This is a genomic window from Streptosporangium sp. NPDC051023, from assembly GCF_040689595.1.
GTDB lineage: Bacteria > Actinomycetota > Actinomycetes > Streptosporangiales > Streptosporangiaceae > Streptosporangium.
Window position 1 is genome coordinate 1 of sequence record NZ_JBFBCE010000067.1, and the last position, 52553, is coordinate 52553.

The window sequence follows — 52553 nt, forward strand, 5'->3', positions numbered from 1 at the left end:
GGCCGGGGGCGGGGGCGGGGGCGGCACTCGGGTCAGGGGTTCGACGGGCGCCACATCGGGAACATCGGCGGGCCGTCGGGCATGAATATCGGGTCGCCGAGGTCCTGATAGCCGTGGCGCAGGTAGAGCCTGCGGCTGCGGGTGCTGCTGGCCTCCAGGTATGCGGGTATGCCCGCCTCGTCGAGCCTGCGGTGGTACTCCTCGAGCAGCCGGGTCCCCCTCTTCCGCCCTTGGTGCCCGGGGAGCACGGCGAGGAACGCCAGGTAGTGGTGCGGGTCGTGGGGATGGCGCTTGTCCATCTCCTCCCCCATCTGCCCGATGCGCTCCGCGTGGGGACCGGCGAACGCCTCCACCCAGGCGTCCTGGTCGGGGATCTTGGGAAGCGGCTCGGCGCCCTTGTGGAACCACACGGCCACGGCGGACATGTCGGCCGTCGCGTGGACCTCGCCGTTGATGAGGGCGCTCTTGGTGATCATGGAGAAGAAGGGGGGCATCACCCGGCGGCGGTCGTCGTCCGGCGGGATCATCCAGGCCGAGATCTCCTGCTCGTGGAAGGAGGTGGCGATGATCGCGCCGATGGTCTCGGCGGCTCCGGGAGCGTTCTGAACGCGAATGATCTCTGTCATTCGGCCCCTCCCACGGCCGCCTGGGCGCCCCGCCCGATGTTCGTGTATACCTTCGGCCGGTTGGCCCGTAGAGCGAGTCCCCACATGACGCCGAGCCCCACGGCGACGAAGTAGACGGCGGGCATGATCCAGCGCAGCGGGGAGTCGGGGGCCACGCCGAGCACGGTGTCGAAGTTGGCCAAGACGAGCACGATGACCACGATCAGCAGGACCGAGGAGATACCCGGGGCGATCCTGGTCCGCCAGGCGTTCTCCTCGTTGGGGTTCTTGGTGAAGAAGACCAGCACGGAGATCGAGGTGGCCGCCAGCATCATGAGCAGTCCCAGGCCACCAAACGATCCGACGGTGAAGAACAGTTGGACGACCGGATCCAGGCCGAAGACCGCGTATATGACGATCGTGACCAGCCCGATGACACTCTGCGCCAGCGAGCCGTTGATCGGAGCACCGGTCCGGGGGGAAGTGCGACCGAAGGTCTCGGGCAGCACCCTCTCCCTGCCGAGGGCGAAGATGTAGCGGGAGATCGTGTTGTGGAAGGCGATCAGCGCGGCGAAGAGGCTCGTCACGAAGAGGAGGGAGCCGATGGTGGCGATGGTCGCCCCCAGGTGCTGCCCGGCCAGGTTGAACAGGAGGGCCGAACTCTGCTCGCGCGTGGTTTCGACGATCTTGTCCGAGCCGATCGGCACGGTCATCGCCCAGGACGACACGGCGTAGAGCCCGGAGATGACGGCGAGTGCGACGTAGGTCGCGATCGGCACCGTGCGCCTCGGGTCTTTGGTCTCTTCGGAAAACACCACCGACGACTCGAAGCCCGCGAAGGACGCGATGCAGATCGCGATCACCGCACCGATCCCGGGGACGAAGAGGTTCGACGGGTCGAAGACGTCGAGGCTGTAGCCCGAGGCCGCCGGGTTGATCAGGTCCGCGATGTCGAACACGACGACGACGGCTATCTCCGTCAGCAGCAGGACCGACAGGACCTTCCCGTTTACGTCGACCCGCATGAGGCCGAGCGCCCCGGTTAGTACCCAGATGCCCAGCCCGATGACCCACCAGGGCGGAGAGCTTCCGAACCAGTCGGCGATCAGCGGCTGGGCGGCCGTACCGATCATGCCGTAGAGACCTACCTGGAGCGCGTTGTAGGCCAGCAGCGCGACCCACGCGGTCGCCACCCCCACCGGCCTGCCGAGTCCTTTCGCGGTGTACGCGTAGAACGCCCCGGCGTTGACGACGTAACGGGCCATCGTCACGTAGCCGACGGCGAACAGGGCCAGGATGGCTCCGAGCAGGATGAAGGCGAGCGGCACGCCGGTCACGCCGGTCGCGGCGTAGGCGGAGGTCACCGAGCCACCGATGACAGTCAGCGGCGCCGCCGCCGAGATGACGAAGAACACCACCGACGGCACACCGAGGCGGTCCTGGGCGAGCGCGGCGGAAACGGCGCTGGCCTTTCGTTCTGTCACGGACATGGGGATCCTTGGAATGAGGGGGGTGGGTTCACCGGCGGCTGATGATGGAGCCACCTACGGCAGCCTCGGTCTGGGCGATCAGTTCCTGGAGCGGCGCCGGGAGGGCGGTGATCGAATCGGAGAGGTATCTCGGGTTCTGGTCCCACAGGACGAGCTGGCTGCCGCCGGTCGCGGCGAGCAGCCCCAGCAGGACGCTGTCCTGGACGCTGAGTGGCTCATGGCGTTGGATCGCCAGGTTGACGCGTCCGCCGGGCCACGCCGCGATGTTCACATCGACCGGTGCCTGCCTCCGCGACAGGCGTCTGCTGGGCGGGCGCAGCAGCCCGTCGGCGGTCATCCGGGCCGCCACGTCGGCGATTGCCGTACGGGCGAGGAACTGCAACCAGGTATGGAAGCGATGCGAGGGTTCGGCGATGATGTGGTCCAGGGCGGTCCTGGTGAGCGCGTCTCCGGGCGGCGCAGCGTCGAGAACGACGAGCCGTATCTGCCCCGCCGCCAATCCCACGGTTGTCCGCCCGGCGAGCATCAGCTCTCCCAGGATGGCGGCGGCCAGCCCCAGACCGGTCAGGCGGGCATGAAGCCTCATCCGGCCGGTCGCGTTGTCATGCATGACAAAGAACAGGTCGTTGGCCAATCGGGTTCTTGAGAGATCAACTCCAACCACGAACGGCGATCGTATAGCTAAATCATTAAATCTGTCATTACGCGAACGAAGCTTCGGCGCCGGGCATAGGCCGGCCAGACGAGAACTGAAGAAACGGACAGATAGCCAACAACCTGGAGCTATGTCGAGAAGCGTCTCGAAGATTTCGGCGAATCCAAGAATTTACATATTTTTGGCCAGTTGTGGGCGGGTGGCCGAAAAGGTCAGTTCAAAGCCTCTCGACAGAGTCCTTGATCAGAATGGAAAGCTATGGCGCTTCGGAGTCGCCCAGGGACGCCCATCTTCTCAGACGGGTCGATGAGCAGGCGCGATGCCATGTAAAAGCCCCTGCCTGACAGCGAGAGCCGATCACTCACAGCTACTTTGCGCCTGGTAGCACGGACCCGAGTGGAGGGCCGACACCTTCCTGGCCACCCCGCGCACGGCCAACCCCAACACCCACCGCGCCTACGCCTCGGCCATCGACCGCGTCATCGACCGCCTCGGCCGCGACAGGCCGATCGCCCAGATGGGGTGCCGTTAGCCACCGCTCGACCTCTGCGGAACTCCCGAGCATCTCCGCCCCTGTACCGATGATCATCCGGCGCGAACGAGCGCTTGGCGATCTCCAAGCGCTCGCTCAGCAAGCGGCGCTCCGCTTCGAAAGCGTCCTGTCCGATCACCTGGCGTCTGGCGCACTCGTGGAGCAGGCCGAGCTCGGTGGCCGCGAGTTGGTAGTCGCTCATCGCCCGCAACCCGGCTTTCCCCCAGTACTCCCTGGCCCACTTTCGGGCATGGCGGCGCCGGGAAAACGAGGAGAGCATGACGACGTCGTACGGAACCACCAGGCCGGTCGCCTGGCAGGCGGGCAGGCGGGCAGGCGGGCAGGTAAGCGTTGATCAGGCCGACGACGCGCTTATCGTCGCGGACCTGAGCAGGCCGAGCAGGATCAGGCCCTTCGTGGTCTCCTCGACGACCGGGGCGCGAAGGTGGCGGCGATGTTGCGCGCGCTGTCGTAGCCCAGCCTGACGGTGTTCTCGATGTAGACCAGGTCGAAGGAGTTGACCAGGCCCGCCACCAGCACTGTCGTGCTGTCGGATCGCGGACGACCGGCGTCCCGGAAAGTTCTTCAAAGAAATCCAGGAGGCGGTGTCGGATCGGGGCGGTGGTGTTCGTAGCAGGGGTGAGGCTGCCCGCAAGGGGGCGGCGCCGAGGTAAAGGAACCGCGATCATGAAGCTGACGACCATGACTCAGGTCACCATCGATGGAGTGATGCAGGGAAACGGCGGCGCGTCGGATGAGGACCGCAGGAACGGATTCGAGCGCGGCGGATGGGCCCTGGGCAAGGGTGACAACGAGACCCACGCGTTCATCAACCAGACCTACCGGCGCGCCGACGCGTTCCTGTTCGGGCGGCGGACCTACGAGCTGTTCGCCGGCTCGTGGGGGTCCTGGACGGTCCAGGATGTCCCTGGCTGGGAGCCCGTCCTGCGGGCATTGAACACACGGCCCAAGTACGTGGCATCGACCACACTCACCGATCCGGCGTGGTCCGGCACCACCGTCCTGTCCGACGACCTTGCGACCGCCATCGCGGACCTGAAGGCCAAGCCAGGGGGTGAGCTGCAGGTGCACGGCAGTGGCGCCCTGACCCGGTGGCTGCTGGAGAAGGATCTGGTCGACGAGATGACTCTGATCGTGGTCCCGGTGATTCTCGGCCAGGGCGCGCGATTGTTCCCGGAGACCGGCCCGGATCTTGCGCTCGGCCTGGTCGAGTCGCGAGTCGACTCCAAGGGTGTGACGATCCAGGTCTACCGGCCGGCCGGGCGCCCGCAGTATGCAACGCCTTGAAGTCCCTGACCGGCACACCACACTGTCTTGACACCACAGGAGATGATCCTCAGATGCAGTACCTGATTTCCGTGATCCACGACCAGGCCGGCCTCGCCACCCCGGACGAGGACGCCGCGATCGACGTGTTCAATGACCGGCTCCAGGCCGATGGCCACTGGGTCTTCGCCGGTGGCCTCGCCTCGCCCGACACGGCCACCGTCATCGACAGCCGGGGTGGGGAGGCGATGGTCACCGACGGGCCCTTTCTGGAGTCCAAGGAGTACCTCGCCGGCTTCTGGATCATCGAGGCAGCCGACCTCGACGTGGCACTCAAGCTGGCAGCCGAGGGGTCGAAGGCCTGCAACCGGAAGGTCGAGGTGCGACCGATCCTGTGAACAGGATCGACGTCCGTGAGGCGATCGCCCAGGCCCACCATGAGGAATGGGCCCGAGTGGTCGCCTCCCTGACCAGGCGCTTTGGTGACCTCGACATCGCCGAGGAGGCGGCCGCCGAGGCGTTCGCGACCGCCGTCCAGCGGTGGCCGGCCGATGGCGTGCCCCCCAACCCGGGCGCCTGGCTGACCACCACCGCCAACCGCCAGGCCATCGACCGGATCCGGCGCGAGAACAAGCGCGACGACAAGCACAGGAAGGCGCTGATGTCATACGACGACCCGCCCGAGCCTCTCGGCGCCATCGACGACGAACGGCTCCGGCTGATCTTCACCTGCTGTCACCCGGCGCTGGCTATGGAGGCCCGCGTGGCGCTGACGCTGCGCATGGTCGCCGGCCTGACCATGCCCGAGATCGCCCGCGCCTTCCTGGTGGCCGAGAGCGCCATGGGACAGCGGATCACCCGCGCGAAGGCCAAGATCAAGGCGGCGCGCATCCCCTATCGGATGCCATCCGCCGAGGATCTCCCGGCACGCGTCTCCGGGGTCCTCGCCGTCCTCTACCTCGTTTTTAACGAGGGCTACCTGGCCACCAGCCCCGACACCGATCCCGTACGTCATGACCTGACCGCCGAGGCGATCCGGCTCAATCGCCTGATCCGTGCCCTCCTGCCGGACGACGGTGAGGTGGCCGGGCTGCTGGCGCTGATGCTCCTCATCGAGGCCCGCCGCCCTGCCCGAGTCTCGGCCAGCGGCGAACTGGTCGCTCTCGACGAGCAGGATCGTGGGGCCTGGGACACGGCGCTGATCGCCGAGGGTCACCGGCTGGTGCGCGAGCGCCTCGCCGCTGCCGCCACCGGGGTGGCTCCCGGTCGCTATCAGATCCTCGCGGCCATTAACGCCGTGCACACCTCCGCCCGCGACATGCGCGACACCGACTGGTCGCAGGTCCTCGCCCTCTACGACCAGCTCGTCCACCTCGACCCCTCACCGATCATCGCCCTCAACCGGGCCATCGCGGTCGCCGAGCTCGACGGCCCGGAGGTGGCGCTGGCGGCCGTCGACCGTCTCGAGGACAAGTTGGACGGCTATCACGCCTACCACGCCACCCGCGCCGACCTGCTGCGCCGGCTGGGCCGCGGTCATGAGTCGCACGCGGCCTACGACAAAGCCATCGAACTGGCTGGCAACACCGCCGAGACCGCCTACCTGACCCGCCGCCGCGACCAACTGCGGTAGCGCCCACGGAGGCCCGTCCCCACACCGGACGCGTCATGGCCGCAGTAGCATCCTGAGGTGCCGAGACGACAGCGGCCTATGCCTCCCGCCTCGCGACGCCGCCCCCTTCACCTAGCGCCGTCGACCGCCGGAAGGACAACACCATGAGGAATGTCAGCCGGTGAATGCCCAGACCGTCGAGGAGACGACGGCACGCTGGGAAGCCGGACATCGCCGGGAGCAGCGCAAAGCACTGATCGCCGTACGTCAGGTGGCGAACTGCCCTACCGGACCTGTCTGGTCTGCCCGAGGAGCAGGCGTGGCGCGCGTTTGCGAAGGCTCACAACAACCGGTGCGCACTGTGCCGTGTCCCTGACAACGAGAAGATGGTCGACCATGACCACACCACGGGCCAGGTGCGTGGCCTGCTTTGCCGTTCGTGTAACCACAAGGCGCTGTCCGGAATCCGGAACATGGCACTGAGCCGGTATCGACATCTCATCGGCACCAGGGCCGTGACCTGGGATGAGGAATTTCAAGTGGCGAAGCGCGCCCGTAAGGGGCGGGCATGTGCCCGTCGGGCAGGGCAGGCTCCGCCATTGGATCTTGCTCAGTCGCGAGTTTGGCGATTCGGCCGGTAGTCGCGTGTGGTCGGTCGAAGAGCGCCCCGAGTAGCGCACCTTGGCCGGACTGGAGGACATGAGCGTCTTCTAGCGGGATCCAGAAACACTCGAAGTTGGTGGGGGCCTGTTCGCCATCGTGGAGTTCCTGGTTGGCCCACCGCTCTGGGGTGGGCTCGGTGAGCTCCACGTGGAAGACATGGCGGTGCTGGATCTCGAAGCGGTAGGGGCTGATGTCGTAGGTGACCTCACCCAGCTTCCGGAGGATCCTGAATGGGGGTGTCCGCGCAGGCGGCGGGCGTCTTCGCGGGGTCCTCGGCGGACAGCTCCCGCGCGACGGCCTTGATGTTCTCCTGCACGATGGTCGGAAGGTCCGCGACCGGTGGATAGCCGGGATAGGCGCGGTCCAGCTCGGCGATGATCGACTTCTGCTCGCCGGGGCCGACCGTCTTGCCCTCGGGCGAGTCCGGGGCGACGGTCGGCCGGACCAGACCGCGGAATACCCGGAGATACCGGCGCTGCTCGTCGATCAATGAGCGGGCCGGTCCTGCGGCACCGTGTCCCGGGTACATCGTCCTGGCCCCGGAGAAGCGCCCACCGAGCTGATCGAGGATCTGGAGCCAGCCACAGCTGGTCCCCTCGATCAGCGCGGGCGTGACCTTACCGGTCGCCAGGTCACCGGGGAAGAGGTCGCCGGTGTCGGGACGGTAGTAGACGTTCGCGATGTCGGACTCGCCGTGGGCGAACGTGGCGGTCTCGAAGCGGAGGCCCCCGACCTGCAACGGTGCGCCGTCCTCGAAGGTCCGGTCGGCGTAGGTGAGCTTGGCGGGGAAGTCCGCGTTCGCCGACCGGGCCAGCGGGTAGAAACCCCGTTCGTCCTCCCGCATCGTCTTGTCGGTCGCCTTGGACGCGTAGATGGGGGCCTTGGGGAACGCCTCGCGGAAGGCGCTCGCCCCGCCCACGTGGTCGGGATGGGAGTGGGTGAGCAGGATGGCGGCGACCGGCTTGCCGGTCTTCTTGATCTCCGCCACCGCTTTCCGGGCATCGGTCGGCGTGCGCAGGGTGTCGATGAGGACCAGGCCCTCCGGTGCCTGGATCCAATAGGTGTTGACCGACCCCGGGTTGGATGAGGCGAAGCGTCCCGGCTCCGTCTTTTGCGCGGGCGGCGCCGCGGTCTTGTCGCCGTTCGAACAGCCCGCCACCGACGCGATCGCACATGCGGCGGCGGAGCTTGCGGCGAGAAGACGCCGCAATCTCTGGTTCATCTAGAGCCTTCGTGGAGTTGGGATGCGAGCGGGTTCAGCGGAAGTCGTTCGCGTGGGCCTGCGCCCACTGCTCGAAGGTGCGGGGCTCGCGGCCGGTGACCTCGCGGACTGTCGGGCGGACGATCGACTCGTCGAGCGAGCCGTTCACGTAGAAGTCGAAGAACGCGTCCACGTACTCGGCGGGCATGGTGGCGAGCAGGTCGGTGCGCGCCTCCTCGTTCGTCAGGCCCACGAGCTCCAGATCACGGCCGAGGACCTTGGCCAGCACGGCGACCTGGTCGGCGGGCGGCATCGCGACCGGACCGGTCGGCCGGAGGATCTCGCCCCGGTACTCGTCCGACAGCAGCGCGCGGGCGGCGACGGCCCCGATGTCGTGCGGGTCGACGCTCGCCGCGCGGACGTCCGGGAACGGGACCCGTACCCGATCGCCGGACCGGAGCTGCGGCAGCCAGCGCAGAGCATTGGACATGAACGCGCTCGGCCGCAGGAACGTCCACGGCAGCCCGGACTCCCGCACGGCGGACTCGGACGCGGCCATGAAACGGGTCACCGCGTTGGTCATGTCGTGACTCCCGGCCGAGCCGCCGGACAGCAGCACGATCTGTTCCACTCCCGCACGCCGGGCCTCGGCCACCAGGCCCGGCATGTCCTCGTATCCGGGAAGCAGGAACACCGCGCGGGCCCCGCCCAGCGCTCGGGTCATACTCTCCGGCCGGTTGAGGTCGCCCGTCACCGCCTCGACGCCGTCCGGCAGCGTTATGGTGCCCGGCTTCCGCACCAGCGCCCGGACGGGTTCACCGGCTGCTGCCAGGGCTCGGACCACTTCGGAACCGACGTTGCCCGCCGCCCCCGTCACCAAGATCATTTCATTGCCCTTCACAAGATGTTCACCAGACGCCGTCGCCGCGAAGCTCCGCCGCCGGCATGCGAGAGTCAGAGTCAAGGCGTTGAGGGCCACCTTGGTGGTGCCGTACGCCGGGGTGCCGCCGCCCATGTTGGTCAGCGAGACCGCCTCGCTGGACGCGTTGACGATCCGGGGTACGCGCTCTCGCGCGGGAGCGGCGACAGCTCCCGGATCAGCCGCCAGGCGCCGTCCGAGCGGACCAGGCCGAAGCGGTAGGTGCTGCCCAGCGTCCACAGCGACGAGCCGAACGGGTCGGGGAGGCGGTGCGTGGCCTGGAACGACGCCGTACAGACCGCGGTGTCACCGTCGACGGTCACCAGATGGTTCGTGATCAGGTGCTGCGTGGCGTCGAACGCGCCGAGCAGGCCCGACCATGCCTCGACGATCTGCACCGGCGTCAGCACGGCAGGCTCGCCGCCATTCAGGCTGGTGTAGTCCAGGGTCACCGAGTCCGCGAACACCTCGCCCAGGCGGCCCACTCGCGCTGATCGGCGTGCCATGCCATGCGGGTGCAGGTCTCGATGATCGCCAGGCGATCCTCCGTGGTGCTCATGCCACGATCGTGGCGTCAACCTTCCCCGCACGTCCAATATCTGTTGTAATAGCCGATGGCTATGGATGCTCACCTGCGTGACATGAGGTATTTCGTGACCGTGGCGGAGGAGCTCAGCTTCACCCGCGCGGCCGAGCGCCTGTTCATCTCGCAGCCGACACTCAGCAAGCAGATACGCCAGCTCGAAGAGCTGATGCGGGTGAGGCTGTTCGAACGCGACCGCCGCACGGTGCGGCTCACCGCGCCGGGTGAGGCGCTGCTGCCGGCCGCCCGCGAGCTGCTCCGACAGTGGGACGAGGCCCAGCGGGTCGTCGGCGACGCCGCCGCCGCCGAAGCCTCACGGCTGATCGTGGGCATGTCGACCAGTGTCGGACGCGGCCTCCTGGGAACGCTGCGGGAACGGTTCACCGAACGCCGTCCGGGCTGCGACCTGCGGCTGCGTCAGGTCAACTGGACCGACCCCACGGCGGGCCTGGTCGAGGGCGAGGTCGACATGGCGTTCGTCTGGCTGCCGTTCCCCGGTCAGGACGATTTCAACGTCCGGGTCGTGGCCCGAGAGCCACGCTGGGTCGCGTTCCGGAACGACCACTGGCTGGCCAAACGGGACGAGGTCGACTTCACCGAGCTCCTGGACGAGAACTTCCTGGCGCTCCCCGAAAGCGCCGGCCCGCTCCGCGACCACTGGCTCGCGATCGACGAGCGCGGCGGGCGGCCACCGGTGGCCTGCACGACCGTGACGAACGCCGAGGAGACCTTCGCGGCGCTCGAGGGCGGCGACACCATCGTCCTGCTCGCCGCCGGCAACGCCGAGATCTACCGGCGGCCGGGGATCATGACCATCCCGGTCACGGGCCTGTCCCCCAGCGTACTCGCCCTCGCATGGCGGCCGGGCGACCATCGCAGTACCGTCCGCGACCTGGTCGAGGCCCTGTCACCCGAGCCGCAGCACCCCCGGACGTGATCCTCCGTACGCTCCTGCTGGCCTCCTGGACACGAGGGCGGGTGGCGCGCCGCCGCCGCGTGAACCGACTGCCTCCACTCCAGGCCTCGGGAACGTCCCGTTACTCCAGCAGATACTGACCCGCGATCTGCTGGAGCAGATCCCTGACCTCCGCGGGCGTGGTACGGAAGAACTCCTGCGGGGTGCGCACCGTGCCGTATGCGTGGGTGGCCCAGACTTGTCCCGGCGGCACCATCGTGCTGCCGTACTGCCCCGGTTTTGGCACCGACCACGCGCTTCGGCTGATCGTCACGCCCGGCGGCACCGCGCACGGCCACTTCCCCGGGTTCGCCTCCTACATGATGATGCGCTCCCAGCGTCTGCCCGCCGACGGTGTCCTGAGCTACAAGCGCGACCACCAGGCCGGCGTCACGGGCCCGGTGCTCGGGTCGCCGTGACCAGGGGCAGCAAAGTAGGAGCGTATCCCCAGGTCAGGACAATGTGCCGATGTCTGTCGGAATCCACTCACTGCCCCGTTTGCCGACGTTGATTCTCGGCACGAGTTCTCGACGCTTACCACCTGCGACCTCATGGTTCCCCGGCGGAGTGTCGACAGACGAGGGCACCCTCAGTGGGTCAACGGCGCACCCGATAGCGCAGGTGAAGCACCTGGTTGCCCTGAATCACCACGTCAGGATCCTCCAACAGGTGCTGCGCGTGGACCGACCCGAAGTAGCGCTTGCCGGATCCGAACACGACGGGTACGACGTCCATGCGCACCTCGTCGATCAGACCCGCGGCAAGCACCTGGCCACCGACGTCGCCAGCGGCGACCTCGACCATGCGGTCACCCGCAAGCTCCTGCGCCTTGGCCACGGCTGCCTCGACGCCGTCGACGAAGTGAAACGGCGCCTCGGGGTCCCAGCCCTCAGGCATCGGCCGGTGCGACACGACGACCACGTGGTCGATGCCGCCCGGCGGCTTCCCGTCCCAGCCGTCCGTCAGGTCGAAGACGTGGCGGCCGACGATCGTGACTCCGATCTGGTCCCAGTACGGCCGGGTGTAGTCGTAGGACGTCTGCGAGACCTTCAGCTCGCCGCTCTCGTCCAACGGGACGTCACCGCTGGACAACCAGTCGAACAGCGGTCCGGGCTGGTCATTCTCGTCCGCGACGAAACCGTCCACCGACACCGAGCTGTACATGACCACCTTGCCCACGGGGCTCTCCTCTGCTTTGGGGTGCCCCCAAATTAGCGTGTCGTGAGCTGCCGCTCTTGTAAGAAATCAATCGGCCGGCAGCGGCCAGCCGTCCAGCGCGTGGCCGGGATGTTCGCGCAGGAACCGCCGCCGAACTTCGACGTACCGGGTCGGCGTGAGCCCGGTGAACGCCCGGAACTCGTGGCCGAAGTGGGCCTGGTCGAAGTAGCCTGCGCCACCGGCGAGGTCGCCCCAGTCGATCGGTCCGACGGGGTTGATCGCGAACACGGTGGCGGCGAAACGGTAGGTGCGGGCCAGCCGCTTCGGCGTGACGCCGATGAGCTTCTTGAACCGCTGTGCCAGATGAGTGCTGCTGACACCGGCTGCCACGCTCAGGTCGCCGATCGCCACCGCCCCGCTGGTCGCCGCGATGACGCTGCTCGTATGGCGGACCAGCCCCAGGCCGGAGGTCTCGCACAGCCGTCGCATCAGCTCCTCCTCGAGCAGCGTCAGCATCTCGTGCGGTCCGTCCGCCGTGGCCAGCCGGTCTCGCAGCTCAGCAATGGCGGGCCGGCCCCAAACCTGCTCCACCGTCACCGGCCGGTCACACAGCTCGGCCGCGGGCATCGGCAGGAACGGCGCCAGCCCCCACGGCTTGAAGTGCACGCCGACTGACCGGGTCCCCGGCGGATAGCCGAACTCGAAGGCGCGGGTGGGCATGGTGACCACGCAGCCGTCGGCGTACTCAGCCGTCTCGATGTCAGTGCCGGCGCGGATGCGGAACGGCGCCCCGAGGTTGACGATGAGCAACGCCGCCGGCATCGGCGGCAGCGTCAGCCGGGCGTATGGCGGCGCACCCTCCAGGTAGTAAAGGTCGTCGATCAGCCCGTCCAGCGGCGGTCGCGGCACTCTGGACACGTACTCCACGCCCACAGTATCGCCGACGCCCCCGCCGGCATCGAGCGCCGGGATGGTCCAGCCGCGCTGCCGCCGGAACGGGCGAGCGTCCGGCGTTACGCAGTCGGCAGGTCGGTGAGGTCCAGGCGCCGGTCGGCGTCGGTCAGGACGTTCTCCCACTCGGGTAGGGCGAGGGTGTCCTGGATCATCAGCGTGTTGATCAGACCGAGGGCCGACTGGAGAATGCGCAGGCACAACATCCCCAGTTCCTGTTCTTCGCGCCGGTTGGAGGCGAGCTCTCCGCGCTTGCCGAACTTGATGTAGTCGTTGACGCCGTTGTAGTTCTCCACCACGTTCAGCCCGGATTCGGTCTCCCGCTGAAGATCGCGGTCGCGAAGCCAGCGGGCCAGGAAGACGGTGCGCTGAGCGCGGCCGACCTCCAGCATCGCGGCGTAGGCGGGGTGGGTGGTCTCGCTGGTGAACCGGCGCAGCAGGGCCTCGGTGGAGGCGGTCCGCAGCCGGATCGCGGTGGCGTACTTCATCATGATGTCGTAGTTCTGGGTGATGATGTCCCACCGGATCGGCCTGGTCAGCGCGGGTCCGAGCAACGGGTAGGAGAAGTCCTCGCCCCGGCCGGGTACATACAGCTTCATCTTGTTGATCTGCTTGAACCGGGCGACCAGGTCGAAGTCCAGCAGCCGGGTGATCCCGAACCCGACGAACGAGGCGCCGTGGGAGTCGACGAAGTTCTGCTCAATCTCCATGTCGGTGCCGTGCCGCATCGCGCCCTCGACCATGGCGTGCACCTCGGACGCGGAGCAGGAGATCAGCTGGGAGTGGACGGCCATGGACCCGCCGGTTTCGACCGTCCAGTAGATCAGCACGCCGCGCTTGGCCCTGCGGTAGCGGGAGTGCCACTCGGTGAAGATGTTCTGATCGAAGGCCGAGAAGTGAGTGGAGTCCGAGGCGACCGCGGTCGTGCCCTCGCCCCACAGAGCGGCCTGCCGGACGGCGAAGGTCGCGTTGGCGATCACCCGGGCGACCTCGCGGCAGGCCTCGACGGTCAGATAGCGGCGGCGCGCGTACCGAAGGTCGTCCTCGGTGTGGGGATGGTCGCCGGCGGCGACCGCGCGGATCCCGGTCCCCGTCCCGTAGGCGTAGATCAGCAGCAGGAGCCCTTCAAACAGCACCGCCGCGTCCAGGTGGTTCTGCGTCCCGGCCGAGGTGAAGACGTTCAGGCAGCCCGTCCGCAGGGCGGTCTCGATCAGCATGTCCATCAGCGGGACGACGCCCCACCGGTCCCGGATCGCCTGATGGGAGGCTGATACTCGCCGACGATCGGGGACAGATTTTCGTGGTGCACACCGCGCGACCGCGCAGGCCCGAGCTTGTGGGGACGTGCCCGCAGATATACGCCATCGGGATCGCGGCGGGGCGGCTGATGGTGCTGTCCTTCGACGGCACCCTGACGGCATTCGGCGCCCCCTCCTAGAGTTCGCCACGTCGTTACCCAGGACCGGGATGGGACTCGCGCGAACCTGAGTGGTGGGCCATTACTCAGGTCCGCCGTTCAGTGCGAATACGAGCGGAACGTGATGTTTCCAGATGGCCGGGAGACCTCAATGACCGGACACGTGTGGGCCTATGCCCGCGTCTCCACCCGTGACCAAAACCCTCGGCTCCGGCTCGACGCCCTGACGGCCGATGGCTACGACACCTTGGTGATGGAGAAGGTCAGTGTGCGCGCACGCCGTCGATGGCGATCGCCAGCAAGCGGTCGGCTTCGACTGGGCCGTCGGGGTTCTGCTCGGTGGCCAGGGCAATGGCGCTGACGAGCTTGAGCAGATGGGTGATGGCGATCTCGGGGCGCACGGCGTCTGCCGTTCGGGCACGTGCGAGGAGGGCATCACCGGCGTTGATGATCATGTCGTGACAGGTACTGCCGAGGGTCGGGTCACCGCCGCGCATTAGTGACGCGCCCAGCCCCCGGTTGGCCACTGCGTGTGCGCCGACGGCGCGGAGCCAGGTCAACAGCGCTTCTGTCGGATCGGGGGCGGAGAGCAGGTCGTCGGCCTTGGCGCAGAGCGCGGCCACGCGGTCTTTGAAGACCGCCTCCAGGAGCGCCTGCCGGGAGGGGAAGTGCCGGTGCAGGGTGGCTGAGCCGACTTCAGCGCGGCGGGCGACCTCCTCCAGGGAGGCGTCGGCGCCGTGCTCGGCGATGAGGGCCCCGGCGGCGGCGACGATCCGGTCGACGTTGCGGCGGGCGTCGGCGCGCATCCGCTGCCGGGGCGGTACGGCGGCGTCTTTGGACACGGGGCACTCCTGGCGACTTGATAAGTGGGGTGGTCCTCCATATCGTAGCGAACGATAACTGGAGGGCCACCCCATTTATGGGAATGGCTCCTATTCTGTGTGGACGCGAGGGAGAGACAGTGACGCCGACGAACAAGACCGTCGTGGTGGTGGGAGCGACCGGCCTGCAGGGCCGGGCCGTGACGCACCACCTGCTACGCGGCGGCTGGCGGGTGCGTGCGCTCACCCGTGACCCGAACGGAATACAAGCCCAAGCACTGGCGCGAGCCGGTGCGCAGGTGGTGCGGGCGCGGATGGAGGACATCGATTCCCTGACCGCCGCAGCCGAGGGCGCCTGGGGGCTGTTCAGTGTCCAGCCCACGGTCGGCTCGCCCGGCACCGCACCGGACTTCACCACCGAGGACGAGGTGCGCTGGGGCGTGAACGCCGCCGAGGCCGCGCACGCCGCCGGCGTCGGGCACCTGGTCTTCACTTCGGTCGCCGGCGCGGACCGCCACCTCAGCGAGAAGGTGCCGTCGAACCTGGTCAGCAAGTGGCGGATCGAGCAGCACATCGCCCACCTTGGCCTGCCCGCGACAATCCTGCGGCCGGTCTCCTTCATGGAGAACTTCACCGGCGGATACGCGCTGCAGAACGGGAACCTGTCCACCGGGATCGCACCGGACACCCCCCAGCAGATCATGGCTGTCGATGACGTCGGCGCCGTCATCGAGTTGGTGTTCTCCCACTCCCAGGAATGGATCGGCCGGGCAGTCTCCTTGGCCGCCGACGAGCTCACGCCGGTACAGGTCGCAGCGGCCATCGAAAAGGCGCTCGGGATATCGCTGCCCTATGTCCAGATCCCGATCGAGGCGATCCGGGCCCTGAGTGAGGACTTCGCCTACGCCAACGAATGGCTCAACGAACGCGGCTACCGCGCGGACATCACCGCCACCCGGCGAATCCACCCTACTGCGATGGACTTCTCCACCTGGCTGGAGCGCACCGGCGCCGCCCAGATCTCCGCGTTCCTGGACGCCGCGCGCACCGCAGGCCAGGGCGCGTGAACGCCCGCACACCCGACCTCGGACGTGTCGGGATCTGGGCGGGGGACTTCGACACCCTCTCCGCAGCCGATGTCCGCCAGGCTGCAGCCGCGATCGAAGACCTCGGTTATGGCACCCTGTGGTTCCCCGAGACCACGGGACGAGAGGCCATGGCTCAGGCCGCTCTGCTGCTGGCGGCCACCCAGCAGATCACCGTGGCCGCCGGCATGGCCGACATCTACGCGCGTGACGCGGTCACGGCCGCCGCCGCACAACGCACCCTCGAAGATGCCTTCCATGGACGATTCCTGCTCGGCCTGTGGGACAGTCACCCGAGCCTGGCCGAGGACGTCCGCGGCCACCGCTTCGGGCCGCCCCTGGCCACCATGTGCTCCTACCTCGACGCGCTCGACACGGCCCCATTCGGGCCACCCGGCACGATTACCTCACCGCACCGCGTACTGGCTGCCCTGGACTCTGGCTTGCTCGCCCTGGCCGCCGAACGCGCCTGGGGCGCGACCGTGCTGGGCATGCCCACCGAATACACTCGCACCGCCCGTAAGATCCTCGGAGATGACCGCCTCCTGGCCGTCACCCAACTGTGCGTACTCAGCCACGACCGCACACACACCACCGAACTGGCCCGCACCACGACCGCAGCCGCCCTGCCCAACCGCCGCGAACTACTGCGCGGACTTGGATACCCATCCCCAGACGCGCTCGACGATCGGCTTGTCGACGCGATCGTGGCCCACGGTCGCGCTGAGGACATCGCCCACCGCATCCAAGAACACCTCGACGCCGGAGCCGACCACGTCAGCCTCCACCTCCTGACCGCCGAACCGCATATTCCGCCCATACAGCAGTGGGAGCAACTCGCCTCGCACCTCACAACCTGACCAGCACACCAACCAGAGACACACGGAACAAGGGCGGTTTCCGAACACGACCTGGGCTTCGTCAACCCCGCCATCTACCGCATCGGCCACAGCGCCGAATAGCACGCCGCCTTCCACGATGCGACCCACGGGGAACAACACCGTGACGATCCCCGATAAAACGATCAATGGGAAGCCTGCAGGGCAGTTCTCAGGTCATGGGTACCGAGTTGTGAAATCAATCAGGCTGCGGCCGCTCGCTCGTGTTCGAAGCATGCTCGGGCGCGAACCAGGGCAACCAGACGGGGTGCGGTCGAAGGCGCACCAGGGGACCCACCCAGTCATCCAAAGATCACAGGTCACTCCGCCATATGGCTCTCGTACTGCACTGAAGCCACAAAGATCGCAAACAGTGTTTCATGGATTGTTGCAAACGAGCAGACCGGCCGCATCGCCGCCACCGTCGGGAGCCCCTGGAGCCGCTACGCACCAGGCGGCGATCACGCTGAGTAACAGCCATCGGCATCAAAAGCATCGAATAGGCGACACCTGATTATGCGAGGTCGCCAGTGCCGCCCCCTTCTAGGCGCTCAGCACCTTGCGGAGCAGCGCGGCGAACTCCGCGGGGTGCGTGCTGAGACCCGTGTGCCCACCGGGGAAATGGATGAGCTTCGTGCCGGACCGTTCGGCCAAGAAGGCGGCGGGACGGTAGGGCAGTTCGCCGCGCGAGTCCTCTCCGCCCGCGAGCACGAGCCGGTCCGACAGGGCCGCCAGACGATCCACGTCCGGGGCGTAGGCCATGAAGCTCGGCACGATACGCCCGAGAAAGTAGGGCATGTTCGCCATTGTTCGCTCAGCTCGTGCCGCCGCCTGCGGCGGCAGTTCGGTGACCCTTTCGGCGGCGACGGGCTCCTCGGCACCCGGCCGTCTGAGGCCTGCCGCGAACTCGATCACCGCGGGCATCAGCCCGTCTCGGCGGAACGTGTCCTGGACTCGGGCGAGCAGCGCGCGGTGCTCGGCGACGTCCGGTAGCACCTCCACGGCCGGCGGCTCGTGCGCCACCACGCGTTCGATCCGCTCGGGGTGGGCGGTGAGCAGGTGCAGCGCGACGATCGCACCTGAGCTACAGCCGGCCACGCGGGCGGCCGTATCTGGAGACAGCAGCTCCAGCAGCCGGAACGCGTCGTCGGCATGCTGCGCGACCTGCTGAGTGGCCTGCGGGTCGTCCAACGGGCTGCGGGACATACCGCGCAGGTCGTAGGACGCGACCGTGTAGTCGGCGGCCAGGTCGTCGACGATGCCGTCGAAGGAGGCGGCATCGCCCGCGCCGCCGGGGATCAGCAGCAGGAGCGGACCGCTTCCGCGCACCTCGTAGTGCAGGGTGGCGCCGTCCACTCGCAGGCGGCCTGTGGTCGGGTCGGTCATGAGGGGACTCCTTCACGGGGTGCGGGCCAGTGCTCCAGGAGAGTGTGCAGGGCGTCGAGGCAGCGGGCCCAGGAGTCCTCGGCCGGGCGTGTGTGTGCGAACCCGCCGGCGGCCTCGAGGCTGACAAAGCCGTGGAGCGTGCTGCGCACCAGCCGGACCGCGTCGGTCAGGTCGGGCTCGGCCAGCGCGTAGGCGCGCAGCATGCTGTAGGTCAGCTCGACCGCACGTCGCGGCCCGGGCGCCCGGGCCGCGAGCTCGGGATCGACCTGCGTCGGGATCTGCGTCGCGGTGTACCGGCCAGGGTGGGTATGGGCGTACGCCCGCCAGGCATTCGCGAACGCCACCAGCGCGTCCTTCCCCGCCCGCCCGGCGGTGGCCTCGGCGATGCGGATGGTCTTCTCGTCCGCTGCCAGCAGCGCGATCCGCCCGCGTAGGTCCTCCAAGCCGCGCACGTGCGCATAAAGGCTCGCATCCTTCACCCCGAGCCGCCGCGCCACCGCCGACATGGTCACGTGGTCGAGCCCGACCTCGTCCGCCAGTTCGGCGCCCGCGAGCGTCACCCGGTCCTCCGTCAACCCGGCCCGCGCCATACGCGCACCACCCTTCTCCTTGAGAGGTTAGTTTAAAACTAACCTTCCTAGGTTAATCCTTGGGGGTCGAGAATGGCAAACAGAACAGCGGGGCTTCGCTGCATCGACTTTCTGGATGGAGGTTTGTGGAAGGTGTCCGTTTCTGGACGCCTGGGAGGGATCTGGGGGCACGCCGTCCCGAACCGGCTGAACGGCCCGACGAACTCGCCGATCTCCCATACGGCACTGCGCTACTCACCAGCGGCCGGTTGTAGGCCGCGATCCGTGACGCGTCCTGGTTCGACCGGCCCGACGGCGCCAAGGACAAGTACGCGCACATCGTCGTGGTGTCCCACGAGATGAATACCAGTCACGAGCAGACCGACGGATAGGAAGCCGCGGCGCGACCTCAGGCGCATCCCCCTGGAGGACGTCAACGGGCTCGTCTGGGACGCCGCCGACTGCGGGACGGTGCCGGCCGTCCCGGCTGCGCGGCTCTATTCGCTGGAAGGCCGGGCTGCTGGTGGCGCTGCGGGCTTACGCCCGTTCCGCCTGGGCGCCGCCCGGCTCGGGAGGTGCGGCGCTGTCCGCCGTGCGGTGCAGCCGTGCCGGATCGGCGAGAGTCAGGGCCACCGGCACGGCCAGTTGCCAGCCGATCTCGTACGCCTCGGCGAAGCGCTCGTCGCCGAGCGCGGCCTGGCCGCGGCCACTCAGCGTGCGGATCTGCGGATCAGTGCGGTCGTGGGCGCCCCGTAGACGGGCCGCCGCGCCGAGTATGACGGCCACGTCCCGGTGCCGCCCGTACCACGCGGCGAGGCCGGCCACGGTCACCGCCACTGTCGCCGCGATCGGCATGTCCTTGCTGGCGACCGCCGCCGCGTACGCCCGACCCAGCGTCTCCTCGGCGCCTGGCCCGTCGCTGAGCTCGAGACAGAGCGCGCCTCGCACCGCGCCGACCAGCGCCTGCCAGCCGTCGGACGGGGGGTGTTCGGACAGCCCAGCTTCGGCCGGCTCGATCAGCTCGCGCGCCCGCTCCAGGTCACCGAGCCGCACCTTCAGGTCGGCCTCCCGCGCGTCGAGCAGAACCGCCATCTCGGGTGACGCCGAGCGCAGCGCGCGCTCCCGGGTCGCGGCGATCATCTCGGTCGCCCGCGCGGTTCCGCCGAGCCGCACGTGCAGATCGATCAGGCGCAGGTCGATGAAGATCTCGTCGCTGAGGCTGAGCGACCCGAACTCGCGGGCCAGCCGTTTGGCCTTGTTCAGGTCGGCCAGTGCGCCGTCGAGGTCGCCGTCGTACTGCCGCAGCAGCGCGCGTAGCGGCAGCGCCCTGGCCAGGCCCCAGCGGTCGCCTGCCCGGGCGAAGCACTCCAGGGCGGCGGTCACGTCGCCGCGAACCGGATCGAGTTGGCCCTCGTTCTCGGCGAACCGGGCCCGAAACATGCGCGCCAGCCCGGCCAGCCACACGTCCGGCCCGTCGACCAGCCGCTGGGTGATCGTCGGCGACGCCTCGATCTCTACCAGGCAGGCCAGCCCGATCGCGGCCAGCGCGCCGCCGAAGCCCGGCAACTCCGGATAGCTCAGCAGCCGGTCGATGAGCGCCCGCCGCTCCTTGATCGAGTCGTCGACCGGCGTGCCCTGGGTGGCGATGGTGTTGAGCAGCAACAGTCCCTCGGCGATGTCGTGTTCCACGCTCGGCCGCTCAGCCGGCACCGCGACCGCCTTGCCGAGCCAGTAGGCCGCTTCGGGGTGCCGGCCGAGCATCTGCCAGTACCAGGTCAGGTTCACCGCGAGCCCGATCGCGCCGCCGGCGTCACCGCTGTCGCAGAGGTGGCGCAGGGCGGCGAGCACGTTGTCGTACTCGGCACGCAGCACGTAGAGCGCGTCGAGTTGCTCGGGGCCGCGCAGCAGCGGGTCGTAGCGGGCGACCAACTCGGTGAAGTGGTTGGCGGCCAGGTCCTGCATGCCGGTCAGGGCGCCCTGCTCGGCCAGGCTCTCCAGGCCGTACTCGCGGATCGTCTCCAGCATCCGGTACCGGCCGGTGTCCGGCGCGAGCTGCAGCAACGAACGGTCGACCAGGCCCGCGAGCAGCTCCGGGATCTCACCAGTCGACACCGCGGTGCCGGCACACACCGCGGTGGCCGAGGCCGGCGTGACGCCGCCGGGCAGGACTGAGATCCGCTCCGCCATCGTCCGCGCGTCCGCGTCGAGTAGGTCCCAGCTCCACGCGATGACCGCGCGCAGCGTGCGGTGCCGGGGGGAGGCGGTCCGGCTGCCGGTGGTGAGCAGGCGGAACCGGTCGGACAGCCCGGCGGCCAGGTCGGCCAGCGAGAGGGTGCGCAGCCGGGCTGCGGCCAGTTCGAGCGCGAGCGGCATGCCGTCCAGGCTGCGGACGATGTGCAGCACCTCGCCGAGGTTGTGCTCATCGACGTCGAACCCGGGCCGCACGGCCGCTGCCCGCTCGGTGAACAGGCGCACCGACGCCGTACGGCGGGCCTGCTCGACGCCATCGTCCGGGCCTGGCAGCACGAGCGGGCCGAGCGGCACCAGCGCCTCGCCGTCGACCGCGAGGGGCTCTCGGCTGGTGGCCAGCACGCGCAGCCCGGCACAGCGGGCCAGCAGCGCCGAGATCAGGTGCGCCACGGCGTCGATCAGGTGCTCGCAGTTGTCCACCACGAGCAGGCTCTCCTGGCCGTCCAGCTGGTCGGCCAGCACGTCCAGTTCGCCGGCGGACTCGCTGACGACGTCGCCGCGCAGCTTGGCCGAAACCTCGAATATCGCGCCGCCGCGCAGCCCGATCGCGGCCAGCAGCGCCGCGCCGACCTTGGCCGGTTCGGTGACTGAGGCGAGGTCGATCATCCAGGCGCCGTCGCGGTACTCGTGCCGGTGGCGGCGGGAGGCTTCGACGGCGAGCCGGGTCTTACCGGCACCGCCGGGACCGAGCACGGTGATCAGGCGCCCGCCGACGAGCAGTGTGTCGATCCGGGCGAGGTCGTCGTCGCGGCCGATGAAGCTGGTCAGCGGCGCGGGCAGGTTGCCCGGCCTGGTCCGCGCGGCGTGGGCGGGCTGCTCGGCGCGCAGCAGGCTCAGGTGGCGCTCGCGAAGGGCGGCGCCCGGGTCGGTGCCGAGCTCGTCGGCCAGGGTTTCGCGGACCTGCTCGTACAGGGCCAGGGCTTCGGCCTGGCGCCCCTGGGCGGCGAGCGCGTCCATGAGCAGCGCGGCGGCGCGCTCGTGGACGCGGTGCTCGGTGAGCAGGGCGGTCAGGCGGGCGGCGGCATCGTCGGCACGCCCCAGCGCCAGCTCGGCGTCGGCGAGGTCGGCGACGGCCTCGACCGAGGCATGGGCCAGCCGGGTCGCGGCGGCGGGCGCTACCGCGGCGACGACCGTGGGCTCGGCGCCGGGATGGTCGTACCACAGCGCCACGGCCTCGCCGAGCACCGCCGCCGCGGCGTTCGGGTCGCCGGCGCGCAGGCGGTCACGGCCGGCTGCGGCGAGTTGCTCGAACCGCAGCGCGTCCACGTCGGCCGCGTCCACGGCCAGCCGGTAGCCGCCTGCGACCTGTGCGACGTCGCCAGCCGAGCCGAGGGTCCGGCGCAGCCGCGAAACGAGAGCCTGCAGGGCATGGGCGGGGCCGGCCGGCGGATCCTCGGCCCAGATCGCGTCGACCAGGACGCCCTGCTCGACCACTCGCCCGCCGGCCAGCGCCAGCCGTACGACCAGACTCTGCAACCGCGCACCCGCAACGGGCAGGGCGGTGTCACCGCGAGACACCTCAAAGGCGCCGAGCAGCGTGACGCGAAGCCGCGCATCCCCGTCCATTCCCCGATCTTCGCGTACGCACCGGCGGATCCTCACATCAGGGCAGCGACCATGTCAGCGCCGTGGGCGTCCCGTGTGAGCGGTCCGCCGCAGTCTTGGCCTGTCGCGGAGAGCAAGTTCCGGAAGGGGATTTCTCATGCATGACGTAGTGATCGTGGGCGCCGGCCCGGTCGGTCTTTTCCTCGCCTGCGAGCTTGGCCTCGCAGGCTGCTCCGTCCTGGTGCTCGAGCGAGAGCCGGAACCCGGCTCCCCGTGGAAGGCGGACCCGCTCGGGATGCGGGGCCTGTCCGCAACGTCGGTCGAGGCGTTCCACCGCCGCGGGATGCTGCACCCGCTGCTGACGGCGTCGGGCGTCAACGACTATCCCGGTGCCAACCCCGACGCGGACGAGCCGGCACCCCCTCGCAGCGTGGGGCACTTCGCCGGCATGATGCTCGATCCGGCCAAGGTTGACGTCACTGCCCTGCCGTTCCGGCTTCCCGGCCCGGCACCGGACTTCATGTTGACCAGCCTCGAGGCGATCGAGTCAGTATTGGCTGAGCGGGCAACCAAGCTGGGCGTGGAGATCAGGCGCGGCGTCACGGTCTCAGCCATCGCACAGAACGAGGAGAGCGTGATCGTGCACGCCGGCGAGCACGAGTACGCGGCGCGCTGGCTCGTCGGCTGCGATGGCGGACGCAGCGCGGTGCGTGGTCTCGAGGGCTTCGAGTTCGTTGGCACCGAGCCGCAGTTCACCGGCTACACCATGCTCGTCACCGTCGCCGACCCCGAGAAGCTACGCCCCGGGATCAACCTGACGCCCACGGGTATGTACGTCCAGATGCCCACCGAAGGGCACATCGGCATGATGGAGTTCGACTGCGGCGCCTTCGACCGCTCGCAGCAGCCGACTCGCGACCACCTCCAGGCGGTGCTGCGCCGCGTGTCTCGCACTGACGTGACGTTGAGCGAGGTCCATCTCGTCTCGAGCTTCACCGACCGGGCGATGCAGACGACGACCTACCGGCAGGGACGTGTCCTGCTCGCGGGCGACGCTGCGCACATCCACTCACCCCTGGGCGGACAGGGACTCAATGCCGGCATCGGCGACGCCATGAACCTAGGGTGGAAGCTCGCGGCGACCGTGCACGGGCACGCGCCGGACGGGCTCCTCGACACCTACAGCCGCGAACGCCATCCGATCGGCGCATGGGTGCTCGACTGGACGCGCGCCCAGGCTGCGGCCATGAAACCGGACCCGCATGCCCAGGCGGTCCAGGGATTGATTCGCGACCTGCTCGGGACTCGGGGCGGAACGACCTACGTGTTCGAGAAGATGTCGGGATCGTCGATCCGCTACGAACTCGGCAGCGAGCAGCCGCTGGTCGGCCGCAACGCCCCGGACTTTCGTTTTGAGGACGGCACTCGCCTCGGTGACCTGATGCAGGACGGACGAGGCGTCGCGCTTGATTTCAGCACCGACCATCGTCTGCGTGATTCGGCAACGGGCCGGGAGAGCCGGATGCGGTATGCAGCCGGGCCGGCGAAGAACGACCTCGGATTGAGTGCCGTGCTCGTCCGGCCGGACGGCATCGTCGTCTGGGCGGGTGATCGCGACTTCGATCAGAAAGCGTTCGAGCGGGCCGTAAGCCAGTGGTTCGGCACTTCGGAGAGCTGAGCAGTACTCCATTCCCTGGTGAATCTTCCTTTTCCCGAACCGATTTCAAGGAGCACACATGACGATCACCCTCCGACCTGGGAGCACCGTGTTGTTCACCGGCGATTCGATCACCGACTGCCAACGGCTGGAGAGCGAAGACGGCCTCGGGTTCGGCTACCCGCTGCGCATCGCGGGCGAGTGGGGCCTCCGGCATCCGGACCGCCCCGTGACCTGGCTGAACACCGGGATCGGCGGCAACAAGGTGATGGACCTCGAAGCCCGCTGGCAGGCGGACGTGCTCGACGCGCACCCGGATGTGGTGTCGATCCTCGTCGGGGTCAACGACATGGGCTGGCACACGCTAGACCCGAAGGGGTACGTGATCCCCGTGGAGGAGTTCGAAGCAGGTTATGACCGCCTGCTCGCGCCTCTCGCCGAGGCGGGCACGGAGCTGATCCTCATCGAGCCGTTCCTCCTGCCGATCCACGGCGTCGTCGAGGCCGGTGTCGCGCCCGCGTTCATCGGAGAGGAAGAACGAAAGGAATGGCGCGCCGACCTGAACTCGAAGATCCAGGCCGTGCAGGAACTCGCCGACAAGTACGGTGCCCGTCTGCTTCCCGCCGACAGCATGTTCGCCGAACTCGCTGCGACGACCGGGCCGGAGTACTGGGCTGCGGACGGCGTACACCCGACGCCGGCCGGTCACGCCGCACTCGCGGAGGCCTGGCTGCGCCTGGTCGTGTGACCGGACCTCGCGATCCCCCGCGACACCGGCGATTGTAAGGAGCTTCGCCGGCAGGCCCACCGATGTCCTGGGCGCCGGAGGCGCCGATATCCTCGCGAGCATGATCGTTCTCGGCGCCAACCGCTGTTCCTGGATTCCTCAACCCCAGTCTGGGGCCGTTCGGCTCCCGAGTCTGGTTGGCGCCGACGCCGTTTTATCTACCTACTTTGAGGAACGAAGCGCTAGCGGGTAGTGACCCGGTAGTCGTACTTGATACGGTTAAGGAAGAAGTCCCGGACGTCCTCAGCGAGCAGCTCCGGCACCTCCATCGCGGCGAAGTGGCCGCCGCGCTCGAACTCCGACCAGTGCCTGATGTCGTACAGCCGCTCGGCCAGTGGTCGCACCGACTGAGTGATGTCGTGCGCGAACACCGCCACGCCAACCGGTACCGGGCACGGCTCGATCCGCCGCGGAGTCTCGCGGGACAGCCGCGCCGAGGAAGCCGCGGTGGCGGTCAGCCAGTACAGCGAGATGTCGGTGAGCATCCGCTCGTCACTGATCTGCGAGCGTGGGTCCGTCCACTGTGCGAAGCGCTCGGCGATCCAGGCCAGCTGGCCGACCGGCGAGTCGGTCAGCGCGTAGCCGATGGTCTGCGGGGTGGTGGCCTGCAGAGCCTGGTACGGCGGACGATTCGCCATCAGCTGCCTGACCTTGTCCAGCCGAGCTTTATCCGTTTCGGACAGTTCAATGTCGACGTCCGGGACCGGCCGGGTCGGCAGGTAGTTGATGTGCACCCCGACGACCTGCTCGGGTGCCACCGCGCCGAGCGCCATTGAGATGCCCGAACCGAAGTCGCCACCCTGCGCGCCGTAGCGCTCGTACCCGAGACGGCGCATTAGCTCAGCCCAGGCCCGCGCGACCCGGACGATATCCCAGCCGCGCTCGTAGGTCGGCCCGGAGAAGCCGAAACCCGGGATGGACGGAATCACCAGATGGAAGTCGCGCGACAGCGGCTCGATCACGTCGAGGAACTCTAGGAACGAACCGGGCCAGCCGTGGGTGAGGATCAGTGCGAGCGCGTCCGGTTTCGAAGACTGGACGTGGACAAAGTGGATGTTCTGGCCGTCGATCTCGGTGGTGAAGTGCGGAAGCTCGTTGAGCTTGGCTTCGTGCTCGCGCCAGTCGTAGCCGGTGCGCCAGTATTCGGCCAGTTCCTTGAGCCGCGCCAGCGGGAAGCCGTAGTCCCACCCGGCATCGGCGACCTCGTTGGGCCAACGGGTGCGGGAGAGCCGGTCGGTCAGGTCGTCGAGGTCGGCCTGGGGGATGTCGATGCGGAACGGCTTGATCATGATCTTAACTCCAGGGGGATTCATTCGGTGCCCAAATGTTCGGACGTGTCGGTTTCGGAGGCGATGAAGTCGGTGCGGACGGTGACGGTGTAACGGGTGCCGGTTTCGAATATGGCCGTGAGGCGGTGGCGGCCTTCGGCGATCCAGGTGTCGTCCTCGTCCTCGTCGTCGCGTTCGATGACGATGGCGTGGTTGACGGTCAAATGCCGGAGGTACAACAGGTCAGCCACGGCGCCCCCTAGGCGAAACGGAGGGGGCGAAAGGGCGGATGGCCCTGAATGGATCCGCGCGGTGTTGCACCAGGTTCCGAAAGGATTCCGGCGCCATCCGCTGTAAGGGGCGCAATCGACTGATTCCGCTCCCAAGCGTCATCCGACCGCTACCCAGACGACATGCTTGTCAGTGGTGCGCACCACAGATGTTCACCAGCAGGTCAGTGGTCGTGTGCTGGGGATGCTGCCCCTCGACCTCAGCCCGTCGCATATGGTCGACGACCTTGTCGCTGCCGCGGAGTTCGCCCCCGCGCGGCGAGTGCACCACCACATCGTCGGTGAAGACGATAGCGGCATCCTCCCATCGCTCCTCGTCGAGCAGACGCGCGAAGCGGGTGAGCAGGTCGGTGATCACAGTATCCGTGGACATGACATCCCTTTCGTTGGGATATCCAACATTGGCGTCGCCAACTATACGCAGATTCATTGGCCACGCCAACGATGTATGGTGGCTGTCGTGGAAGAGACACCCGCACGCCTGACCGCGAAGCCGAGCTGGCTGCTCGCCCAGCTGGCACTGCACGCCCACCGGTTGGCGTCCGACGGCTTTGGTGAAGTGGGTGCGCGTGGATACCACTACCGCATCCTGGCCGCGTTGGACGAATTCGGGGCGGCCAGTCAGGCCGATCTTGGGCGCCGGTGCAACATGGACCGCAGCGACGTCGTGGCGGCGATCAACGAACTGGCCGAGCAGAGTTTTGTCGAGCGGACGCCGGACCCGGATGACCGAAGGCGCAACATAGTGACCCTCACCATGGCGGGTGATCGGCAACTGCAACGCATGGACCGAGCACTTGACAAGGTGCAGGACGACCTACTCGGACCGCTTCCGGCCGAGGATAGGCAGACCTTGACCCGCCTGCTCACTCAACTGCTCACGCACCACCAACAGGGGTGAGCATCGGCTGGCGGCGGTCGCTGCGACGAACTGGATGGGCGATGTCTGCCGGGAGAACGAGAACCTGCGGCCTCGGAGATGCTTGACGCCGAAGGCCCTAAAGGTCAACTCGACCAGCCCTCGTGACCAGCAGCTCGCCGGGATCCCCCACATCTACGACCCCGAAAACGAAGCCCTCGACGTCCTCGCCATCGAGCTGGTCGAGCAACCCGGCGAACGGCATTCGGACGGCCGGTGGCGGTAGCCCGGCGACCTTCAGCCCACTGCCGCCACTGACCGTTCCGTTGTTGCTCAAGCCCCGCCCTGTCGTGAGTGTGCTCACTCGCCTGCGGAGTGGTTGACCGGTCAGGACGTGGAGCCAGACTGTGCCGCAGGACCCTGGATGATCTGTTCCAGGCAGTCGCGGAACAGGTCGTCGACGGTGCGGCCGGGCTGGAAGTACTCGGTCACGCCGGCCATCACGGTGGGATACGCCGCGGCGTATGCGGTCATGTCGAAGCCGTTCAACGCGTCCTTGTCCGGGCGGGGGGCCTGCTCCTCCAGAACGTAACCGACGGTGAAGCGCTCCACCGTCAACACAATCAGGCGCGCCTGCCGCAAGGGGATGTCTCGTCCCAGCAGTGCGCTCATCGCCAGTTCGGAGATCGCGGCCATCTTGAGGGACAGCTGGGAGGCTGAGATGACCCGGGCGCCGTCCGGATGGGCCAGCAGTGCGCGGCGCAGCCGCTCGGCCAGGCCGATCAGCCAGTCCTGCCAGCGTTCCTCCGGCGCGGGCGGTGCCAGCTCGGGGAACTGCTGCTCGAGGATCGCCTCGGCGATCGCGGTGACCAGGGCCGCCTTGTTCGGGATATGCCAGTAGAGGGTCGGCGACTGCACCCCGAGCCGTGCGGCTAGTTTGCGTGTGGTTACGCCGTCGAGCCCTTCGCTGTCCAGCAGGGCGACGGCCTCGGTGACGATCCGCTGTCTGTCCAAAGCCAATTCCGAATACCTCCCCAAGGAACTCTATCAGTGCTAGAGTTCCCTATCAGTGATAGAGAGATGCGATTCGACGCGGGCAGGCGCGGGTCGTGTACGCACGCGCACATCGCACATCGCACATTCACAGGAGGACGACGATGATCCACCGGCATTCGCTCCGCGGCTTGCTGCACGCGGCGACCCATCGCATTCCGGGTGTCCCCGCTCACGCCAAGCGGTCGGCCGGCCACCAAGGTAAGGCCCGCCATGGCCGTGCATGGCAGCACTTAGTCGCGCATCACCGTTGGCACAACCACCGGTTCAACCACTCATCCGCGAGGCCGCCCCGCCTGCTTGTAGGGTGGCAGGTCCGCATCGCCCGCTTCTTCGGTCAGGAGCTGGGATGAAGGCGGCGGTGCTGCACGAGGTCGGCGGCGTTCCGCGATATGAGGACTTCCCGGATCCGGTCGCGGCCGAGGATGAGGTCCTCATCGAGGTGAAGGCAGTCGCCATCGAGAACGTCGACAAGCTGATCGCGGCCGGCACGCACTACGCGAGCAAGAAGTTCATTGCCCAGTTGCCGATGATCCCCGCTTTCGACGGCATCGGCACCCTGCCGGACGGCACCCTCGTCGGGTTCGGCAACATCCGCCCGCCCTATGGCGCGCTCGCCGAGAAGTCCGTGGTGCCCCGCGCCTCCTTCACCCCGATCCCCGACGGCATCGACCCAGCCGTGGCGACTGTGCTGGGGTCGGCCATCACTGGCATGTCCATCACGACCGCCGCGGGTTTCGTTCCCGGGGAGACGGTGTTGGTGCAGGGCGCCACCGGGGTCGCGGGGCGGCTCGCGGTCAAGGTGGCTCGGCTGCTCGGCGCCGGCCGGATCGTCGCCACCGGCCGCGACGACAAGCAACTGCGCGAGGTGCAAGCCATCGGCGCCGACACGGTGATCAACACCGCGGTCTCCGACGAGGCGCTGGCGCAGGCGTACAGCGACGCCAAGGGGGACGGCTACGACATCGTCGTGGACTACCTGTGGGGCAGGCCCACCGCGATCCTGCTGCGTTCGTTAGTCCCGCAGTCGTTCGCGTTCGGTAAGCCGACCCGGGTGATCCAGGTCGGCGAGGCGGCCGGGACCGAACTCCCCCTTGCAGCGGCAAGTCTGCGCACCTCCGGCGTGGAGATCTACGGAGCGGCTAAGGGCCTCGGCCCGCAGATCATGGGCGAGGTGTACGGGCAGATCGTGACGTGGGCGCGGTCCGGTGAGCTCACCTTCGATGTGGAGAAGGTTCCGCTGAGCGACATCGAGACCGTCTGGCAGCGGACCGATCTCCAGGGCAGGCGACTTGTCGTGGTGCCATGACCAGCGCGCCCCTGACCGCGACACCCCAACGATGATCAGCGGTCGGCGCGTCAGACGCCGTCCTCATCCACGACGGCGACGGAATCGTCCTCGGGCGGCGGTGTCGGCCCCGGCGGCCGCAGGCCCCGCTCCGGGGACGACGAGGCGATCGCGTAGCGGCCCAGGCAGTTGAGACGGGCGTGGCCTAGCGGGGACAGCCGGGCCACGTCCTTGTCCTTCACCGGCACGCCTTGAGCGCGCAACTGGTCGAACTGGTCGATCAGCACCCGGCCAGCCCTGGCCACCAGCTTGGAGGCCCGCTCCAGGCGGGGCAGCGTCTGCAACCGCTCATCCGCGGACTCGCGGCGGGCCGGGCTGATCAACCTGGTGGCCATTGCAGCCACACCACCGACCGCTCGAACAGCGCCACCGAACCTTCGGCATGCTAAACAGCCACACGTTCACTGATGCGGAGCAGTGTGTCAGGTGCTGATGGTGGCAGCGGGGTCGACGTGGTAGTTGCGGGCATAACCGTTTTCGGTACCGACGAGGATGTCGACGACCTCGAAGTAGCGGTCCCAGAACGGGGTTTCGCGCAGTGCGTCGATGAGGAGCTGGTAGGCGTGGTGATCGTCCGCTTCCCAGACCCAGACATCGGTGACACGTGCGGAGTAGAACTCCGTGTCGTAGAAGCGTGACCGGACGCTGCTGGTCCTGGCCTCGATCGTGGGGACAACCTGGGTGGTGAAGGCGTCGACCCGCTCCGGGACGGTCAGTGCGAGCCACTCGGGTGTGGTCTTTACGAGCATGAACGCGGTGACCGGCGGTTCGGTTTTCTCAACGGGCATGATTGGTGTCTCCCAAGTGGTGGGTGGTCTTGACGCCATGGGCGCCATGCGCGACGGCAAAAGGGCTGGTGGCTTCAGGAGAGGACGGCGGGCTTGAGAGTCTGGGCGCACCAGTGCTCGAAGGTGGTGGGGCCGGCGGTGTCAAGGGTGCGGGCGATGCCGGCATCGAGGCCCTCGTCCTTAGCCCGCTTCATGTCGACGATGCCCTGGACAAACGCCTCGTCGAGGCCATAGCCGACGAGGTTGGCGCGCAGCTCGTCGAGCGGCTGGCGTTCATAGCGGACGGGGCGGCCGAGCTGCTCGGTCATGATGCGGGCGAGGTCGTTGGGGGACAGGTCCTGCGGTCCGAGGACCGGGACGCTGCCGGTGCCGGTCCATGAGCGGTCCAGCAACAGGCGGGCGGCGACGGCCGCGATGTCGGCGACGGCGACGAGGGGCGCCTTGCGGTCGGCGTCGACAGCGTCGGTGAAGACGCCCTTGTCGCGGATCGAGGCGGCCTCCTCCAGGAGGTTCTCGAAGAAGGACGGGTTGGCCAGGGCCCGGTAGGCGACACCGGTGCCGGCTAGAAGGTCGTCCATCGCCAAAGAGGCGGTGACGAGTCCGGCGCGGCCAGCGAGCGGGGTGCCGCGGCCGAGGGCGGAAACACCGACGACGTGGCCGACCCCATGGGCGGCGAGCGCCCTCGCGGCGGGGCGGGTGAAGCCGGTGTAGGCATCCTCCGGGGTCAGGGAAGCATCCGGGGGGGCGAGCCAGAAGACGGCGTCCGCGTCCTCGAAGGCCCTGTCGACCACCTCTGCGTCGCCGTGCGAGCCGGTGACCACCTCGATGCGTTCGCGTGCCGCGTCCGGCAGCCGTGCGGGGTCACGCACGATCACGCGCAGTTCCTCACCGGCGGCGGGAGCGGACTCCAGGAGCCGGGTGAGCAGGTGGCGGCCGATGTTCCCGGTGGGCGCAGTGATGACGATCATGAAGACCTCAAGGGTTCGTGTCGGGTGGGTACGCCTCCATCCTGAGGAGCGCCACAGTGATGCCACAATGGGAACTTCAGCAAGGAGATATTGCCTGAAATGGAATTACGCTGGTGAACAGCCCGCATTCGGCCCTTGACGCCAACCTTGCCGTCGCGCTGGACGCCCTGCTGACCGAGCAGAGCGTCACCCGCGCTGCAGCCCGCCTGCGCACCTCCCCCGCCGCCATGAGCCGCACCCTTGCCCGCCTCCGCCGTACCCTCCAGGACCCACTCTTGGTGCGGGCCGGACAGGCCATGGTCCCCACCCCCCGCGCCCTGGCTCTGCGCGACGAAGCCGCCGCAGTGGTGCGCCGCCTCGGATCGCTACTCAGCCCCGCCGACGGCACCGACCCCGCCACCCTGTGTCGTACCTTCACCCTCCAGGCCGCCGACCTGGTCGGTGCGGCGCTGGCCCCCGGACTGCTGCGCCTGGCCCGGCAGGAGGCGCCGGGCGTCTCGTTCCGGCTCCGGGCAGAGGAGTTGGAGGCCGGTCCGGCCCTCCGCGACGGCCGGATCGATCTGGAGGTCGGATCCATCGACCACGTGGACCCGGAGACCCAGGTCGAAGAACTGGTCACGCTCCGAATGGTGGCGGCCGTCCGCCCGGGCCACCCCCTCGCCGGGGAGGCCCTGGATCCAGTACGGCTCGCTGCCGCCGAACATGTCGCGGTCAGCCGACGAGGCCAGTTCACCGGCCCTCTCGACACCGCCTTGGCCGAGCGGAACCTGCGCCGGCGCGTCACCGCCGTCCTCCCCAGCCACTTGGCGGCGATGACCCTCGCGGTCCGCAGCGACGTCGTCTGCCTCGTCCCCGCCGCACTCCCAGGCAACCCCGAATCGCCTCTCACCCACATCGCCACCGCCCTAGGCCTGCGCCTCCTCGACATTCCCCTGCCGCTGCCGCCCCTGATCATCGGCATGGCCTGGCACCCCCGCCATGCAGCCGACGGAGCCCACCACTGGCTCTGCGACGCCGTTCGCCGCACACTCCACGCGCCCGGGGCCACCTGACGTGATCTCAAGGGTGCGGCGTCGGCCGGGGACTGGCAGGTCTGGGCCTTCATGCGCTCGCGGCGCCCGGTCGATTCGGTACCGGCGCACCGTACTTCTTGGTCGTGCGCCGGGCCTCCAGGCTGACTCGCGATCTCACTTGAGAAGAGCCACACCGATCTCGCTTCGCCTCGCCAGGACCGTCCCGGAGAACCCACGTTGAGAAGAGCACACGCAACCGGTGCCTCATCCGCCCGGGAGGATCCTGGGTGGTGATCTCCCTCGTACCTGACCTGCCCGGCGACATGGTCGTCAACAGTGCCCCGGTATCCACCGGCGACCAAGACGACGATGACAGTGGCAGGTGATCGCGCGGCGTCGTAGCGTCCAGGCATGCGGGACATCCAGATCAGTGACGAAGTCGCGTCGATCTTGACGGCGGACAGGGTCAACGCGCTGCGGTCCGGGCCCGATCCCGGGCCTGCCCGGTGCATGCGCTGCGAGCGGCTGGTCGATGCCGATGCCGAGCCGGTCAGCGTCCTGGCCGTGCGCCACCCCACCCCGGGCGGCGGCACGGTCACCAACATCCTCTTCGCCCACGCCGCCTGCGCACCCTCGGCCGCATCCGACAGCGACGTGGTGTTCAACGTCGCCGCGGTGATGGAACGCATGCGCCTGATCCCCACCGTGACCGCGGCCGCCGGTGGTCCGGCGGCCGCGGGGCTGCTGATGGAACCGCTGTTTCCCGACGTGGAAAAGGCCGACGCCCCGGCCAACGCCTACCTGACCCGGTTCCTGCGTCACGGCCTGCCGCTGCTGGGCGTTCACGACGTCGACGACCTTGCCCCGGTGCCCGGGTGGCGAGCGGTCCTCACTCCGGGCGAGCGCCCGCACCTGCTGCGGGCGACCATCACCTGCGATCGTGCCGCTCCCGGGCGCGGACCGTGGATCGTCGCGACCGACGCCGCGATCGTCGTCGACCAGGCCTGGCTGCAGGCGATGTCCGCCTGCGGCGGGATCCGGCTGGGCGACTACCGCCGCCGGCCAGCAGACACCGGGCAGCGCACCCGCAAGGTCCCCGGCCGAACTCGACGTGCTGCGCCGGATGCTGGACGCCACCCGCCCTGGACACCCCGACGGGCTGCGGGACCGCGCCGCCCTGGTGCTTGGGTTTACGCTGATGGGCCGCTGCAGCGAGTCGGCCGCGTTCGCCATCGCCGACGTCACCTTCACTGGCGACGGGCTGGAACTGTTCCCCGCAGAGCAGGACGCGCCCGCGGACGGTGGGGGCAATACGAAGACGGGGCGACCTGACCTCGGCTCGGGGAGAGTTTCGCGAGGCGTTCGCGTGCGCACGCGCGAGAAGGCACAAGGCCCGCCGGTGACGGGGCGGGGCTGCCCACCTGGGTCGTTGGGAAATCGAGAGTCGGTCGCCACAGCCGCCGACCGACTGATGGCGGTCTCGGTACTCCTGGACGAGGACAGTGTGAGCGGCGACCCAGGCGACGGCGGAGTCGACATGGCCGGATCCGGGGCCAAGGCGGTGACGCGGCCGCTGACGACGGGCCAAGGGGGGGTGCCACCGGAATACGGCAGAAACGGGCCGCGAGGTGAGATAGCCGCTGGCCAGGAGGCAGCCCAAAGGCGGCAGGAAGACACCGCGGAGCGGACCGGCGCAGGCGGCCGGGCGTTCATCTAACGAACGTCTGCCGAACACCGGCCCGAACACGTCCGGACGAATCGCCGCACCCCGCCAAAGCGTTCATCTTGCCGTTCATTTTCCAGTAGTGTTCAACTACTTCTCACGGCGCGTTTGATGAACGGAAGGCGCTTCTTCGATGGCGCTCATCGGCTTGGTACGGGTCAGCACCGACAAGCAGAACACCCAGCGGCAGCACGACGCCCTCGATCCGATCTGCTGGAAGATGTTCGAGGAGAAGATCAGCGGCAAGCTCGCCACCGACGACCGGCCCGATCTCCTGACCGCCCTGTCCTACGTCCGCGACGGAGACCTGCTGTGCGTCCAGGAGGTCGACCGCCTCGGCCGCAACCTCCTGGAAGGCCTCATCGTCCTGAACGACCTGTTCCAGCGCGGCGTCGGCGTCAAGGTGCTGGAGGGCATCGCGGCCGGCGAGCACACCGAGCGGTCCCTGATCCTCGACCTGGCGCTCGCCCTGGCCGAAGACCGCCGCCGCGACATCGTCCGCAAGACCGTGAACGGCCTGGAGGCCGCCCGCGCTCGCGGCCGCATCGGCGGCCGCAGGCTCGTGGTCGATGACGACAAGCGCGCCGCCATCCTCGCCCGCCGCGAGCGCGGCGAATCCATCCGCACCATCGCCACCGGCGTGAAGGTCTCCGTCGGCGTCGTCCACAAGACCCTCACCGAGGCCAAGACCACCTTGTAATCCGGCCCGACAGACAACGGGGGCGCACCATGGCCGCCCGGCCCCTGCACGAACAGACGACATTGGAGGCGACGGCAGAGGAAGTCCGGCAGCAGATCACCGCGGGCATACGGGCCTTCCAACGATACTTGGACGACCAGGTCGCCCAAGGCCACACCACAGCCGAGCGGGCCGCTGCCCTCATGGAACAAGCCCGTGGCCACGCCGCCAAGATCCTGAGGCTGACCACACTGACCACCGCAGCCCCTACCGATCCGTCCGGTTCCCCAGACGGCCTCTGACCCAGTCGGCGCGAAGGCAGGGCGGGCGGCGGGCGTCAGGGGGCGAACAGGACGCGGGGTTCGAGATCGAGCCGGGTGGTGGGGGCGGCGGCGGGCGGGGTGAGGTTGAGGGTCCAGTTGCCGAACCGGCGGATGGTGTGAGTGATGTAGGGGGAGATGGTGGCCAGGTCGTCGGGGTCGATGGGGTGGCCCTCGGCGGCGATGGCGTTGGCAGCGTCGGTGATGTCGCAGGCGGTGGAGTAGATCACGCAGTTGGCGAGCAGCTCGTTGAACTTGATGATTTTTTCCTGGTAGTCGGGGTCGTTGTGCGGGATGAGCTTGCCGCCGAACATCAGCCAGTCGGCGAACCCGTGGAAGGCCTCGTTGCGGTTGGTGATCGCCGTGATCTGCTCGCGCAGGTCGGGGTCGGACAGGTAGCGCAGCAGCGTGATGGTGCGCACCGCGCGGCCGAGCTCGCGAAAGGCCCGATACAGGCGGTTCTTGCGCGAGTGGTTGCCCAACCTGCGCAGCAGGGTGACCGAGGAGATCCGGTTCTCGCGGATGGAGATCGCGGTGCGCAGCAGATCCGTCCAGTGGGTTTCGATCAGCCGCCAGTCGATCACCTCGTCGCCGAACAGCGAGTCGATGTGGGCATAGCGGGCCTCCGGATCGGGCCGGTAGAAGATCAGGTCGTGCCAGTTGCGGATGCGCGGCAGCAGGTCGAAGCCCAGCAACGCGGCCAGGCCGAAGACCGGCAGTGACTGGCCCTGGGTATCGGCGTGGATGGTGTCGGGCTGGATCTCCGAGGCGTTGCGCAGCAGGCCCTCGATGATGTAGACCGCCTCCCACACCCCGCACGGGATGAAGTGGGAAAACAGCGCGACGTAGGTGTTGGAGATGTGCCGGTAGGCCAGCCCGCCGTAGCCGCCGTAGCGGATGTGGGACTCGGCCAGCAGGTTGTTCTCCCAGGTTTCGACCTGGGAGCCGTCGGCGGCCACGGTCTTGCCGTCGCCCCACATCGAGGTGATGTCGAGCCGGTTGAAGCCGTTGACCACGGTCGTGGAGGCTTTGCTGACCTTCTCGCCAGTGGCGTGCTTGTTGGCGGCCAGGGCAATCTCGGCGGCGATCTCGGCCAGCAGCCGCCGGTAGTGGCCGGTCAGCTCGGCCGGGTCGGCCGGCAGGTCGGCCTCGGCGCAGAACGTCTCGGCCAGCGGCGCGCACTCCTGCCAGGACATCAACTGGGTGTGCGGGTTGGCGTAAGAGTCCGATCCGGCCACCGCGATGTCGCCTGAGCGCAGCTCGGCGGCCAGGTAGGAGAACACGCACACCTCCAGGTGGCGGCGCACCAGCATGCCGGGCCGGTCCGGATCTTTGAGGATCTTGCGCCACATCGCCGAGGCGAAGGCGTCCACATCGACCGACAGCCACACCGTCACCGGATCGCCGTCCGGGCCGGTCCGCTCCGCGCTCACCTGCTCGGGGACGAACGCGCCGCGGGCGCCGCGCTGGGCGTGCAGGTACTCCACCGCGTCCAAGACGCTGCGATCGGCGTTGGTCGACTCCAGCTCGATCGACTCCACCAGGGTGAACAGCGCCGAGCGGTGCGAGCGGTAGTGCGCCTCCAACAGCGGCAGGTAGTTGTTGCCGTGATGGGCCGAGACCGCCTCGTGCGCGGCCGCCAGCGCCTCCAGGCCACCGGCTTGCTCCAGGGCCTTGAACACCAGCCGGCCCGCCCGCTCGGCCACCACCTCCTGGCCCGAGGCGTCGCCGCTGTGGCCGTTGGCCTGCTGCTGTTCGGGGCCCAGGGCTTCACGGACGCCGTCCAGGACGTCGCCGAACACGCCCAGCAGCCGCTCGGACTCGGCGCGGTGGATCTCCCGCAGCGTCTCCAGCTGGTCGCGGCCCTTCTTGTGGATCGCCGCCATCCGCTTGCAGAACATCGTCACCACGTCGTCGCGGACCCCGGTCCGCACCGTGTGCAGCAGGCTGGCGATCAGCGTCAGGCGCTTGTCCTCATCGAGCACTTTGCGCAGGTCGGCCACGTCGGTCACCCGTGCCTCACCCGCGAAGTGCGAGATCTTCCCCGGCGGGACGCCTTGCAGCCATACCTCGGTCGTCCCCAGGGCGTCCAGGTCCCGCAAGAACGCCAGGCGGCCCTTGAACTTGCCCGGGGAGGCCGCTTGCGCCACGTCCTTCAGCCCGTCGTAGGCGCTGCGCCGGGTGATGGGGTCGACCACCAGCAACCGGCCCAGCCTCGCCCGGGCGGCCGCGTCGATACGGCCCGCGACCAGCGTGAAGAACCCCCGGTTAACTTCGGTGCGGATCTTCTTGGTCAGCTCATCCAGCGTCGTGTAGCCGGGCAGCTCGCACCGTTTTCGGACCAGCTCCTCCAACGCCACGTTGATCAGGTCGGCCGGGTTGTCCTTGGCCTGGGCCGCCTTGCGGATCGCCTCGGCCGCCACCGCCCGTACCCCGGCCGCGTCGTAGACCACGCCCATGCGCTGGCGCACGAAACTGCGGTGCCGCTTGGCGGAGCGCTCCGCGGCATCGGCCGGCACCAGGCCTTCGGGCAACCCGACCGCGCCTCGGATGTGCTCGGCCACCGTCGCCGGGACGTCGGCCAGTTTCGGGAAGTACCCCAGCCGCTGGTAGGCCTTCAGCCACACCAGCAACGCCAGGAAGTGCTGGTCGTCCTGGGTCTTGCCGCGCGCCCACTCGATCTCACCAGCCGACGGGGTGAACACCTCCGCCAGTTCCCGCACCGATATCGCCCGGGTGAACCTCGGGTACGCCGTCCGATCGATCGACGCCACCCAAACCCCCAGGAACCACCACTAAGCAGCCAGAACGCCAAGATCCTAACGATCAGCGATCAGGCCCGCGGCCCGTTTCTATCGAACCGCGCGGAACGTATTCCTGGCGACTTCAGCGCGGCGACACCCCCGAAACCGCCTCCTGCGAGGACACGGACGTGGCGGCGATTCGCATCGCCAGATGGCTGAGCCTCGCCGCTGCGGCCCCTCTGATCTCAACTCCGTACAGGCCCTAGAGGTGCAGCTGGCCTACCGAGGCCGATGGATGCCCGTCGGGCGCTGGACGGGGTTGGACGAGCGCTGGCCGTGGACCCTCGCCCCCACGGTCGCCGCCGCGATGCACCTCTACATCGACGCCGCCGAGACGCTCAGCCGGGAGGCGGTGCTGACCTCCGAGCGCCCCGGATCCTCGCCGTTGCGCTGGGCGGGCACGGTCCTGAGCGACCTGATGGCGGCCGACCTGGTGACCTACGGCGAGGAACTCGTGTGGGAGCGCTGCGCGGGCGAGGTACGCCACACCGCCCGACTGCGGATCGACGGCACCTTCCTGCTCGCTGACGGTGAGCGGGTCTTCGCCACGCCGTCGGCCGCCGCGACCGCGCTGAGCGGCAAGCACCATCACGGCTGGAGTGCGTGGCGACGCACCGCCGACGGTCGCTCGCTGGCCGACCTGCGCGCCGACCTCCGCACCCGGCGGGACCGGTAGTCCACCCACCACCCGACATCACTCCCGAGTCACAAACGCCTTGTCGGACCGCCCGACCGTGGGTGGGCGGTCCGACGGCGTTCACTCACGAAGGACTCGTCATGGTTGAGCCTGACGTCCCGGCGGACCTGCAGGTTGTGTGGGGTGCGCGGGTAGAGATCGAACGTGGCTACCGGTTGGAGGCGATCGCTGTGGCACTGTCCGCCGACATCGCCGAGCTAGGCGAGGACGGCGGTCTTCCCGACCACGTCCGCACCCGTATCACCGTGCTGCCCCAGCACCGGCTGCTGGAGATCCGGGTCGAGGGCCTGTCGGTCGAGACCGATCCGGACCGCACCACCAGCCGCGAGGTGATGAACACGCTCTTCGAGCTGGCCAGCGACCACAACATCATCGCCCTCGACACCGTGTCGCCGCCATTGTTCACCCAGCGGATCGTGCTGGTCGATCCCTACGGCCAACCCTTCGCCGCCAAGGTCGGCGCGGGCATGGGCGAACCCGAACCGTTTACGCCGCGATTGCAGGTTCTCATGCAAAATATCGTCGAACTCTGCCGCGTCCAGGTGTTTTGTGCGCTATTCTCATCGACTTTGCGTCTGGATTTCTCATCGAATTTTCGTTTCCGTGGCTGCGTGACCATCGGCAGCCATGAGCACCACGAGTCCCAGCACCATGTGCAACTGCGTGTCCTCATACCTGAGCTGCCATTGGAGGGTCTCACCGCGCAATCGGTTCAGGTCACGGCCAGGCCTCCGTCGACGACCATGTTGGTTCCGGTGATGTAGCTGGCTGCTGGGGAGGCGAGGAAGGCGACCAGATGTGCGACCTCGTCGTCGGAGCCGAACCGCCCGAGGGGCAGTGTGGCGGCCAGGGTGTTCTTGAAGGTGCTGAGCGCGTCGGCAGAAAGGTCGAGCTTGTTGTGGGCGGGGGTTTCGATCGGGCCTGGGCTTACCGCGTTGACGCGGATCCCGCGGGGCGCGAGGTCGACGGCGAGCGAACGGACCAGGGACAACTGCGCGCCTTTGGTCGCGCTGTAAACCGACAGATTGGGGCTGCCCTTGTCGGCCATGACCGAGCTGGTGAAGATCACCGAGCTACTGTTCCGGAGCAATGGCAGGATCTTCTGCAACGTGAAGAGTTGGCCCTTGACGTTGATGTCGAAGTGCTCGTCGTAGGTTTGCTCATCGAGGGCGTCCAGGGGCGTGAACCGCACGACACCGGCGTTGAGGAAGGCGACGTCAACCTTGCCGAACCGCTGCCGGAGTTCGGCTGCGACCTGCTCAGCGTCGGCGATCGAGCGTGCATCGGCGCGGAACACAACGATGTCGTCGGGCAGCGTGCGTCGGGCGGCAGCCAGGGTGTCCGGATTCCGGCCGGTGACGAGTACCGCGAATCCCTGTTCGTGCAGCACGCGGGCCGTGGCAAGGCCGATACCGGTCGTGCCGCCCGTGATGAGCGCGGCACGAGGGGAGTCGGGCGCGATCACGTCGCGCTCACGTGGTTGGTGGTGGGGCGGCGCCATGCGTCGGCGGCGCCCGCCGCGTACTCGGCGAAGGTGGTCGCGGGTCGGCCGGTGACGGCGGCTATGTCGTCGGTGACCACGCCGAACGCGCCGGTGGTCATGGCTGCGACAAACAACTGGGTCACGTACTCGGCCTGGTCGGTCGGCATACCGGTGGCGAGGAGAGCGTCGCGGATCGTCTGAGGGCCGGACTCCACGTAGCGCACCTGCCGACCGGCAGCGACCGAGATGTGGTGGGCCACCTCCGCGAGCGTGAGTGCCTCGCGTCCTGTCAGCGAGTACGCCTTGCCGTCGTGGCCGTCCTCGGTCAGCGCCACGGCAGCCACCGCCGCGATGTCGTGGGTCGACACGTAGCTCACCAATCCATCCCCACCCGGCATGGCGATCTCGTCACGTTCCCGGATGGTCGCGTCGAGGTTGGACCAGTGCTTTTCGGAGAAGTTCTGCATGAACGTGCCCGGCCGCAGGATGGTGCTCGGCATCCCGGCCTCCTCGACGACACGCTCGATGCGACGCAAGGGGTCCTCTGCGGGCGCCTGGTCCACGCCGAAGGCTGACAGCAGCACGACTCGCCGTGCTCCGGCCACCGCCGCGGCGTCGAGGAGGGACGCGACCTGCTGGGATTGGTGGGTGGTGATACCGGAGAGGTTCGCGGTGACGACGTAGACCGCGTCCACCTCCTTCAGCGCGGCTGCATAGGTACTTTCGTCGGACCAGTCGAAGTGCACTGGTTCGACGTGGGCATCCGCCGGTGCGGGGTTGCGGCTGGCCGTACGCACGGTGACGCCTCGTGCGGCGAGTTGGGGTACGAGGCGGCGGCCGGTCTTGCCGGTGGCGCCGGTGACCAGGACGGTCGAGTTCATCCGATCCTCCGGTGAGTGGTGCTGGTGGACGACTCGACCGTATGACCCACTACTGAGCGCATCAATGACAGTCCCGAACGAAACCATATCCAGTTAGCTCAACCGCTACGGTGAATGGCATGACCGCACACGCACCTGCCCCGCCACCCGCTCCCGCCTGGCCGGGAGACGTTGTCGCTGACATCGTGGCGGACGTCGTGGCCATCACCCGGCGCGGCAGCACCGTCTACGGCCGCAACCGCTTCCACGCTCCGTGGGGTATCAGCTTCCCGGCGGGCGCGATGGCCAGTGTCCACGTCGTCACCGCTGGAGCGTGCTGGCTGATCCCGTACGGCGGCGAACCCATCCACCTCACCCGCGCCGACGTGGTCCTGGTGCCCTCCGGGCTGGCGCACGCGCTCGTCGACAGACCCGGCCGGCCGGTACGGCCGGTGGAGGAACTGATCGGAGGCCCACTCGGGCAGGCGACACCGACAGATCTGGTCATCGACGGGGACGGCCCGCTGACCGGGCTGCTGTGCGGCGCGTTCCTGCTGGACTCCAGCCCCAGACACCCGATCACCGCCGTGCTGCCACCCATCGTCCACATCGCCGCCGGGCAGGCCCGGGGCACCGGCCTGCCCGCCGCCCTCGACCTGCTCTCGGCCGAAGTGGAGCGTTCCGGCCCCGGCGCCGCGGCGGTCGTCGCATCCCTGCTTGACCTGCTGTTCGTCTACATCCTGCGCGCCTGGATCGCCGAGCAGCACAAGGAATGCCCAGGCTGGGTCGCAGCGCTCTACGATCCCGTCGTCGGAGGCGCGCTGGCACTGATCCACCGTGACCCGGCCAATCCCTGGACCGTGCCGTCACTCGCCCGTGCCGTCAGGGTCCCGCGCGCCACATTCAGCCGTCGCTTCACCACGCTCACCGGCCAGGCACCCATGGCCTACGTCACCTCCTGGCGGATGACAGTCGCATCCCGCCTGCTGCGTGAGGAACAGGCGCCACTGCGGGAGGTCGCGCGGCGAGTCGGCTACGACTCCGAATTCGCTTTCGCGCGAGCATTCAAGCGGACCGTCGGCCACTCCCCAGGCCAGTACCGGACATCAGCCAAGGCGAACCAGGTCCGCCCCGAAACCGGCCACCAGCCGGCGCCCTCGCCGATCCACGCTAGCGGCGCCAGCACAGGCCAGCAGTAACTGCCCGGCTTACACCTGCGGGGCCGTCGGTGATGGTGCAGGCCGACGAACCGACGGGGGCGAAGATCGGGCTTGCCGGGGACAGGTAGGTGAACGCGCCCATGTCCTCACCTTCGGGGTTGGTGATGGTGGCGGTGAAGGTGACCGCGTCGCCGGGCGCCGCTGAGGCCGCCGACACCTCCCACCGCATGTGCTCGCTCTGGCCGGCGCGGGTGGAGCTGCCGCCGTCCACCGTTCCGATGTCGACGGACGCCTGGCCGGCAGGGATCTCGCAATGGTCGGGGCGTTGACTTTGTCGCAAGCTATGACGCACTATGTTGCTACAAAGCTTGCGACAAAGGAGGCGCTGTGACCCATGCACCGCTACCGGACGCCGGCCCGCCGGCGCGTGCGACCGATCTGCGTCTGGCGGGCGAGTGGCTGGCCCGCCACGACCTGGACGGCGCCCGCCCGACCCCGCTGCTGGCCAACCGGCTCGCGGTCCGCAGACACGCCCGCCTCGCCGCTCAGATCATCCCGGCCGTGCTGGTCCTCGCCAGCGCGCTCACCGCCACCTCCGCCTTCGGCGACGCCCCGCCGCATCGCCCGCTGCCGCTACTGGCCCTGACCGCGCTGGGGGCCGGGCTGCTGCTGGCCCAATCGCTGCTCGAGCGGTGGGTGCGACGCGTCGACCAGCAGGCGGGCGCGACGCTGTCGCGCAGGGCCGCCCACCTGATCCAGCCCGGCTGGCGGGCCGTGCTCGGCCGGCCGTACGCCGCCTTCGTGGCCGCCACGTCCGCCGGCGCGATGGCGCTGGCCGCAAGCGCCCTGACCGTTCCCGACCCCACCGTGCGGCAACTGGCCGTCATCCTGCTGATCGCCCTGCTCGGCGTGACGGCCATCACCGCCCTGCAGCTGCGCCACCTGCTCAGGCACCCGGTCGTGGCGCAGGACGAGGAGTCGCTGACCGCCGACGTCATCATGCGCGTCGAGGACGCCCGCGAACTCACCACGCCGAACGTGCAGTGGTCGCTGCCCATGGTGCTGATGTTCGGCACCGCGCCCGGCTGGTGGAGCGCCGCCGCGGTCGCCTACCTGATCCTGTGCACGGTCGCGTACATCGCGCTCCGTGTCAAGACGCCGCCGAGCGCGACGATGGCCCGGCGGGCCATGAGCCTTCGATGATCGTCATCGACGCGGCCTCGCCGGTGCCGCCGTTCGAGCAGCTGCGGGCCCAGCTCGCCCGGCAGATCCAGGATCGCACGCTGGCCGTGGGCGCCCGGCTGCCGACCATCCGTCATCTTGCGGCCGACCTCGGTCTGGCCGCCAACACGGTGGGCCGGGCCTATCGGGAGCTGGAGGAGGCGGGGCTGATCGAGACGCGCGGGCGGGCGGGCTCGTTCGTGTCGGCCGCCGGCGAGGAGGGCCGGGAGCGGGCCCGCCGGGCCGCCGCCGACTACGCGGCCGTGATCGCCAGCGTCGGCATCGACCCGGCCGAGGCGATCCGCATCGTCCAGGCGGCTCTGACGTCCGGCGCGGCGGCGCCTGCCTCGTCATCCGAGACCCGGCCACGGGGTCACGTCGCCGGGCGCACGTCGCCGGCGTAGCGGCCGATCAGGCGGCGTCCGAGCCGCCGCATCGGCTGCCGGCGTCTCCGCCCGCTTCGGCCTGCATCGCTGGACGGAGGGCGTCACCAGCGGTGCCCGCCTGCCCGACTCCCCACCGTGAACCGCGGCCCCTGTTTCTCCGCGTGATCAAGCGAAGAGGCTCGCGTACACGGCGGCGCCCATTTCATGGCAATCGAGAAAACATCTGTTCCTTTCGGAAAGAGGTATCAGTGCGATTAAGTCTGCGATCAATCCTGACATTGTTCATCGCCACGGCGACAGCGGCCACCGTGACGGCGGGCGCGCCCACGTCGGCCGGGGCCCGGATCGGCACCCCGGAGCCGGCGGTGGCCCAAGCCGGGCAGACGACTCCGGTCTGGGGCGAATGCCCGCCGGCGGCGCCCGACGGCCCCTCGCGTGACCCGCGCCAGCGGTGCGCGACCTTGCGGGTGCCGCTGGACTATCGCGCCCCGCGCGGGCGGAGCATCGAGATCGCGATCTCCCGGATCGGCACGGCGCGCCCTGGGGCGCGTCGCGGGATCCTGCTGTCCAACCCGGGCGGCCCTGGCGATAGCGGCCTGGATCTGCCCAGCCGGCTGGCCGTCGTTCTGTCGTCGGAGGTCCTGGATCGGTACGACCTGATCGGCTTCGATCCGCGAGGGGTCGGCCACAGCACCCCGGTCACCTGCGGCCTCGATCCCACGAGGTTGTTCACACTGCGGCTGCCCTACCCGGCGCCGGACGGCGGCATCGAGCGCAACATCGCCTTCGCGCGGGACACCGCGGCCGCGTGCGCCGAGCACTCCGGCGACCTGCTTCCGTTCATCACCACGGCCAACACGGCCCGGGACATGGACCGCATCCGGGCCGCGCTCGGTGAGCCGAGACTGTCCTACTTCGGCCTCTCCTACGGCACCTACCTGGGAGCCGTCTACCTGTCGCTGTTTCCGGGACGCGGTGACCGGATCGTGCTGGACAGCGCCGTCGATCCGGGCCTGGTGTGGCGGGACATGTTGCGGGGCTGGAACCAGGCGGTCGCGACGCGCCTGCCCGACCTGCTCACCTTCTCAGCCGAGCGGGACGCCGTCTACCACCTCGGCGCGACACCGGAGGAGGTGCGGCGCACCTACGACCGGCTGATCGCGGCCCTCGACCGGCAGCCCCTGCCGATCCCGGGCGGCCCCGTGTTCGACGGCAACGCCCTGCGCGAGGGCACCCGGGTGGGGCTTTACTTCGACGGCTTCTTCCCGCTCATAGCCGAGCTCTGGCAGGAGATCGCGGCCGCCGTCTCAGGACCCACCGTGAACACCGCGGACCCCGTGGACCCCGCCGTCCTGGCTCGGCTGAATCGGCTGATCTCCGCCACTGGGGCCGCCGGTGGCGCCGTCGGTGGCGGGACGGCGCAGACACCGGCGGACAACCGCATCGCCGCGCTCTACGCGGTGTTCTGCGATGACGCGGCCTGGCCGCGCAGCGTGGCGTTGCACGCCCGGCAGGTCGCGGCCGACCGGCGGGCATGGCCGGCGACGGCGGGCATGCCCTCGAACCTCTGGCCGTGCGCGGCCTGGCGCACCCGGCCGGTGGAGCCGCCGGTGACGGTCACCGGTCACGGACCGCGCAACGTGCTGATCCTGCAGAACACTCGCGACCCCTCCACGTCTCTGGCGAGCGCGCGCGGCCTGCGCGCCGTGCTCGGCCGGCGGGCCGTCATGATCACGGTCGACCAGGGCGGTCACGGCGTCGCCGGGTTGGGCAGCTGCGCCGACGAGGCGATGAACTCCTTCCTCGCCACCGGGGCACTGCCCGGGCGGGACCGCTTCTGCCCGGCTCCGTCACCGGCCGACGCCAACACCCGCTCCACGCCCTTGCCGTACATACCTTCTGCGGGGCCGCTGTAGGGTCGTCGCCTGTGGACCGCCGTGCGCCGGTAGATCGGATTCCGATTCGGTGAGAACCGGTGCACGCGCACTTTCCGCCTCATCTCCTTGATCTCGGCCCCGGCGGCGAAGGCCCGTTCGGAGCCGGTGACGACGATGCAGCCGACGCCGGGGTCGAGGTCGAGTGCGGTGGCGGCGTACAGATCGGCCGCGCGCCGGCCGAGCTCGGCGGCCACCCCGCTGGAGCGGGCGGCGTCGGCGGCCAGCCCGAGGTCCTTGGTCATGAGGGCGGCGGCGAATCCCGGCCGGTAGTCGCGGTTGGCGGGGCCGGCCGGGACGGGTCCGGGGACCGGGCAGTTGGCGGTCAGCGCCCAGCACTGCCCGGAGGCCGTCGAGACCACGTCGAACAGCGCCTGGTGGGACAGGCCAAGACGCTCGCCCAGGACGAACGCCTCACTGACGGCGATCATCGAGGCGCCGAGGATCATGTTGTTGCAGATCTTCGCGGCCTGGCCGGCACCCGGGTCACCGCAGTGCACGACCTTGCGGCCCATGGCCGACAGCAACAGTGAGACGGACGCGAAGTCGGTTTCGGGGATGGACCTGCAATGAAACCGGAACGCACGCCAAGCCCCTCGGGTGCCACCGAAAGGCGGCGGAAACGGGCCGCGTCCGCCGGAGATCGCACGTCAGGTCCTGGGGGTCGAAGCCGGGGTTTCGGCTGTGGACGGCCGTGCCCGGCGTGAGGCCGGATTGGCTCCCGCGGCGGCTCCACTGCGCTGACCTGGTCAGACGTCACTCCAGGAACCGGACAGTACACAGGTTTTGTCCGGCCAGCGTCCCGGCGCGGCCCGTTTCCGCCGTATTCCGGTGGCACCCCAAGGGGCAGGGCGAGGCGGTGGCGGTGCGGAAGATCTGGTCGTGAATGTAGATGCCACTCTCCTGGCCGGAGATCGGTTTGAGGGTGAATACCTCGGTGAACGGGGTGGGTTTGTCGAAGGCGTTGTCGATGGCGAAGCTGCCGGAGACCCGCACCCGGATTCGCTGTCTTCCGCGGCCTGCACGTCGCGGGTGTCGAGCCGGTGTTTGATGACGGCCAGTCTGGGGGCGTTGATCGCTTCCATGATGGCGCTCGTCCCCTGGTGCCACCGGTCGTCCCAGGTCAGTGTCGAGCCGGGGAGGTAGAAGGTCTGCAGCTGTAGCCGGTGCGAGGGGCCCGCATCGAAGGCGGTGTAGTAGTGCTGGAGAAACGCGTCCGCGATCTCGGTGGCATCCATGCGCGGAACGTATCACCGTCCGCACAATCGGTATCCGGTTTGCTTGTGCTGGGCCGGAGCGGGACCGCGAACCGGCGCCGCCCAGGCGCCCGGCGTGGTGGTGGACCGGCATGTGCGTTTTGCTGCAGGCCCGCTCCAGCGCATCGGCCGACGGCGGCCGCCTGCTGCTGGTCGCCTCCGCTCCAGGAGACCTGCGTCGCCTGTTGAAGCTGACCGCGCTGCACAAGCTGTTTGAGATCGCCGACGCCCTGCCCGACGCGCTGCGCAGGGCGCGCTCGCACCGGCCCTGAAGGCCGCGAACGAGGCGAGACTTTCGCGACACCCTACGCGCACGCGCGAAGAAGGCCGCAGACGTCCGGCGGGCCGGGAGACTGCCCGCCCGGCCGGGGCCCGGGGAGCGTAGCCGTCGCTTGGCCGCCCGCAAGTCCCCCGCACCCGCCGACCCGGGCAGCCGCCGTAGGGACTTGCCCGCAGGCAGCGCTGACGGCTTGATCCGGATCCCGGGCCGGGCGAGCGAGGGAATGCGCAGAAGGTGTGCGGCTACCGGTGGACCGGTGCCCGAAGGGTGAGCAGACCTTCGTCGAAGGCGAGCTGGAACAGCGCGCCCAGGCGCACCATCACCGAGTCCCTATCGCCCATCGTGGCCGGTGTGCCGCTTGCCTCGGCCTCGACGGCCGCCTCCAGCAGATCCTGCAGCAGGGCGTGCGCGTGGCCGAGGAGGTAGCCGTTCAATCTCGCCCTGCGAGTGAGTGGCTACGACGGCTTGATCTGGCCCCGGCCGGGCTGGGGCGGGTGACGAAATCCTTATGTCGGCTTGAAGTGGCCCCGCCGGGCGGGTTGCGCGCGGGAGCCTCGTGGTGCTGCGCGGCGTCAGGAGGGTCTGGTGGCGGTCACGAAGGCTGAGCTGTTCGAGCGCATCCGGCGTGATTCGTGGCGGGAGGGGCTGTCGGTCCGGGCGCTGGCTCGCAGGTACGGGGTGCACCGGCGGCTGGTGCGGGAGGCGCTGACGCATGCTGAGCCGACGCCGCGGAAGACGCCCGGAAAACCGCACGTTCGAGCAGACCGGGGCAATCACTTCGCTGCCTCGCAGGAACCGACGCTGTTTACCACCGAGGTCCGCGCCGCGTTCCGGTCATTGCGCTAGCGGGGTGTCCCGGTCATTCACGGCACGGTTGACGGCCCGATCTGGTTGCTGTCAGTCTCCCCGCATGGGCTTGGGGGAACGCGTTCGCTACCAGACCTCCTTTACGGACTCGGCCCGCTGGGATGGGTTCGTGTTCCGTCCCGGCGACCTCGTGATCAGCACCCCGGCGAAGTGCGGCACGACCTGGCTGCAGATGATCTGCGCCCTGGAGATCTTCAAAAGCGCGACATTCGACCGGCCGCTAGACCAGATCTCGCCGTGGCTGGACGTCCTGCTGCGCCCGCTCACCGGAGTGCTGGCCGACCTCGAGGCACAGGCGCACCGGCGATTCATCAAGACCCATACGCCCCTCGACGGATTGCCCTTCGACGACCGGGTCACCTACCTCTGCGCAAGCCGGGACCCCCGGGATGTGGCCGTGTCCTTGGACAGCCATACCAGCAACACCAACCGGGCCGTGTCCCTCGCATTGCGGGAGGATGCCGTGGGCGCCGTGGTCCTTGACGAGCTGCTGGCCGCCGCTCCGTCCCTGCCGAGCGGGACCGCGCGCGAGCGCTTCTGGTCCTGGGTCAATCCGGCCGCGCCCGGAAAGGCCGTGTCCGATCTGGAGATCATGCTTCACCATCTGGACACGTTCTGGCAGGTGCGTGACCAGCCGAACATCGTGCTGCTGCGCTACGAGGACCTCCTTGATGACCTCGAAGGGCAGATGCGCTACATAGCCGCCCGGCTCGGGATCGCCATCACCGAGACAGCCTGGCCGGACCTGGTTCAGGCCGCCACGTTCGCGGTCATGAAGGGCCGGGCCGGCGAGCTCGCGCCCGAAGCCAGCCACAACGGCTTCTATCACGACCGCAGCCAGTTCTTCCACAGCGGATCAACAGGCCAGTGGCGGCAGGTCCTCAGCGAGGAGGAGCTTCCCCGGTACGCCGCCCGAGTCGCCGAATGCGCGCCGGCGGACCTTGCCGCCTGGATCCATCGGCCCGCGCTGCCGACGACAGGCAACCTCTAATAGCTGATCCGAAAATCGGACGGTCGCTGGGCAGGCGGTAGCGTTCCTCCGTCGTGCACTGCGGGGGCTTTCGATGGTGGGATGTGGGTCAGGTGGCGAGTTCGAGGGTGACCGTGTAGCCGAGGGCTTGGAGCTGGTGGATGTGGCGGCGTTTCTTGTGCTCAGGATCGATGCGGCTGTCGTAGAAGTCGGCGCCAAGGTCGATGAAGTGGGCATCGGGGTCGGACAGCAGATGCCAGATGATGGTCAGGATAGAGCGGCCGACTGCGACTACGGCTTTCTTCTTGCCGCGGCGCCGGGCGATGCGCCGGTAGCGTTCCCCCAGGAAGGTATCGGTCCGGCCTGCGGCGACGGCGGCTTCGCCGAGGACGCGGGCCAGATAGGGGTTGCCGTGGCCGGTGGCGCCCTTGCCCTTCTTCTTGCTGGCTGATTCCTTCACCCCTGGGGCGAAGCGGGCCCAGGAGGCCAGGTGCTTGGCGGTAGGGAAGCGGCTCATGTCCAGGCCGACCTCGGAGATGATCACATGAGCCGCGGTCGGCCCGATGCCTGGGATCTCATCCAGCCGCATCGCCGCATCGGCGAACGGGGTGATCTCTTGCTCGATCGCGTCGTCGAGATCGGCGATGTCGGCGCCGTAGGCATCGATCCGGGACAGCATCTTGGTCAGCAGGAAGGCGTGGCGGTCGGTGAAGTGGCCGGTGAAGGCCTCTTCCAGCGTGCTGATCTTGGCACGCATCCGCCCGCGGGCCATCTGCGCCAGCGTCCTGGGGTCACGTTCGCCGTTGATCAGCGCGGCCAGCATGCTGCGTCCAGAGACACCGAAGATGTCGGAAGCGACCACGCTCAGCTTGATCTGGGCGTCTTCCAAGAGCTTTTCCACGCGGTTCTTCTCCGCGGTGCAGGAGTTGACCAGGTCAACCCGGTATCGGGTCAGGCCCTCTTTGGCAGGCTCAGGTGAGACTGCCAGGACTGGCGTCTCTCCGCCGCTTCCGGGCAAAGGTCGTCGGCGACCTGGCGGTCCATGAGGAGCCAGGTCAATGGCCGATCGGCGGCGGAACTGATCCAATTGGCGAAGTCGGTCTCGGTGATGATGTATCCGGCCGCATCGTAGGCCTCCATGTCCAGTACGCAAATGAGCGCCTTGTCGTGGGGGACGTCGTCAAGGCCGTGTGGCGGACCGGGCAAGACGAGGCTGCCCGGCAAAGCGCTGAGGTGTTCCAGCATGCGAGTGTCCTTCGGCAGCTTCAGATACAGCGTCATGGGGCTCTCCAACGCTCGTAACGCAGGGCACGCGGGACATCGAGGACAAGGATGCCGCACTCGGCACAGAGCCCGGGGTCCTCTTGCGGGTCCACGCCGGCCGGCTCACCGGTCGCTCGGGAGTTTGGCGGCAGCGGCCTGGAGGTCGGCATCGGTGGGCAGGGTAAATAGCCGGGTGGCGCCGACCACGCCTCGGCGACGAGCAGTACCTCCAGGAGTTTCCGTACGGCAGCAGCGACACCGAAGGCGACCCATGGGATCCGTCTCCGTCGGGCTTGGCGTGGCTCGCTGACCTAGCCGCGGAGGCGTTCAAGCCCGTCCAGGAGCAGATCGAGGGTGAACTCGAACTCGACCTGGCTGTCGCACCAACCCAGCGTGGGGTCGGTGACGTCGTGGATCTCGGCCGCCACCATCGCTGTCAGGTACGGCAGGGCTTCGGCCATGGCGGTCAGGTCTGCTTCCGTGGCGTCGACCTCCATGCTTCCCCCGGCCGACGCCGGGCTGAAGATCTCCTGCACGAACCCGAGAGGCAGGCTGCCGAACGCGTGCAGCGCCCGGTGCGCGAGGTGGTACGAGAACCCGGCACCGACCAGCGTGCCCACGATCCCGTCGTAGTACGCGAAAAGGCCGGCCGGGATGGTCCGGCGCGAGCCCAGCAGCCCGGACGCCCACGGGTGACGCAGCATCACTTCCCGCGCCGCGAGGAACCGCTGCCGCAGCCGCGTACGCCAGTCTCCGTCAGGTTTGGTCGTGTCGAGGCGGCCGACCGCGTCATGGATCTCAGCGACCACGGTCTCGACGACGCCGTCGAGCAGGGCCTCCTTGCCCGGCAGATGGTAGTAGAGCGACATGGCCTCGACGTCGAGGTCGGCAGCGAGGCGGCGCATCGTCAGCGCCTTGATCCCCTCCGCATCCGCCAGGACGACCGCCGCCGCCAGCACGCGCTCGCGGCTGAGCGGCTCACGGAATGCCTTCGCTGCCATCGGTCTTCCACCCCCTTGTCGTGCCTTACCTCGTAAGTTACCTTACGAGGTAAGGCACGCAGTCAATCTCTCGCGGCCGCCGCGCCGGCACAGCCCTCAAGGAGAGCCGCCATGCACGCGCTGATCCGCACCGCCCGCACGACCGGGCTGCTCTACCTCGGCCTCGCCGTCACCGGCGCACTGGGCTTCCTGCTCATCCGGCCGCGGCTCTTCACGGCCGACGACCCCGGTGCGACGCTCGCCCACCTGGTCGACCACGAATCGCTCGCCCGCGCCGGGGTCGCCTTGGAACTGCTCATCGTCGTCACCCAAGCCCTCACAGCAGCATGGTTCTACCGCCTGTTCCGCACCGCACACCCGCTTGCCGCCAGCGGTATCGCCGCCTTCGGCCTCGTCAACGCGGTCGCGATCCTCTCCAGCGCGGCGCTGCTCGCCACAGCGGTCCAGGTCGCGCTCGCCCCGATCGGCGACGCGGCGGCCGTCGTCCAGATCCTGTACCTGGTCAGCGACAACCTGTGGGGCGTGGGAGCAGTGTTCTTCGGCCTGTGGCTCATCCCCATGGGCTCGTGCGTGCTCCGCTCGGGCTGGATGCCCCGCCCGCTCGGCTGGATTCTCATCGGCGGCGGCATCGGCTACCTGCTCAGCGCGTTCGTCGGATACCTCGCCCCCGACGCACAGGGCATCGCAGACGCTCTCACCGTCCCCGCGACCGTAGGGGAGCTCTGGATGGCCGGCTACCTGCTGATCTGCGGCGTCCGCCGTCACGCGCTCGACCAAGCCCCGCCAGGTGGTGCGCCCACGGCGGCACCCGCAGCGGGGTGACGGGTCCCAGGAACCGAGGAACGTCCCGAGCCAGCCGACGGTCACCAGATGGAGGGCGAACCCGAACTCGGACCGCACGAGCCGACGGACTCGACTCCCGCTTCTTGGCCGCCCAATACGTGGACGGCGAAACTTCCAACACAGCACAGATCGGCTCCACACCGAACTGTTCACGATGGGTATCGATGAACTCGACTAGCGCGGCAGTTTGGGGTCGAGTTCCCGGGCGAAATA

Annotated in this window: 58 protein-coding genes and 3 pseudogenes; 28 read left to right on the forward strand and 33 right to left on the reverse strand. The window is 68.8% G+C overall.

Translation table 11 applies throughout. From position 1 onward, the window contains the following. Positions 1-32: 32 nt before the first annotated feature. The 4 genes from AB0395_RS33765 to AB0395_RS33780 form a co-directional block, all read right to left on the reverse strand. Positions 33-626: a GNAT family N-acetyltransferase gene (locus tag AB0395_RS33765; RefSeq protein WP_366288064.1), complete on the reverse strand. Its 594-nt coding sequence runs from the start codon at positions 624-626 to the stop codon at positions 33-35. Beyond that, entirely contained in the window at positions 623-2095 is a 1473-nt protein-coding gene (locus tag AB0395_RS33770; protein ID WP_366288065.1) for an APC family permease, read from the reverse strand. Before AB0395_RS33770 ends, AB0395_RS33765 begins: the two co-directional genes overlap by 4 nt. A 28-nt stretch (positions 2096-2123) precedes the next feature. Beyond that, positions 2124-2759, reverse strand: coding sequence for a GPP34 family phosphoprotein (locus AB0395_RS33775; RefSeq protein ID WP_366288066.1), 636 nt, complete (start codon positions 2757-2759; stop codon positions 2124-2126). A 928-nt stretch (positions 2760-3687) separates the two neighbouring features. Beyond that, on the reverse strand, positions 3688-3822 hold the full coding sequence (locus AB0395_RS33780) for a hypothetical protein (protein ID WP_366288067.1): 135 nt from the start codon (positions 3820-3822) through the stop codon (positions 3688-3690). Positions 3823-3969: 147 nt separating this feature from the next. Between AB0395_RS33780 and AB0395_RS33785 the strand changes: the two genes are divergently transcribed. From AB0395_RS33785 to AB0395_RS33800, 4 genes are all read left to right on the forward strand, one after another. Continuing rightward, entirely contained in the window at positions 3970-4590 is a 621-nt protein-coding gene (locus tag AB0395_RS33785) for a dihydrofolate reductase family protein (RefSeq protein WP_366288068.1), read from the forward strand. Between the two features lie 53 nt (positions 4591-4643). Further along, positions 4644-4967 (forward strand): YciI family protein, encoded by a 324-nt coding sequence (locus tag AB0395_RS33790; protein ID WP_366288069.1) that lies wholly within the window; start codon positions 4644-4646, stop codon positions 4965-4967. Then, positions 4964-6202, forward strand: a complete 1239-nt coding sequence (locus AB0395_RS33795) for a sigma-70 family RNA polymerase sigma factor (protein WP_366288070.1) — start codon at positions 4964-4966, stop codon at positions 6200-6202. The genes AB0395_RS33790 and AB0395_RS33795 overlap by 4 nt, the downstream gene beginning before the upstream one ends. 281 nt (positions 6203-6483) lie before the next feature. Continuing rightward, entirely contained in the window at positions 6484-6822 is a 339-nt protein-coding gene (locus AB0395_RS33800) for an endonuclease domain-containing protein (protein WP_366288118.1), read from the forward strand. A 227-nt stretch (positions 6823-7049) separates the two neighbouring features. Here the strand turns inward: AB0395_RS33800 and AB0395_RS33805 are convergent, their stop codons facing one another. The 3 genes from AB0395_RS33805 to AB0395_RS33815 all read right to left on the reverse strand — a co-directional run bounded on the left by AB0395_RS33805 (position 7050) and on the right by AB0395_RS33815 (position 9470). Beyond that, a complete protein-coding gene (locus tag AB0395_RS33805) occupies positions 7050-8066 on the reverse strand; it encodes an MBL fold metallo-hydrolase (protein WP_366288071.1) in 1017 nt (338 codons plus the stop codon). Positions 8067-8100: 34 nt separating this feature from the next. Then, positions 8101-8931, reverse strand: coding sequence for an NAD(P)H-binding protein (locus tag AB0395_RS33810; RefSeq protein WP_366288072.1), 831 nt, complete (start codon positions 8929-8931; stop codon positions 8101-8103). 134 nt (positions 8932-9065) lie between these two features. Continuing rightward, on the reverse strand, positions 9066-9470 hold the full coding sequence (locus AB0395_RS33815) for a nuclear transport factor 2 family protein (protein ID WP_366288073.1): 405 nt from the start codon (positions 9468-9470) through the stop codon (positions 9066-9068). A gap of 135 nt (positions 9471-9605) precedes the next feature. Between AB0395_RS33815 and AB0395_RS33820 the strand changes: the two genes are divergently transcribed. Continuing rightward, positions 9606-10484 carry a LysR family transcriptional regulator gene (locus AB0395_RS33820; protein ID WP_366288074.1) on the forward strand — a complete coding sequence of 293 codons (879 nt, stop codon included), beginning with the start codon at positions 9606-9608 and terminating at the stop codon, positions 10482-10484. 191 nt (positions 10485-10675) lie between these two features. Beyond that, positions 10676-10921: a hypothetical protein gene (locus AB0395_RS33825; protein ID WP_366288075.1), complete on the forward strand. Its 246-nt coding sequence runs from the start codon at positions 10676-10678 to the stop codon at positions 10919-10921. Between the two features lie 178 nt (positions 10922-11099). Here AB0395_RS33825 and AB0395_RS33830 read toward each other — a convergent pair whose 3' ends face one another. The 3 genes from AB0395_RS33830 to AB0395_RS33840 form a co-directional block, all read right to left on the reverse strand. Continuing rightward, the gene (locus tag AB0395_RS33830) at positions 11100-11681 is read right to left on the reverse strand and encodes a dihydrofolate reductase family protein (RefSeq protein WP_366288076.1); all 582 of its coding nucleotides are present in this window, start codon (positions 11679-11681) and stop codon (positions 11100-11102) included. A 66-nt stretch (positions 11682-11747) separates the two neighbouring features. After that, entirely contained in the window at positions 11748-12587 is an 840-nt protein-coding gene (locus AB0395_RS33835; RefSeq protein WP_366288077.1) for a helix-turn-helix domain-containing protein, read from the reverse strand. Positions 12588-12673: 86 nt separating this feature from the next. Further along, complete coding sequence (locus tag AB0395_RS33840; RefSeq protein ID WP_366288078.1) at positions 12674-13828, reverse strand: transposase; 1155 nt, start codon at positions 13826-13828, stop codon at positions 12674-12676. Positions 13829-13914: 86 nt separating this feature from the next. Here AB0395_RS33840 and AB0395_RS33845 point away from each other — a divergent pair, with 86 nt between their 5' ends. After that, positions 13915-14049: a hypothetical protein gene (locus AB0395_RS33845; RefSeq protein ID WP_366288079.1), complete on the forward strand. Its 135-nt coding sequence runs from the start codon at positions 13915-13917 to the stop codon at positions 14047-14049. Positions 14050-14291: 242 nt separating this feature from the next. Here the strand turns inward: AB0395_RS33845 and AB0395_RS33850 are convergent, their stop codons facing one another. Then, positions 14292-14870: a helix-turn-helix domain-containing protein gene (locus AB0395_RS33850; protein WP_366288080.1), complete on the reverse strand. Its 579-nt coding sequence runs from the start codon at positions 14868-14870 to the stop codon at positions 14292-14294. Positions 14871-14989: 119 nt separating this feature from the next. On the opposite strand from AB0395_RS33850, the gene AB0395_RS33855 reads away from it, so the two are divergent. Next, on the forward strand, positions 14990-15916 hold the full coding sequence (locus AB0395_RS33855) for an NmrA/HSCARG family protein (protein ID WP_366288081.1): 927 nt from the start codon (positions 14990-14992) through the stop codon (positions 15914-15916). Then, positions 15913-16794: a TIGR03620 family F420-dependent LLM class oxidoreductase gene (locus AB0395_RS33860; RefSeq protein WP_366288082.1), complete on the forward strand. Its 882-nt coding sequence runs from the start codon at positions 15913-15915 to the stop codon at positions 16792-16794. The genes AB0395_RS33855 and AB0395_RS33860 overlap by 4 nt, the downstream gene beginning before the upstream one ends. A 561-nt stretch (positions 16795-17355) precedes the next feature. Here the strand turns inward: AB0395_RS33860 and AB0395_RS33865 are convergent. The 3 genes from AB0395_RS33865 to AB0395_RS33875 form a co-directional block, all read right to left on the reverse strand. Continuing rightward, a complete protein-coding gene (locus AB0395_RS33865; protein WP_366288083.1) occupies positions 17356-18198 on the reverse strand; it encodes an alpha/beta hydrolase in 843 nt (280 codons plus the stop codon). Beyond that, positions 18195-18788, reverse strand: coding sequence for a WHG domain-containing protein (locus AB0395_RS33870; protein ID WP_366288084.1), 594 nt, complete (start codon positions 18786-18788; stop codon positions 18195-18197). The genes AB0395_RS33865 and AB0395_RS33870 overlap by 4 nt, the downstream gene beginning before the upstream one ends. Before the next feature lie 516 nt (positions 18789-19304). Beyond that, the gene (locus tag AB0395_RS33875; RefSeq protein WP_366288085.1) at positions 19305-22583 is read right to left on the reverse strand and encodes a BTAD domain-containing putative transcriptional regulator; all 3279 of its coding nucleotides are present in this window, start codon (positions 22581-22583) and stop codon (positions 19305-19307) included. A 136-nt stretch (positions 22584-22719) separates the two neighbouring features. On the opposite strand from AB0395_RS33875, the gene AB0395_RS33880 reads away from it, so the two are divergent. Together AB0395_RS33880 and AB0395_RS33885 are read left to right on the forward strand one after the other, a co-directional pair. Next, the gene (locus tag AB0395_RS33880) at positions 22720-24240 is read left to right on the forward strand and encodes an FAD-dependent oxidoreductase (RefSeq protein WP_366288086.1); all 1521 of its coding nucleotides are present in this window, start codon (positions 22720-22722) and stop codon (positions 24238-24240) included. A 58-nt stretch (positions 24241-24298) separates the two neighbouring features. Next, a complete protein-coding gene (locus tag AB0395_RS33885) occupies positions 24299-24967 on the forward strand; it encodes an SGNH/GDSL hydrolase family protein (RefSeq protein WP_366288087.1) in 669 nt (222 codons plus the stop codon). Between the two features lie 221 nt (positions 24968-25188). Here AB0395_RS33885 and AB0395_RS33890 read toward each other — a convergent pair whose 3' ends face one another. The 3 genes from AB0395_RS33890 to AB0395_RS33900 all read right to left on the reverse strand — a co-directional run bounded on the left by AB0395_RS33890 (position 25189) and on the right by AB0395_RS33900 (position 26937). Beyond that, the gene (locus AB0395_RS33890) at positions 25189-26295 is read right to left on the reverse strand and encodes an epoxide hydrolase family protein (protein WP_366288088.1); all 1107 of its coding nucleotides are present in this window, start codon (positions 26293-26295) and stop codon (positions 25189-25191) included. A gap of 20 nt (positions 26296-26315) precedes the next feature. Beyond that, the gene (locus tag AB0395_RS33895; protein WP_366288089.1) at positions 26316-26525 is read right to left on the reverse strand and encodes a hypothetical protein; all 210 of its coding nucleotides are present in this window, start codon (positions 26523-26525) and stop codon (positions 26316-26318) included. Positions 26526-26694: 169 nt separating this feature from the next. Beyond that, complete coding sequence (locus tag AB0395_RS33900) at positions 26695-26937, reverse strand: nuclear transport factor 2 family protein (protein WP_366288090.1); 243 nt, start codon at positions 26935-26937, stop codon at positions 26695-26697. An 87-nt stretch (positions 26938-27024) separates the two neighbouring features. Here AB0395_RS33900 and AB0395_RS33905 point away from each other — a divergent pair, with 87 nt between their 5' ends. Together AB0395_RS33905 and AB0395_RS33910 are read left to right on the forward strand one after the other, a co-directional pair. Then, on the forward strand, positions 27025-27465 hold the full coding sequence (locus tag AB0395_RS33905; protein ID WP_366288091.1) for a MarR family transcriptional regulator: 441 nt from the start codon (positions 27025-27027) through the stop codon (positions 27463-27465). Between the two features lie 82 nt (positions 27466-27547). After that, the gene (locus AB0395_RS33910) at positions 27548-27709 is read left to right on the forward strand and encodes a hypothetical protein (protein WP_366288092.1); all 162 of its coding nucleotides are present in this window, start codon (positions 27548-27550) and stop codon (positions 27707-27709) included. 101 nt (positions 27710-27810) lie between these two features. On the opposite strand, the gene AB0395_RS33915 is transcribed toward AB0395_RS33910, so the two are convergent. Then, a complete protein-coding gene (locus AB0395_RS33915; RefSeq protein ID WP_366288093.1) occupies positions 27811-28443 on the reverse strand; it encodes a TetR/AcrR family transcriptional regulator C-terminal domain-containing protein in 633 nt (210 codons plus the stop codon). A 382-nt stretch (positions 28444-28825) separates the two neighbouring features. On the opposite strand from AB0395_RS33915, the gene AB0395_RS33920 reads away from it, so the two are divergent. Further along, on the forward strand, positions 28826-29785 hold the full coding sequence (locus AB0395_RS33920; RefSeq protein ID WP_366288094.1) for a zinc-binding alcohol dehydrogenase family protein: 960 nt from the start codon (positions 28826-28828) through the stop codon (positions 29783-29785). 50 nt (positions 29786-29835) lie between these two features. Here the strand turns inward: AB0395_RS33920 and AB0395_RS33925 are convergent, their stop codons facing one another. From AB0395_RS33925 to AB0395_RS33935, 3 genes are all read right to left on the reverse strand, one after another. Then, complete coding sequence (locus AB0395_RS33925) at positions 29836-30159, reverse strand: hypothetical protein (RefSeq protein ID WP_366288095.1); 324 nt, start codon at positions 30157-30159, stop codon at positions 29836-29838. 87 nt (positions 30160-30246) lie between these two features. Next, on the reverse strand, positions 30247-30612 hold the full coding sequence (locus AB0395_RS33930) for a darcynin family protein (protein WP_366288096.1): 366 nt from the start codon (positions 30610-30612) through the stop codon (positions 30247-30249). 74 nt (positions 30613-30686) lie between these two features. Next, positions 30687-31580, reverse strand: a complete 894-nt coding sequence (locus AB0395_RS33935; RefSeq protein ID WP_366288097.1) for an NAD(P)H-binding protein — start codon at positions 31578-31580, stop codon at positions 30687-30689. Positions 31581-31693: 113 nt separating this feature from the next. On the opposite strand from AB0395_RS33935, the gene AB0395_RS33940 reads away from it, so the two are divergent. The 4 genes from AB0395_RS33940 (at position 31694) to AB0395_RS33955 (ending at position 35297) form a co-directional block, all read left to right on the forward strand. Further along, positions 31694-32632 carry a LysR family transcriptional regulator gene (locus AB0395_RS33940; protein WP_366288098.1) on the forward strand — a complete coding sequence of 313 codons (939 nt, stop codon included), beginning with the start codon at positions 31694-31696 and terminating at the stop codon, positions 32630-32632. 372 nt (positions 32633-33004) lie between these two features. Further along, positions 33005-33925 carry a hypothetical protein gene (locus tag AB0395_RS33945; RefSeq protein WP_366288099.1) on the forward strand — a complete coding sequence of 307 codons (921 nt, stop codon included), beginning with the start codon at positions 33005-33007 and terminating at the stop codon, positions 33923-33925. Between the two features lie 524 nt (positions 33926-34449). Further along, positions 34450-35016, forward strand: a complete 567-nt coding sequence (locus AB0395_RS33950) for a recombinase family protein (protein ID WP_366288100.1) — start codon at positions 34450-34452, stop codon at positions 35014-35016. Between the two features lie 29 nt (positions 35017-35045). Then, positions 35046-35297 carry a hypothetical protein gene (locus tag AB0395_RS33955; protein WP_366288101.1) on the forward strand — a complete coding sequence of 84 codons (252 nt, stop codon included), beginning with the start codon at positions 35046-35048 and terminating at the stop codon, positions 35295-35297. A 35-nt stretch (positions 35298-35332) separates the two neighbouring features. On the opposite strand, the gene AB0395_RS33960 is transcribed toward AB0395_RS33955, so the two are convergent. Further along, positions 35333-38089 carry a Tn3 family transposase gene (locus AB0395_RS33960; RefSeq protein WP_366288102.1) on the reverse strand — a complete coding sequence of 919 codons (2757 nt, stop codon included), beginning with the start codon at positions 38087-38089 and terminating at the stop codon, positions 35333-35335. A gap of 181 nt (positions 38090-38270) precedes the next feature. Between AB0395_RS33960 and AB0395_RS33965 the strand changes: the two genes are divergently transcribed. Both AB0395_RS33965 and AB0395_RS33970 read left to right on the forward strand, forming a co-directional pair. Continuing rightward, positions 38271-38795 (forward strand): hypothetical protein, encoded by a 525-nt coding sequence (locus tag AB0395_RS33965; RefSeq protein ID WP_366288103.1) that lies wholly within the window; start codon positions 38271-38273, stop codon positions 38793-38795. Between the two features lie 101 nt (positions 38796-38896). Beyond that, entirely contained in the window at positions 38897-39580 is a 684-nt protein-coding gene (locus tag AB0395_RS33970) for a hypothetical protein (RefSeq protein WP_366288104.1), read from the forward strand. Here AB0395_RS33970 and AB0395_RS33975 read toward each other — a convergent pair. Together AB0395_RS33975 and AB0395_RS33980 are read right to left on the reverse strand one after the other, a co-directional pair. Further along, the gene (locus AB0395_RS33975) at positions 39529-40281 is read right to left on the reverse strand and encodes an SDR family oxidoreductase (protein ID WP_277309114.1); all 753 of its coding nucleotides are present in this window, start codon (positions 40279-40281) and stop codon (positions 39529-39531) included. The genes AB0395_RS33970 and AB0395_RS33975 overlap by 52 nt on opposite strands. Then, positions 40278-41180 carry an NmrA family NAD(P)-binding protein gene (locus tag AB0395_RS33980; RefSeq protein WP_366288105.1) on the reverse strand — a complete coding sequence of 301 codons (903 nt, stop codon included), beginning with the start codon at positions 41178-41180 and terminating at the stop codon, positions 40278-40280. The genes AB0395_RS33975 and AB0395_RS33980 overlap by 4 nt, the downstream gene beginning before the upstream one ends. A 119-nt stretch (positions 41181-41299) precedes the next feature. Here AB0395_RS33980 and AB0395_RS33985 point away from each other — a divergent pair, with 119 nt between their 5' ends. Then, entirely contained in the window at positions 41300-42358 is a 1059-nt protein-coding gene (locus AB0395_RS33985) for an AraC family transcriptional regulator (protein ID WP_366288106.1), read from the forward strand. Here AB0395_RS33985 and AB0395_RS33990 read toward each other — a convergent pair. Next, the gene (locus AB0395_RS33990; protein ID WP_366288107.1) at positions 42330-42590 is read right to left on the reverse strand and encodes a hypothetical protein; all 261 of its coding nucleotides are present in this window, start codon (positions 42588-42590) and stop codon (positions 42330-42332) included. The two genes, AB0395_RS33985 and AB0395_RS33990, sit on opposite strands and share 29 nt — an antisense overlap. Before the next feature lie 116 nt (positions 42591-42706). On the opposite strand from AB0395_RS33990, the gene AB0395_RS33995 reads away from it, so the two are divergent. From AB0395_RS33995 to AB0395_RS34005, 3 genes are all read left to right on the forward strand, one after another. Beyond that, on the forward strand, positions 42707-43522 hold the full coding sequence (locus tag AB0395_RS33995) for a hypothetical protein (RefSeq protein WP_366288108.1): 816 nt from the start codon (positions 42707-42709) through the stop codon (positions 43520-43522). Continuing rightward, on the forward strand, positions 43519-43944 hold the full coding sequence (locus AB0395_RS34000) for a GntR family transcriptional regulator (RefSeq protein ID WP_366288109.1): 426 nt from the start codon (positions 43519-43521) through the stop codon (positions 43942-43944). Before AB0395_RS33995 ends, AB0395_RS34000 begins: the two co-directional genes overlap by 4 nt. A gap of 230 nt (positions 43945-44174) precedes the next feature. Next, positions 44175-45842 (forward strand): alpha/beta hydrolase, encoded by a 1668-nt coding sequence (locus tag AB0395_RS34005; RefSeq protein ID WP_366288110.1) that lies wholly within the window; start codon positions 44175-44177, stop codon positions 45840-45842. A gap of 173 nt (positions 45843-46015) precedes the next feature. On the opposite strand, the pseudogene AB0395_RS34010 reads toward AB0395_RS34005, so the two are convergent. From AB0395_RS34010 to AB0395_RS34020, 3 genes and pseudogenes are all read right to left on the reverse strand, one after another. Then, positions 46016-46375: pseudogene (locus tag AB0395_RS34010) on the reverse strand (NAD-binding protein); the annotation flags it as partial. A 241-nt stretch (positions 46376-46616) separates the two neighbouring features. Next, a complete protein-coding gene (locus tag AB0395_RS34015) occupies positions 46617-46856 on the reverse strand; it encodes a hypothetical protein (RefSeq protein WP_366288119.1) in 240 nt (79 codons plus the stop codon). 26 nt (positions 46857-46882) lie between these two features. Next, positions 46883-47098, reverse strand: a pseudogene (locus AB0395_RS34020) (ketosteroid isomerase family protein); the annotation flags it as partial. A 110-nt stretch (positions 47099-47208) separates the two neighbouring features. Here AB0395_RS34020 and AB0395_RS34025 point away from each other — a divergent pair. After that, positions 47209-47388 (forward strand): hypothetical protein, encoded by a 180-nt coding sequence (locus AB0395_RS34025; protein WP_366288111.1) that lies wholly within the window; start codon positions 47209-47211, stop codon positions 47386-47388. A 250-nt stretch (positions 47389-47638) separates the two neighbouring features. On the opposite strand, the gene AB0395_RS34030 is transcribed toward AB0395_RS34025, so the two are convergent. After that, positions 47639-47830, reverse strand: a complete 192-nt coding sequence (locus AB0395_RS34030) for a hypothetical protein (protein ID WP_366288112.1) — start codon at positions 47828-47830, stop codon at positions 47639-47641. Between the two features lie 151 nt (positions 47831-47981). Here AB0395_RS34030 and AB0395_RS34035 point away from each other — a divergent pair, with 151 nt between their 5' ends. Together AB0395_RS34035 and AB0395_RS34040 are read left to right on the forward strand one after the other, a co-directional pair. Beyond that, the gene (locus tag AB0395_RS34035) at positions 47982-48242 is read left to right on the forward strand and encodes a hypothetical protein (RefSeq protein ID WP_366288120.1); all 261 of its coding nucleotides are present in this window, start codon (positions 47982-47984) and stop codon (positions 48240-48242) included. Between the two features lie 64 nt (positions 48243-48306). Then, on the forward strand, positions 48307-49254 hold the full coding sequence (locus AB0395_RS34040; protein ID WP_366288113.1) for a sulfotransferase domain-containing protein: 948 nt from the start codon (positions 48307-48309) through the stop codon (positions 49252-49254). An 88-nt stretch (positions 49255-49342) separates the two neighbouring features. Here the strand turns inward: AB0395_RS34040 and AB0395_RS34045 are convergent, their stop codons facing one another. From AB0395_RS34045 to AB0395_RS34055, 3 genes are all read right to left on the reverse strand, one after another. Then, positions 49343-50134, reverse strand: a complete 792-nt coding sequence (locus AB0395_RS34045) for a transposase (protein WP_366288114.1) — start codon at positions 50132-50134, stop codon at positions 49343-49345. A gap of 50 nt (positions 50135-50184) precedes the next feature. After that, the gene (locus AB0395_RS34050) at positions 50185-50514 is read right to left on the reverse strand and encodes a hypothetical protein (RefSeq protein WP_366288115.1); all 330 of its coding nucleotides are present in this window, start codon (positions 50512-50514) and stop codon (positions 50185-50187) included. A gap of 293 nt (positions 50515-50807) precedes the next feature. Beyond that, entirely contained in the window at positions 50808-51497 is a 690-nt protein-coding gene (locus AB0395_RS34055; protein WP_366288116.1) for a TetR/AcrR family transcriptional regulator C-terminal domain-containing protein, read from the reverse strand. A gap of 111 nt (positions 51498-51608) precedes the next feature. Between AB0395_RS34055 and AB0395_RS34060 the strand changes: the two genes are divergently transcribed. Next, positions 51609-52319: a DUF4386 domain-containing protein gene (locus tag AB0395_RS34060; RefSeq protein WP_366288117.1), complete on the forward strand. Its 711-nt coding sequence runs from the start codon at positions 51609-51611 to the stop codon at positions 52317-52319. Positions 52320-52416: 97 nt separating this feature from the next. On the opposite strand, the pseudogene AB0395_RS34065 reads toward AB0395_RS34060, so the two are convergent. After that, positions 52417-52553, reverse strand: a pseudogene (locus tag AB0395_RS34065) (IS3 family transposase); the annotation flags it as partial.

Bases quoted from the DNA above. Each gene is read 5' to 3' on its own strand.
- AB0395_RS33875 (WP_366288085.1), bottom strand. From the start codon at position 22,583: ATGGACGGGGATGCGCGGCTTCGCGTCACGCTGCTCGGCGCCTTTGAG.
- AB0395_RS33900 (WP_366288090.1), bottom strand. From the start codon at position 26,937: ATGTCCACGGATACTGTGATCACCGACCTGCTCACCCGCTTCGCGCGT.
- AB0395_RS33920 (WP_366288094.1), top strand. From the start codon at position 28,826: ATGAAGGCGGCGGTGCTGCACGAGGTCGGCGGCGTTCCGCGATATGAG.
- AB0395_RS33955 (WP_366288101.1), top strand. From the start codon at position 35,046: ATGGCCGCCCGGCCCCTGCACGAACAGACGACATTGGAGGCGACGGCA.
- AB0395_RS33945 (WP_366288099.1), top strand. From the start codon at position 33,005: ATGCGGGACATCCAGATCAGTGACGAAGTCGCGTCGATCTTGACGGCG.
- AB0395_RS33815 (WP_366288073.1), bottom strand. From the start codon at position 9,470: ATGGCACGCCGATCAGCGCGAGTGGGCCGCCTGGGCGAGGTGTTCGCG.
- AB0395_RS33965 (WP_366288103.1), top strand. From the start codon at position 38,271: ATGGCTGAGCCTCGCCGCTGCGGCCCCTCTGATCTCAACTCCGTACAG.
- AB0395_RS33970 (WP_366288104.1), top strand. From the start codon at position 38,897: ATGGTTGAGCCTGACGTCCCGGCGGACCTGCAGGTTGTGTGGGGTGCG.
- AB0395_RS33810 (WP_366288072.1), bottom strand. From the start codon at position 8,931: ATGATCTTGGTGACGGGGGCGGCGGGCAACGTCGGTTCCGAAGTGGTC.
- AB0395_RS33935 (WP_366288097.1), bottom strand. From the start codon at position 31,580: ATGATCGTCATCACTGCGCCCACCGGGAACATCGGCCGCCACCTGCTC.
- AB0395_RS33980 (WP_366288105.1), bottom strand. From the start codon at position 41,180: ATGAACTCGACCGTCCTGGTCACCGGCGCCACCGGCAAGACCGGCCGC.
- AB0395_RS33890 (WP_366288088.1), bottom strand. From the start codon at position 26,295: ATGATCAAGCCGTTCCGCATCGACATCCCCCAGGCCGACCTCGACGAC.
- AB0395_RS33930 (WP_366288096.1), bottom strand. From the start codon at position 30,612: ATGCCCGTTGAGAAAACCGAACCGCCGGTCACCGCGTTCATGCTCGTA.
- AB0395_RS33840 (WP_366288078.1), bottom strand. From the start codon at position 13,828: ATGCTGATCGAGACCGCCCTGCGGACGGGCTGCCTGAACGTCTTCACC.
- AB0395_RS33805 (WP_366288071.1), bottom strand. From the start codon at position 8,066: ATGAACCAGAGATTGCGGCGTCTTCTCGCCGCAAGCTCCGCCGCCGCA.
- AB0395_RS34050 (WP_366288115.1), bottom strand. From the start codon at position 50,514: ATGACGCTGTATCTGAAGCTGCCGAAGGACACTCGCATGCTGGAACAC.
- AB0395_RS33985 (WP_366288106.1), top strand. From the start codon at position 41,300: ATGACCGCACACGCACCTGCCCCGCCACCCGCTCCCGCCTGGCCGGGA.
- AB0395_RS33950 (WP_366288100.1), top strand. From the start codon at position 34,450: ATGGCGCTCATCGGCTTGGTACGGGTCAGCACCGACAAGCAGAACACC.
- AB0395_RS34055 (WP_366288116.1), bottom strand. From the start codon at position 51,497: ATGGCAGCGAAGGCATTCCGTGAGCCGCTCAGCCGCGAGCGCGTGCTG.
- AB0395_RS34000 (WP_366288109.1), top strand. From the start codon at position 43,519: ATGATCGTCATCGACGCGGCCTCGCCGGTGCCGCCGTTCGAGCAGCTG.
- AB0395_RS33865 (WP_366288083.1), bottom strand. From the start codon at position 18,198: ATGACCGACCCGACCACAGGCCGCCTGCGAGTGGACGGCGCCACCCTG.
- AB0395_RS34025 (WP_366288111.1), top strand. From the start codon at position 47,209: ATGTGCGTTTTGCTGCAGGCCCGCTCCAGCGCATCGGCCGACGGCGGC.
- AB0395_RS33790 (WP_366288069.1), top strand. From the start codon at position 4,644: ATGCAGTACCTGATTTCCGTGATCCACGACCAGGCCGGCCTCGCCACC.
- AB0395_RS33925 (WP_366288095.1), bottom strand. From the start codon at position 30,159: ATGGCCACCAGGTTGATCAGCCCGGCCCGCCGCGAGTCCGCGGATGAG.
- AB0395_RS34040 (WP_366288113.1), top strand. From the start codon at position 48,307: ATGGGCTTGGGGGAACGCGTTCGCTACCAGACCTCCTTTACGGACTCG.
- AB0395_RS34060 (WP_366288117.1), top strand. From the start codon at position 51,609: ATGCACGCGCTGATCCGCACCGCCCGCACGACCGGGCTGCTCTACCTC.
- AB0395_RS33870 (WP_366288084.1), bottom strand. From the start codon at position 18,788: ATGGCGCGGGCCGGGTTGACGGAGGACCGGGTGACGCTCGCGGGCGCC.
- AB0395_RS33765 (WP_366288064.1), bottom strand. From the start codon at position 626: ATGACAGAGATCATTCGCGTTCAGAACGCTCCCGGAGCCGCCGAGACC.
- AB0395_RS33770 (WP_366288065.1), bottom strand. From the start codon at position 2,095: ATGTCCGTGACAGAACGAAAGGCCAGCGCCGTTTCCGCCGCGCTCGCC.
- AB0395_RS33785 (WP_366288068.1), top strand. From the start codon at position 3,970: ATGAAGCTGACGACCATGACTCAGGTCACCATCGATGGAGTGATGCAG.
- AB0395_RS33820 (WP_366288074.1), top strand. From the start codon at position 9,606: ATGAGGTATTTCGTGACCGTGGCGGAGGAGCTCAGCTTCACCCGCGCG.
- AB0395_RS33880 (WP_366288086.1), top strand. From the start codon at position 22,720: ATGCATGACGTAGTGATCGTGGGCGCCGGCCCGGTCGGTCTTTTCCTC.
- AB0395_RS33885 (WP_366288087.1), top strand. From the start codon at position 24,299: ATGACGATCACCCTCCGACCTGGGAGCACCGTGTTGTTCACCGGCGAT.